Origin of the sequence: Couchioplanes azureus (genome assembly GCF_014648355.1) — a bacterium.
Classification (GTDB): domain Bacteria; phylum Actinomycetota; class Actinomycetes; order Mycobacteriales; family Micromonosporaceae; genus Actinoplanes; species Actinoplanes azureus.
Genome location: NZ_BMQY01000004.1, coordinates 514,110 through 569,933, shown reverse-complemented (window position 1 = coordinate 569,933; position 55,824 = coordinate 514,110). Strand labels below are relative to the sequence as shown.

Genomic DNA, 55,824 nt, shown 5'->3' with positions numbered 1-55,824 from the left:
GTGGTCAGCGAGTCGTCGACCACCAGGATGGGCAGCCGGGGCGCGGGCTCCGCCGGTGCCGCGCCGCCGCCGACGCGCGCCGCCTCCGCGACCACGCCGTGCGCGTCGAGCACCAGGCGCGGATTGCCGTCGAGGTCCATCGACACCCCGCCGATCACCGGGGCGGCCGGGGCGAGCTCCGGCAACGGCCGGACCACCAGGGTCGAGGTGCCCGCGAGCCGGTCCACGCCGACCGCCACGCTGCGCCCGTCGGCGGCGACGACCACGGCCACGCCGGGACCGCCTTCCTCCTGGTCGACCGTGGTTCCGGCGTAGAGCGCGCGGGCCAGCGGCAGGAACGGCAGGGCCTCGCCGTCGTGGGCCAGCTTGCCGGTCACCACCGCGGTCGCCGCCTGCTCCGGCCGCAGGCGTACGCAGGTGCGTACCGAGTCCAGCGGCACCGTGGCGACGGAACCGGCGGCCTCCACGATGAGCCCGTGCAGCGACAGCAGCGCCAGCGGCAGGACCAGCTCGACGGTGGTGCCCCGGCCGGTCGCGGTGCGGACCCGGACGTCGCCGCCCAGCTGGTCGGCCACGTCGCGGGCCACGTCCATGCCGATGCCGCGCCCGGCCACCTCGGTCACCGTGGGGGAGGTGCTGATCCCGCCGCGCAGCACGAGGTCGAGCAGCGCCTGCTCACCGGGGTCCGTCGAGCCGGGCATCAGCAGGCCGCGCGCCTCGGCGGTGCGTCGGACCGCCGCCAGGTCGAAGCCGCGGCCGTCGTCCGTGCACAGGAACGCCGCGTAGCTGCCCCGGCGCTCGACCGCGACGGTCACCGTGCCCTCGGCGGGCTTGCCCGCGGCCAGCCGGTCGGCCTCGGGCTCGATGCCGTGCACCACCGCGTTGCGCACGATGTGCAGCAGTGCGCTGCTCGCCAGGCCCAGCACGTGGGGATCCATCCGCAGGTCGCCGCCGCGGCCGTCGAAGCGCACCCGCCGGCCCTGTGCCTCGGCGGCGTCGCGCACGGCCCGGCGCAGCGCGGTGAAGATGCTGGAGGCGGCGACCAGGCGCAGCCGCTCGGCCCGGCCCCGCACCTCGTCGAGCTCGCGTTCGACCTGCTCCACGGTGTCGACGAGCTGGCGGCCGAAGGTGCCCAGGTCCGCCGCCAGGCGCACCGCCGATGCGCGGGCCGTCGCGGTCTGCTCCGCGGTCCGGCCGGCGCGCAGCTGGTCGGCGAGGGTCTCGGCGGCCCGGCGCAACCGGTCGAGGGCGGCGTTGCCGGTGCGCAGCGGGGCGAACCGCGCGTGCGCCTCGCCGACCGCGTCGAGCAGGTCGTCGACGTCGGCGGTCGCCGCGCGGGCGGCGGGCACCGCCTCGGCCGGTGCGGCGGGCGGCGCCGGCCCGGCGGCACCGGCTCGCCCGGCGGCCCCCGCCTGCTCCGCGGTCCCGGCGTGCTCGGCAGCCCCGGCGTGCTCGGCGGCCCCGGCCTGCTCGGCGGTCCCGGCGGCCACGGCGCGGGCCCGCTCAGCCGCCGCCGGCTGGGGAGCATGGTCCGCGGGCGGGGCGGGAGCCTCGGCGCCGGGTTCCAGCGCGGCGACGTACGCCTCGATCTCGTCGTTGAGCCGGAGCAGCTCCCGCATCTCCGCGGCCGGTAGCGGCCCGTCGTCGGCGCGATGCGGGACGAGCACCTCCTCGAACGCGTGCGCCCGGTCCGCGATCTCCTGCTGGCGCACCACCCGGGCCGCGCCCTTGAGCGTGTGCGCGAAGCGCAGCAGCCGTGCCACCAGCTCGGTGCCGGGGCGCTGGTCCAGGTCGAGCACGCCCGCGCTGATCTGGTCCACCAGCTCGCGCGCCTCGACCCGGAAATAGCGCAGCGGGTCCTGGCTCATCGGCGGCCGGTGCCCACCAGGTCCAGCAGCTCGCCGGACAGGTTCGACAGGTGCGCGGCGGTCTGCCGGGTCTGTACCGCGCTCGCCTCGGTCTCCCGGGTGACCCGGGCGGTGTCCGACGCCGCGACGTTGACCTGCTCGACCGCCGTCGTCTGCTGCTTGGTGGAGAGCTCGATCTCCCGCGTCGCGTCGTTGGTCGTGGCGACGAGCTGGGCGATGCGCCGGAACGAATGGGTGGCGTCGTCGAACTGCCGCGCCCCGGCGTCCACCGACTTCGCCCCGATCTCGGTGGCCATCACGGTGGTGTTGACCGCGCCGCGGACGTCCTCGATGAGGGCCCGGATCTCCTTCGCCGACCCGGCGGTCCGGTCCGCGAGCTTGCGGATCTCCTCGGCGACCACCGCGAACCGGCGTCCCCATTCGCCCGCGCCGCTGGCCTCGATGGTCGCGTTGATCGCCAGGATGTTCGTCTGCTCGGCCAGCTCGGAGACGAGCTCGACCACGCCGCCGATCTGCTGCGACTTCTCGCCCAGCGCCAGCATGTGCTGCACGATCTGGTCCACCTGGGTGCGGATCGCCGAGATCGACGCCCGGGTCTGGTCGATGGTCGCGTCGCCGGACCGGGCCGCCTCCGCGGTCTCCTCCGCGATCTTGGAGACGCGTTGCGCGCTGTCGGCGATCTGCCGGGACGTGATGAGCAGCTCGCTGATCGTGGTGGTGATCTCGTTCATCGCGCTCGCCTGGTCCTGCCCGCCGCTGGCCTGCTGGGCGGCGGCCGCCTCCAGCTCCGCCGACGAGCTCTGGATGTGCCCGACCGCCGCGCCGACCTCGCGCCGCAGGTCGCGGCTCAGCTTGACGGCCACCAGCGCGCCGAAGCCCATCGCCAGCACGCCGAGGCCGATGATCACCACGATGGACCGGGTCGCCTTGGACGACGACGTGCTGCGGGTCGCCTCGACCTGGGCGCGTACGTGGACCGTCAGGTCGGCGATGGACTTGCGCAGCGCGTCGCGGGCCGGCCCGGTCGCGGTGGCGTTGAGCTCACTGACGGCCCGCAGGTCCGTCATGGTCCGGCGGCGCTCGATCACCGGTTGCAGCACCGTCGTGTAGTTGGCCTCCGCGGTGGAGACGGCGTCGAGAAGGTTCCGCGCCGTCGCGCCGGTCAGCGTCTCGCGCAGCTGTGTCACCAGGGCCAGGAACTGCTGCCGGTCGGTGTTGGTCGCGTCCAGGCTGGCCTGGTTGCCGTTGAGCAGGAAGGCGCGGTAGTCGGAGATCCGGATCTCCGCCCTGGTGGTCAGGCGCTCGGCGTCGACCAGGTCCTCCGCGGCCACCCGGATGGCGTCGTCCTTGGCGCCGACCACGACGGACAGCGCGGCGACCGCGGCGGCGCCCATGAGCAGGGTGAGCAGCACGGTGATGCCGACGCCGCCCGCCAGCTTGGTGCCGAAAGTGCGTCGGGCCATCATCGCTCCTTCTCCACGGGTTCGGTGTGGCCGGTGAGCCGGTGCACCACGGCACGGGCCGCCGGCAGGTCGACCATCGGGCGGGTCCCGCCGGCGAGGGGAACCATGCCGCGCAGGATGTCGCCGTCGTCGCCGGCGGCCTCCTCGAGGATCTCCGCCGCCGCCACCCGTACATGGCCGTCGAGCTGGTGGAAGGCGAGCGCCAGCGGGGGCGTCCCGGCGGCCAGGACCAGCCAGCGCGGCCGGTCCGGCACGGCGTGGCCGAGCAGGGCGGCGAGGTCGTAGACGGGCACGATCGCGCCGCCGAAGCCCGCCACGCCGAGCAGGGCCGGCTGGGGGCCGGGTAGCGGCGTCACCGGACGGTCCTGATGCAGGCCCGAGGCCTGGGACAGGCGCAGCGCGTACGGGCGCCCGCCGGCGTGCACGGCCAGCAGCTCGGCGTACTCCTCGTCATGGCGGCGCGCCGGCTCGGTGAACGAGCGGTCGAAGTCCTCGCGCAGGGCGGCCAGCCGCTCGGCCACGTCGGTCGGGCTCATCGGTTCACCCCGCTGGCCTCCAGCTCGGCCCGGCACAGGTTGGTCAGGGCGATCCGGCCGAAGCCGCCGCCGAACAGCGTCAGGCGGTCCTCACGCTCGCGGCGCAGCAGGCCCAGCGCCCGGTCCAGCTCGACGCCGGCCGTCCGGTTCTCGCCGCGGCGCCGCGCCAGCAGGCCGAGCCGCAGCCGGGGCATGGCGAACTCGGGATCGAGGTGGGCGGCCAGCCGGTAGTGGCCGATCGCCACGTCCACCGCCGCCCCGCCCTCCAGGCAGACCGCCAGCTGGTGGTGGGCGTCGGCGTTGAGCCCGTCGGCGTCGAGCAGCCGGCGGCACTCCATCTCGGCTTCGCCGAGCCGGCCGGCCTGCGCGAGCAGGACGGCGTGCAGCAGCATCTCGGCGGGCGCGGGATCCGCGGACCGGTCACCCTCCATCGCCGTGAGGGCCTCGGCGAAACGCTCGTCGCGCAGCAACCGCATGGCCCGGTCGAGGACGCTCGTGGCCCGCTCGCCGGGGTCCGGTGGCGCATCGCGCTCCGGTCGCAAGTCGGGCTCCGGCGGCCGCACCGCCGGGCGCACCGGCACGCCGGGGATTGGCGCCGTCGGCGCCGGCGGCCCGGGCCGTGGTGCGGGCGCGGTGTTCTCCCGTACCGACGAACGCCGGTAGTAGAACGTCTGGTGCGAGTGCCGCGGCTCGAGCCCCTCGGGCCGGGTGCCCAGCGAGTCGGTGTGGCCCAGGAAGAGGTAGCCGCCGCCGGCCAGGGACCGGGTCATCCGCCGGACCAGGCTCTCCTGCAACGCCGGGGTGAGGTACATGAGCAGGTTCCGGCAGAAGATCACGTCGTACTGGCCGGGGCGCCACAGGTCGGCGTCCTCGCCGGCCACGTTGTAGCGGCGGAAGTGCACGTCGGCGCGGATCCGGCCGTCGAGCTCGTACTCGCCGTCGCGCGGGTGGAACCAGCGCTCCCGGACGGCGTCCGGCGTCTCCCGCAGCGACCAGCCCGAATACCTCGCCTGCTCGGCCCGGCGCAGCACGGCGGCGCTGGCGTCCAGGCCCAGCACGGACACGATCCAGTCCGGGCCGGGCAGCGCCTCGCGGGCCACCACGGCCATCGTGTACGCCTCCTCGCCGGACGAGCAGCCGACCGACAGCATGCTCAGCACCCGCTGGGCGGCGCGGTCGCGGATCCGCTCGGGCAGGACCACCTCGGCGAGCGCCCGGAACTGCTCGGCGTGCCGGAAGAAGTAGGTCTCGTTGATGCTGAGTTCCTCGGCGAGCGCGGTCAGCTCCTCGTCCCAGGCGCCGGCCGCCAAGCGCCGCAGGTATGTGCCGCTGCGCAGGTCGGCGGCCTGCGCCCGGCGCCGCAGCACGTCGGCGAGCTGGGGCACGTCCTTGTCGTCGAAGGTCCACCCGAGCTGCTCGGCGAGCTGCACCCGGAAGCGCGTGACGTCACTCGCCTGCGTCAGGTCGGCCGTCACGCCGGCACCGCCAGGTCCGCGGCGGCCGCCCACACCTCGTCCGGCACCAGCTGCATGCCGCGCAGCACCAGGACGGGCTCGGCGTCCATCGTCCCGACGGCGGCCACCAGCCGCGCCGGCGCGTCCCCGACCAGCGCCTCGTGGCCGGGCGCGGCACCGGCGCCGACCGGGCGCACGCCGAGGATGCTGCTGATCGCGAACGCCACCGGCCCGCGCCCGGTACGTACGGCCACGAACCGGTCCACCGGCGCGGTGGCCCCGCCGAGCAGCCGGGCGACGTCGACCACCAGGGTCGGCGCGCCCCGCATGATGCAGATGCCGCTGACGAACGGGGGAGTCCCGGCCAGCGGATGGGTCGCCAGCGGGCGCATCGTCTCGATGACGTCCTCGATCCGCAGGGCGCACAGCAGCGGGCCGGCCCGGAAGACGAGGGACACCGCACCGGCGGACGCCTCCGCCGGTGTAGGCATTTGTCCGGGCTGCCCCATTCGCTCAGGCTAGCGGGCATCCCGCCCGCATCGGCGAGAATGTTTCAGTTCATCCCGTCCCCGCCGCGCGGGTCCGCTACCCGCGCTCCGGGCCACCGAACCACGAGACCGCGGGCTCCTCGGGCGCCGCGACCCGTGGCCCCTCCCCGGGCGGCCCGGCATGCTGCGGCCCGGCATGCCCCGGCCCGGCGTGCCGCGGCCCGGCGTGCGGGGAGGGGGCCGGGACCGGCGCCGTGCCCACGCCTGCGGTTTGCGGAGCCCCGCCTTCGCCATGGCCGGCCGGGCGCTGGCCGGGCGCGGCGGCTGGGCGCTCGCCGGACGCGGTGGGCGGGCGCTCGCCGGATGCGGTGGGCGGGGGCGCGGCGGTGGCGGGCCAGAGCCGCGGCCGGCGCCGCGCCGCGAGGTCCTCGGCCCAGCCGAACGCCAGGATCGCCACGGCCGTGAGCGCCATCGTGGCGCCGAGCGACACCGGTCCCTCGAGCGAGGGGTCGAGGTCGTCGAGGGCCGCGACCGTCAGCACCGGCCAGATCGCCGCGATGGCGATGTTGTGCCACAGATAGATGGTGACGGCCCGGGCGTTGAGCAGGTTGACCGCGCGGTCCAGCGGGCGCGCGTAGGACAGCCAGGTCATGTCCGGGCGCCACCGCAGCGCCAGCAGGACGAACGCCAGCGACCACAGGGCCTGGGCCTCCGGCACGTCGTTGACGTCGTAGCCGCCCTCGCCCGGGTGCTCGTGCAGCCAGTAGAGCGCCGCGGCGCCGAGGACGCCGGCCGCCGCCGCGACCAGCGCCGGGCGGACCCGGTGCAGCCGGCCGTCGTGGTGCGCGAAGCCGGCGATCCAGCACGCGCCGTACGTGGCGAAGTCCCACATCGCGGCGTCCGCGCGACCGAACGGCAGCGCGAACCCGGTCTTGTCCAGCACCGCGATCAGCACGATCGGCGCGGCCACCGCCGCCCAGGCGATCTTCTTGTACGCCAGGTACAGCGCCGGCGAGAGCAGCACGAACCACAGGTACGCCCGGACGTACCACAGTGGTTCCCACGCGTCGGTGCCCGCGATGCTGCCCGGCGGGTCGCCCAGCGGCAGGATCCACAGGAGCAGCTTCCAGCTCGTCGGCCGGACCCCGCCCTCCTGGCCGGCCCAGCCCGCATAGATCATCGCCGGGACGGCGATCAGGCCCAACAGCCACAGAGGAGGCAGGAGCCGGCGCATGCGCGAGGCGACGACCCGGCCCGCGCCCCGCCGGTCCAGCGATGCGGCGGTCAGCGATCCGGCCAGGGCGAACATGATGCCCATCGCGGGCAACAGGATCGACAACCACGGCCAGCCGAACAGGTGGTAGAGGACGATGCGGGCGATGGCGGCGGCCCGGAGAAGATCCAGGTAGCGGTTGCGCACCGCGAAACGGTAGCCAGGCCCGCCGGTGCGGGGGACCGTCCGCGCGGGCGGCAAGTACGCCCGGCTGGATTACCCCGAAGGGGTGAAGTGTCGCATTTGCCCGTGCGACTGTGCGATCCCCCGGTCCGCTGCGGAAGGCCGAAATCCCAGGTCAGAGCGGTTCTTACGGGGGATCGGCGGGAACGTCGCGGATGCGGTCGCGAGTCACCGGGCCGCTCGCCGCCGCGTTGGTCCCCCTCGAGGGCGGCGTGCACGGGGCGCGGCGCCACGAGTACCGAAAAGGGGACACCAGTGCGCAAGCCTGCTGTCGTGGTGGCCGTCGCGGTGTCGGCGGTCCTGGTGGGTGGGGTCATGGTGGCGACCACCGCGGGCGCGGAGACCACACCGGACACACCGGCGCTGCCGTCGGCGGTGATCCCCGACGTGCCGGCCGTTCCGCAGCTGCCCGCCGACGCCGGACTGCCCTCCGATGTGGCCTTGCCCTCCGGCGCCACCGTGCCCGCAGGGCCCGGGGTGCCCGCCGCTCCCGGGGTGCCCGCCGCTCCCGGCGTACCCGATGCTCCGGCCGGGTCCGCGGCGGCGTCCGCTCCCGGCGTACCGGATGCGCCGGCCGCGCCCACCGGCGAGCCGGCGCCGGCGCGCCCGGGCACCTCGTCCGGGGACAAGCCGGCCCGGCCCGGGGGCGACCCGGCGCCCGGCGCGGCACCCACCGCCGGCGGGGACCCGGACCGCGACACCAAGCCGCAGCGGACGCCCGGGTCCGCCCACCGCGACGTCACCTCGAGCCAGGCGCTCTCCGCCGACCCGGGCGCCGACGTCCAGCAGCAGGCGCTCCGGCTGGTCAACGAGCACCGGCGGCGGGCCGGCTGCGACGGTGTCGACGTCGACCGGCGCCTGATCCTGGCCGCCAACCGGCACGCGGCCGACATGGCGCGGCGCGGCTACTTCGCCCACGAGGCCCCGAACGGCGAGCGGGCCGGGGAGCGGGTGCGCGACGCGGGCTACGAGTGGTCGCGCTACGGCGAGAACATCGCCCGCGGTCAGGACAGCGTCTTCGAGGTCGTGGACGGCTGGATGCACAGCCCCGAACACCGCGAGAACATTCTGGACTGCCGGCTGCACGAGGTCGGCCTGGGCCTCGCCTTCTCCGCGGACCGCACGCCGTACTGGGTGCAGAACTTCGCCACGCCCCAGTAGGGGATCGCCGCTCAGGCCGCCAGCGGCGGGTGGGCGAAGCGGGCGTGCGTGGTGAGGATGTCGAAGCTCGGCAGTGCCTTCTCGTCCCCGTTCGCGGTCAGCACCCGCAGGCCGTCCCGGCTGAGCATGTAGGTGACGTCGGTGAACGTGCTCACCGTGTCGTCGTGGTGCACGACGGTCAGTTCGTCGGCGCGCATCATCGCGGTAGTGGGAAGTCCGTGGAGCGACATGTCACGTTCCTTCGCGTACGCAGTGGGCACCGTGCTGGGGATTACGGACGCGGAGGGGCGCGCAGTTCACGACGACGGCCGATTGTCATCGGCGCGGGGCCCGTTCGGCAGGACCACATCCCACGGTGGCACGCCGTGCTCGGGAGTGCTGTCGGCCTCCCGCCAGCCGCCGTGCCGATAGTCGACACCGGCCCGGTATCCACGGTCGCGTCCGATATCGGTCAGTCGCGCCGGACCGTGCGCCCGCCGGCCGGCCCCGCGGCGCCCTGGCCGGTGCCGCGCCGCGGCATAGAGTGGCGTGCGTGTCCCGATCCCCCCGTCGCGCCACCGTGCTGCTGCTCGCCTGCGTCCTGCTGCCGCCGCTGACCGCTGCCTCCTGCGGCGAGGAGCCGTCCGGCGTCACCGTCGGCACGGCCGGCCGCGGCACCGTCGACGAGATCGTCGAGGCGTCCGGCGCGGTGACCGTGCGCTCGGCCGGCACGGTCACCTCGCCCGCCGACGGCACGCTCGAGGAGCTGCGGGTCGACGCCGGCGACCGGGTGCGCAAGGGCCAGGTCGTCGCGGTCGTCGACTCGCCCGCCGCGGAGCAGCGCCTCGACGACGCCACCGAGGCCCTGGACGCCGCCTCCCGCGGCGGCATCCCCACCGGTGGCGGCGCGGCCGGCTTCGCGTCGGCCCGCCGCCGGATCGACGCGAAGGCGGACGAGGCGCTCGCCGCCGCCCGCGAGGCCGCCGCGGAGGTCACCGATCCGGCGCTGCGCAAGGCCCTGCTGGCCCAGATCACCGCGGCCGAGGAACGCTACGCGGCCGTCTCCGCGACGGCCGGCGCCGCCGTACGGTCGCTGGAGAGCGGCGTCGCGAGCCTGGCCGCCGCCGTCGACGCCCTCACCGCGGCCCAGCGCGTGCAGGCCCGGCAGGCGTACGAGCTGGCCGAGGCGGCGGTCGACGCGCTGACCCTGCGCGCGCCCGTCTCCGGCGTGGTCCAGCTCGGCGGCACCGCCGCCGCGGCCGCGCCCTCGCTGAGCGACCTGATCTCCCGCGCCGACCCGGCCGCCGGGCGAGCCTCCGCCCCGGCGGCCGTGCCCGGCGTGGACGTGGCCGTGCCGCAGGGAGCGGCCGTCGGCGTCGGCACCCCCGTCCTCACCGTCGTCGACACCTCCGGCCTCGGCGTCGCCGCCGAGGTCGACGAGACCGACGTGCTGCTGGTCAAGGCCGGAGGGTCCGGCACGGTCGAGCTCGACGCGGCCGCCGGCGCCACGTACGAGACCCGGGTCCGCGCCGTCGACCTGCTGCCCACCACCTCCGCCCGCGGCGGCGTCTCCTACCGGGTACGGCTGACGCTGGGCCGGGGCACCTACCCCAACGGCAGCGCCGCGCCGGTGCCCCGGCCCGGCATGAGTGCCATCGTGCGGCTGCGGGTACGCCAGGCCACCGACGCCGTCACCGTGCCCGCGGGCGCGGTGGTGTCCCGTGACGGCCGCGACGGCGTGTGGGCCGTGCGCGGCGGCAAGGCCGAACGCGTGCCGGTGACGCTCGGCGTGCAGGGCGAGGACCTGGTGCAGGTGGTGTCCGGCCTCGACGCCGGCCAGCGCATCGTGGTCGCCGGCGCCGACCAGGTCAGCCCGGGTCAGGACCTGCCGTGAGCCCGCCGGCAGTGGTCGCCACCGGCGTGACCCGCACGTACGAGCTGGACGGCGTCTCCGTGCCGGCGCTGCGCGGCGTCTCGCTGACCGTGCAGGAGGGCGACTACCTGGCGATCGTCGGCGCCTCCGGCTCGGGCAAGTCGACCCTCATGCACCTGCTCGGCGGCCTGGACCGGCCGACCGCGGGCAGCCTGGTGATCGGCGGCCGGGACGTCGCCGCGCTGTCGCCGCCCGAGATGGCCCGGCTGCGTAACGAGGTCATCGGTTTCGTGTTCCAGTCGTTCCACCTGCTGCCGCGCACGACCGCCCGGGACAACGTCGCGCTGCCCCTGGTCTACCGCGGCGTGGGCCGCCGGGAACGCCGCGCCCGCGCCGCCGAGCTGCTCGCGCGCGTCGGCCTGGCGCACCGCGTCGACCACCGGCCCAACCAGATGTCCGGCGGCGAGCAGCAGCGCGTGGCGATCGCCCGCGCGCTGGTCACCGGCCCCTCGGTGCTGCTCGCCGACGAGCCCACCGGCAACCTCGACTCGGCCACCGGGGCGTCGGTGCTCGCCCTGCTGGAGTCGCTGAACGCCGACGGCGTCGCGGTCGTCCTGGTCACCCACGATCACGAGGTCGCCGCCCGGGCCCGCCGGCGGATCGTCATGCGCGACGGCCTCGTCGTAAACGGGCCCGCATGAGGCTCGCGGAGGCCTGGCGGGTCGCCCTCGACGCGCTGCGCGCCAACCGGCTGCGCAGCGTGCTCACCATGCTCGGCATCGTCATCGGCGTCGCCGCCGTCGTCGCCCTCGTCGCGATCGGCACCGGCACCAAGGAGCAGATCGAGCGGCAGGTCGAGGGCCTCGGCTCCAACCTGCTCATCGTCGTGCCGGGCCGGCTCGAGGCCGGCGCCGCGCCCTCGGTCTCGACCATGTCCCTCGACGACGCCGACGCGGTCGGCCGGATCGTCGGCGACCGGTCCCGGGTGGCGGTCACGGTCGCCTCGGGCGAGACCGTCCGGGCGGGCAGCCGCACGATCTTCTCCAGCATGCAGGGCGTCCTGGAGACGACCCCGGCCGTGTTCGTCCGCCGGCTGGACCGCGGCAGCTACCTGACCCGCTCCGACGTCAACACCGCCCGGCGGGTCGCCGTGCTCGGCGCGCGGGTCGCCACCGTGCTGTTCGGCGACCGCGACCCGGTCGGGCGGCAGATCACCGTCGGGGGCGTCCGGTTCCGGGTCGTCGGGACCTTCGAACCGCTCGGGCAGAGCCTCGGCGTGGACCGCGACAACGAGGTGCACGTCCCGGTCACCGCGGCCCAGCGGCTGCTCGGCACGGAGCGCATCGACGGCCTGGCCATCCGCGCCCCGGACCGCGACCGGATCGACGCGCTCGGCGCCGACATCGTCGCCACGCTCGGCGAACGCCACCCCGGCACCGACTTCAGCGCGGTCACCCAGGAACAGATCCTCGGCGTGCTCGGCGACATCCTCGGCGTGCTCACCGGCGTCCTGGCCGCCATCGCCGGCATCAGCCTGCTCGTCGGCGGCGTCGGCGTCTCCAACATCATGCTGGTCTCGGTGCGCGAGCGGACCCGCGAGATCGGCCTGCGCAAGGCGGTCGGCGCCCGGCCCCGCGACATCGGCCTGCAGTTCCTGCTGGAAGCCGTCCTGCTCACCACGCTCGGCGGGATCGTCGGCATGGCGCTCGGCGTCTCCGCCGCCGTGGGCGTCGACCGGCTGTCACCGGTGCCCGCCGCGATCACCTGGTGGTCGCTCACCCTGGCGTTCGGCGTCTCCGCCGTCGTCGGCATCGTGTTCGGCGTCGTGCCCGCGCAGCGCGCCGGGCGGCTCGACCCGGTGGTCGCCCTGCGGACGGAATGAGCAAACGCTCAACCCCGGCCGCGCCCGGCCGAACTGGGGACGTGCTGTTCAGGACGGAACGCTCCGGATTCGAGCTCCGCGACCTGCACGGGGCCTCCCGTGCCGTCGCGTACCTCGTCCTGGCCGCCGGGCCGTACGTGCTGTTCACCGGCGTCCTGGCGCCCGGCATGGCACCCTCGGGCCGGGTGGCCGTGGTCGCGGTCGTGCTGTTCATGGCGGGTCTCGGCATCGCCTCGTGGTTCCGGCCCGCCCAGCTGCCGCGCGCCTTCTGGCTCGTCGTGCCGACGCTGTCCACGGTCCTGATCACCGGACTGAACATCATCACGCACGACGCCAGCACCGGCGCGCAGTTCTTCTACCTCTGGCCCGTCCTGTACGTGGCCAACTTCCTCGGTCGCAGGGCCATCTACGTCAACCTGCTGATCGTCTTCGCCGGCGACGCCGCCACCGTCTTCACCGTCCTCGGTCCCGCCCAGGGCGTGATGGACTGGGTGGCGACGATGCTGACCATGACCATGGCCATGATCGTGGTGGCCAGCCTGCGCAAGCGCAACGACCAGCTCCGGGCCGTGCTCCAGCAGCAGGCCAACGCCGACGCCCTCACCGGCCTCGCGAACCGGCGCTGGTTCACCGAGTCGCTCGCCCGCGAGACCGCCGAGGCCGCGAGCGAGGGCCGCAGCGTCGCGCTGATCACGGTCGACCTCGACTACTTCAAGACCATCAACGACACGTACGGCCACACCGAGGGCGACCGCGTGCTGCAAGCGGTGGCGGCCTCCATGCGTACGGTGACAGGCGGGCGGGGAACGGCGGCCCGGCTCGGCGGCGACGAGTTCGTGATGCTGCTGCGCCTCGACCGGCCGGCCGCGGTCGCCGCGGCGCAGGAGCTGCGCGCCGCGGCCGCCGCGGTGACCGGCCTGCCGGGCGGCCCGCCCAGCCTGAGCATCGGCGTCGCCGTGTTCCCCGAGGACGCCGCCACGGCGGACGAGCTCGTCGCCGCCTCGGACTCGGCCCTCTACGACGCCAAGGCCTCCGGGCGCGGCCGGGTCTCGGTGGCGGGCCGCAGGCAGAACGTGGACCGCGTACCCGACCTCACTCTGCTGGCGCAGCCGCGGCCTTGACCATCCCGAGAATCTCGCGGCGCAGCCGCGGATAGGGACCCCACCCGTCGCGCAGCACGTGGATGTAGACGGCCTCCAGCGCGACGTCGATCCGCTGCGCCAGCTCCTCGTCGTCGGGCGCACCCAGCCGCACCGCCCGCGCGAAATGATCGAGCGCCTCCATGTACCGCCCCTGGTCGAAGGCGCAGCGCCCGGCGTTCTCGTGCACGACGCTGCGCACCACCTCCGGCGCGTCGGAGCTGGCGGCCTGCTCGAACAGCCGGTCCGCCTCCTGGTAGTCACCCCGCAGCCGCAGCACATGGGCCAGCTCGGCCTGAGCGATCACGATCGCCTGCACGTCCCCGGCGGACTCGGCATGCGCCAGCGCGAGCCGGCTCGCGGCCGCGGCGAGCCCGAGCTCGTCGAGCAGCCGGTACACCTCGGCCCGCACACTGAGCAGCCCGGCCTTCGCGACGTTGTCGTCCTCCTCGGCGAGCGGACCGTCCAGCCGCTCCCCGAGCTCCCGCAACGCATCCCGATCGTCGACGACCTCCTTGAGAGTCCCGCCGTCGAGCCGCCACCGGATCGCGGCGAGATCCTCCGGCCGTACGGGCCTGCGCCGGTTGTCCGGTTCCTCCGGCCGGCGGTTCTCTCTCGGCCGGCGCTGGGCGGCCGCACGCTGGTCCGTCTCGTCGCGCTGCTCGCCGCCCGTGTGGTCGCCGAGCTCCGCTGCGGCGCTCGCCGCGGACGGCGCGCCCGCGGCGGGAGCTGCCGGCGCCTCGGCGGAAGGGCCTGCCGGTGCTCCGGCTGCCGGTGCCCCGGCGAGAGGGCCTGCCGGTGCCTCGCCGGTGAGGGCTGTGGGTGCCTCGGCGGCGGGCGGGGGGTCGTCCGCGGACCGGGCCGGGGTGCCGGCGGCCGGAACCACCCCGCCCATCAGGTCGGTGAGGTCGAGGTCTATGGAGACACCGTTCCGGTCCGGGGTCTCACCCCCGGTCGGGGCGCCGGACACCGAGGCCTCGTGCCCGGTCGTTCCGCCCGACACCGGGGCAATCTGCGCCGCGGATGCGGGTGCCGTGGGCGTCTGCGTCGCGGAGGTCTGCGCGAAGCCGCCGTCGGTGGCGTCGGACGCCTGGGGATCGTGCTTCGGTGCCGCTTCGGGCTCGGCCTTGGGGGTGGCCTTCGGGCTGAACCAGGTGGGACCGAGGTCCGCATCGGCATACTTGCGCGGCCCGTCCGGACCGGAGGTCAGCAACCGCCCGATCGGCGCCGCGTTCGCGGCCGGATTCGGGCCGGGGCGCGACGCGGGCGGAGCGACGGAGACGGGCTGCGCGGGAACATCCTTCTGCAGCCCTCGTGTGGCCTCCACCTGCCGGGCGGCCTCCACCTGCCGGGCGGCCTCCACCTGCCGGGCCGCCTCCGCCTTCCTGGCATCGTCCTGACGAGCTTGTTGGGCCTCGGTTGCCGCCTCCGCCTGGCCGGCTGCGCCTGCCGCGCGTGCTTGCTCGGTCTGGCGCTGTTGCTCGGCCAGACGTGCCGCATCTGCCTGCCGGGCTGCTTCCGCTTGGCGGGCTGCTTCTGCCTGGCGGGCTGCTTCTGCCTGGCGGGCTGCTTCTGCCTGGCGGGCTGCTTCTGCCTGGCGGGCCTGCTCGGCCAGGCGGGCTGCTTCTGCTTGGCGGGCTGCTTCCGCCTGGCGTGCCTCCTCCGCCGCGCGGGCGGAATCGGCGTGGCGGTCAGGTGCCGGGGACTGCGGGTGGCGTGGCGCGGGCACGCGGGCCGTGCCCGGGCGCGGAACACCGGTGTCCGCCGACCCGTCGACGAGGGCACCCGTCGAACTGGCCGTGACCTTCGGCAGCTCGCTGGTGGGTCGTTCCTGTCCGGGCGCGCCGCTGGTGGGTCGCTCGTGGCCGGGCGCGCCGCTGGTGGGTCGCTCGTGGCCGGGCACGGCGCTGACCGGAGCGATCCGGGACGGCGGACGCTGTGAGGGAGGGACCGGGGTGGGCACGCCGGTGCCCAGGATCATGGCGGTGCGCGGCCCGCCCACGATCGGTCGCTCCGCCGTCACGACGTCGTCGATCGATTGCGCGGCCGGCGCCACGGGCTGCGGCGGCTGGCCGGAGGGGGTGGCCGGCGCGCTGACGGGCGCGTCCGGGTGCTGCCGGTGAGTGGCCGGGCCGATGACCGGCTGGCTCTGCTGGGGCGCGTAAGCAGGCGGACTGATCGGTGCGTCCGGGCGTCCGTGGGACGGGGCCGGGCTGACCGGTCCCTCCTGACGAGGCGCATAAGCGGCCGGGCTGACCGGTCCCTCCTGACGAGGCGCATAAGCGGCCGGGCTGACCGGTGCGTCCGGGCGAGGCGGGTATGCGGCCGGGCTGACCGGTGCGTCGTGGCGGGGCGGGTAGGCCGCGGGGCTGACCGGTGCGTCGTGGCGGGGCGGGTAGGCCGCGGCGGGGCTGACCGGCGTGTCTTGGCGAGCCGGGTAGATGGCGGCGGGGCTGATCGGCGCGTCTACCCGCTGTGGTCCGGGTACGTAGGCCGCCGGGCTGACCGGACTCTGTGCCTCCGGGGAGGGTTGCGCGACGTAGCCGGGTACGACCGGCGGCACGGCGGCCTGCCCGGGGCGGTCTGCACCGTGCCCGGGGCGGTCTGCACCGTGGTCCGGTGTCGCCGGATACCTCGGCTCGGCGGACCCCGGGTGTCCGCCCTGGTGCGGCGCGGGCGGCGGAGTACCCCTGTCCGGGGTGGGTGGCGGAGCTGCCGGCGTACCCGTCGGGCGAACGCCGGCCGGGTGCTGCGCCGCGGGTGTCCTCGGCAGCGTCGGCGGCGCCGGGCTGACCACCCGGGGCGGTGCCGTCTGCGGTGGCGCGGCGATCACGCGGGGCTGGACCGGAGGGTCGGCCTTCTTGATGACCCGGGGGGCCGGCGGCGGGGTCGCCTTGCTGAGGATCCTCGGTGCGGCCGGGGGAGTCGCACGGCTGATGACCCGCGGCCCGTCGCCCTCCGGCTCCCGCGCGGGGGCGCCGGCCGGCCCGGCGGCCGCATCGCCCTCCGGCCGGTACGGCGCATGCTCGGCGGCCGGATCCCTCTCGCTCTCCGGCCGCGCCTGCCGTTCGAAGGAGTCCCCCTGCTCCGCCCATCGCCCGGCAGCCTCGCCCGCACCGCCCCCGAAAGCGGCCGGCTCCTGCCCGAAGGCGGCCGGGTCGCGCTCGAAGGCGCCCGGGTCCTGCCCGAAGGCGGCCGGGTCGCGCTCGAAGGCGCCCGGGTCCTGCCCGAAGGCGGCCGGGTCCTGCCCGAAGGCGGCCGGGTCACGGTTGAAGGCGCCCGGGTCCTGCCGGAAAGCGGCCGGGTCGCGGTCGAAGGCAGCGGGGTCGCGCTCGAGGGCGGCAGCGTCGTGCCGGAAGGCGGCCGGATCTTCTCCGGCGGGGCGCACCTTGGCGCGTCCCGCCGCGGGCGGGGAGTCGACGGCCGGGCCGAAGGGCGTCGGCTGGGGATCCTGGCGGAAGGCTGCGGGCTGCTCCACCTCGCGCCGGTGGTCCCCGGGACGGCCATCGCGGGGGAACGGTTGCGCCACGCCGGGCCGGAAGTCTCCGCCCGGAACGTCCCGCCGGAAGGCGGCCGGGTCGGCATCGCGGCGGAAGGCCGCAGGTTCTTCGGCGCGTGGGCGACCATGCCGCCGGCGATCGTCCCGCTGCGGAGCAAAGTCGCCGCGCTGCGGACCAAAGTCGTCGTGCGGCGCAGCAAAGTCGCCGCGCTGCGGGTCGAAGTCGCCGCGCTGCGGGTCGAAGTCGCCGCGCTGGCGATCGAGGTCGTTGCGCTGGCGGCTTCCGTCGCGTTGCCCCGCATCCCATCGGTCGTCGCCGCGGCGGGCCCGGTCTCCCTGGAGGTCGCGCCGGCCGCGCGACGGGCCGGAACCGGCCTCGTCCCACTCGGCGGCGAAGCGCCGATCCGAGACGCGCGGATCCAACGACCGCCCGTCCGAGGAGCGCCGGTCGGGGAAAAGACGGTCCGGGGGAAGACGGTCGGGCGAAGGACGGTCGGAGGAGGAGCGGTCCGGGAAGCGCCGGTTCGGCAGCGGAGCGTCCGCGGCACGCCGGTCCTGGGCGAGGCGGTCGTCCGGCGACGGCTGGCCCGGCTCGCCGGCCGGTGGGGTGACCCGGGCGCGGCCGCTGGCCGGGGCCTCGCGCTCCTTGCGGCGGCCTCGGCGGGGGCGGGGCTCCTCCTCGGCCTCGTCGCCGTCCCAGAACGAGGACGTCTCGATGCGGCGGGCGCGCTGCGCCGACACGTACCGGCGCTGGGCCTCCCAGTCGGACGCGTCGAAGTCGCGGTCGTCGTACTCGAGCTCGTCGAAGTCGAGGCTGCGTACCGCCCAGCCGTCCATGCCCGGCGAGACCGGCGCCGCGTCGAGGTCGGCCGCCTCGAAGTCCGGGTCGTCCAGCCAGCTCGGGCGCTCGCCGTCGAAGGCGGAGCTGATCTGGTTCTCGCGCTCCGGTGAGCGCTGGTGGCCGGCCTGTCGTCGCTGTCTGCGCTCGGCGAGCTCGTCGACGGGCGGTTCCTGGGGGCGCACGGCGGCCATTTCCGGCGTACGGGAAATGCGCGGCGCCGCGCCGAAGTCATCGCCTTCGATGTATTGCGCGCGGGCCACGGGTCGCTGCGGTTCCGGCTTGCGGCGATTGTCCGGACCCCACCGGGAAAGCACGGCCGCGTCGGCGTACGGATCACGCGCCGTGACCGTCGTGTCGGCATACGGTGCGGGACGATCGTCGTCGTACTCGGCTTCCCAGTACTCGTCGTCCTCGTAGCTCATCGGGCCCCCCAGGCCCCGAGCCGCGGTCGGGGATGCGCCGAGCCGGCCCGTCGCCGCATTCGTCCCCCTCCGCCGCCAGGTATGCCGCCCGCGCGCCCGTTACCAGCTTCCACGCGGTCGAGTTGGAAGGTTAACCACGGTTTTGCCCGCGGCGCTACCGTCCGCAGAGGTGCGTCACCCGACCCACGGACGCCCCTGACATCCGCCGGCCGTCCGGCGCCGCGGCCCGCCGGACAAAGCCCTCGACGGATAGTACGCATCCGAGTGCCGAGCGGTTCATTTGCTTGACCAGGCCGCACGGTTGGTCGGTCGGACAATACGCAGAGTAATGGTTGCCGCCCGGCAGCATATGCTTTCCCGCGGTCGGCCCATCATATCGATCGCCGAAATCAGGCGGTAATTTAAGCCAATCTTGAGGAATCGCACGACCGGCCGAAAGATGAGCGCCGGCGGTTGCCTCCGCCGCTTCGACAAGTACGGCTACGGAAAGTGAACGTGTCGACGGTCACGTTCGGAGCGCCCGCATCACGGCACGCAGAGGACGCCGGGGCGGCCCACGGCGGCGCCGTCTGCGAGGCCGGGGCACGGAGCCTCGCCGGCCACCGGGACAACCCGGCACGAAGACGGATACCCGACACGATCGCCGGGAGTGCGGTCAGCGCACCCGGCCGCGGGGCACCAGCCGGGTGATCGGCATGGGCGGCGCCGGGATGGGTGGCCCGGGATAGCCCTGGACGGTGCCGAACCGCCCGTCTGCGTCCGATTCCCACGCGTGCCGCGCGTCGACGATGTCGTCGTGGTCGCGGCCGACGAAGTTCCACCACATCACGAGCTTCTCCGCGAACGGCTCGCCACCCAGCAGCATGAGGCGGGTCGGTGGCCCGGCCGAGAGCGACAGCTCCGCCCGCCCGGAACCCAGGTAGAGCAGCGGCCCCGGCTCCAGCGTGGCGCCCGCCGCTTTCACCGCGCCGTCGAGGGCCAGGATCGCGTACTCGAAGCCGGGCCTCAGCGGCAGCCTCGCGCCGGCGCCGGCCGCGAGGGTGATCTCGGCGCCGACCAGCGGGGAGTGGCAGCGGGCCGGCGACGCCGCGCCGGCCAGGTCGCCCATCAGCACCGTCGCCGTCAGGCCGCCGTCGGTCAGGACCGGCAGGTCGGCGTGGTGGGCGAAGGAGGGCGCCACGTCGCGGTCGCTGCCGGGCAGCGCCACCCACAGCTGTACGCCGTGCAGCACCGCGCTGTGCTGCGCCGGCGTCTCCTCCGAGTGGGAGATGCCCCGCCCGGCCGTCATGAGGTTGAGCTGGCCGGGCCGGATCTCCTGCCGGTGGCCGAGGCTGTCGCGGTGCAGGATCTCGCCGCTGACCAGCCAGCTCACCGTCTGCAGCCCGATGTGCGGATGGGGACCCACCCGCATCCCGGCGGACCCGCTCAGGTCGTGCGGCCCGTACGCGTCCAGGAAGCACCAGGCGCCGACCATGCGCCGGTGCCTGCTGGGCAGGGTCCGCACCACGCCCATGCCCCGCGGGCCTCCCAGGGCGACCGGCGCGCCCTCCAGGAGCTCCACCTCGGCGGCGGACGGCGCCGGCCCGGGAACCTCGGGGTCCGCTTCCAGACTGCTCACCCGAGCGACGCTACTCCCTGCGGCGGTGACGACCGCGGCGTCGGGCGAGCGGCGCGCGAGGGGCGCGACGGGCGCGCGACGGGCGCCGCCCTACCGGCGTTCGGGGTCCGGTTGCTCAGTCTTGCGTGAGCCGGGCCGAGCCGAGCACCTTGGTGATCGCCACCTCGAGCACGACCCGTTCGGGGTTGGGCCGGGGCGCGCGGTACCGCTCGGCGTAGCGCCGCACGGCCTCGGCGACCGACTCCGGGTCGTCGCGGACGGTGGCGACGCCTTCGACCGTGCACCAGCGCGCGCCGTCGACCTGGCAGACCGCGACGCGCCGCGCCCCGGCGGCGACGTGCCGCACCTTGGCCGAGGTCCGCGACGCGGTGACCCGCAGCAGCCCGGCCTCGGCGTCGAGGGTCGCGCCGACCGGCACGACGTGCGGCGTGCCGTCCGCGCGCAGCGTGGTCAGCGTGCACAGATGCCGCTCCCGCCAGAACTCGCGCAGGCCGGGGGAGTCGAGGCGTACCTGCCCGCTCATGCCTGCTCCGCCGGCAGCACTCCGGCGCGGACCGCGTCCACCAGCCGGGCGTGGTCGCTCTCCACCTGGTCCGCGTACGCCCGGGCGAACCGGCACAGCATCTCGTCGAGCTTGTCGCTGCTGCCGATGTAGCCGGCGATCATCGACGCGCCGCTGGTGCGGGCGTGGCTCTTGGCGAGCAGGTAGCCGCAGATCCCGGCGTAGTCCTTCAGCGCGGAGGCGTCGATGTCCTCGACGACGACCGCTCCCTTCATGTCGCGGAACTGGCGCACGTAGTACTGCACCCGGCCGACGGTGGTCCAGCCGAGCAGCGGATCGCTGACCGTCTGCAGTGCCTGCTGGTACTCCACGACCCGCTGCCCCTGGTGCCGGTGCCAGGCCGCCGCGCCGTGCTGGTGGCGCGCCACCACGGACCGCCTCGCCTGCTTGAGCTGCAGGAAGACCACGTCGTCGGGACTGCTTCCCTCGCACAGCGCCACGTACGCCCGCAGCCCGACCGAGCCGACCCCGACGACCTTGTGCGCGATGTCGACGATCCGGTAGCCGGCCAGGATCCGGGCCCAGTGCGGCGGCAGCGTGAGCAGGTAGCCGTCCAGGGCCGCGGCCAGGTGCTCCAGGTCGGTGTCGCTGGGCCGGGTGATCAGCGGCGGCTCCTGGACGAGCCGGACGGTGCCGTCGCGCTGCTCGGTGAACCGGGGCAGCGCCCGGTCGCTGGTGCGCCGCCGGGCCCGGCGGGCGGCCCGGTCGATCTCCTCCCGGAAGCTCGCCCGGCTGGCGGCCTTGCGCAGGTCGTCGACGTCGACGGTGGCGAACGAGCGGGCCAGCAGCGGCTGGGCGGCGAGGTGGGCGATCTGCTCGCGGTATTCCTGGACGCAGTGGCGTACCGCCTCGGCGCAGGCGCCCTCGCGGAAGCCGTTCTGCCGGCCGGCGACCCACGCGCTGGTCACGAGCCGCCGCAGGTCCCACTCCCAGGCGCCCGGGTGCGCCTCGTCGAAGTCGTTGAGGTCGAAGACCAGGGCCCGCTCCGGGGAGGCGTAGAAGCCGAAGTTGCCCAGGTGGGCGTCGCCGCAGATGACCGGCGTGATGCCGGTGGACGGCAGGGTGGCGAAGTCGTCGGCCATGATGTTCGCCGAGCCGCGCAGGAACGCGTACGGCGAGGCCATCATCCGGCCGATCCGCACGGGGATCAGCCAGTCGAGCCGCCCCCGGTGCGCCGCGGTGAGCTGGGCGACCGGGTCGGCCCGGTCCGGCGGGGGCGTCCAGTGGGCGAGGTCGGAGCGGGGCGAGCGCTCGCGCAGGGAGCGGCCGAGCTCGTAGCGCTCGGCGCGGGGGCGGCCGGGCCGGCGCAGCGAGGTGAAGCCGTCGTCCTGGCCGGAGTCGAACACGACGTGGCCGTTCGGCGGCGGGGAGATCGGGCTTGCTTCCATCACCGCCGAGCGTACGCACCGTGCGCGGACCGGACGCGCGGTGTCGGCCACGCGGGGTCGGCCACGCGGGGCGACGGTCGACGACCAGCGGTTCGTACGGGCGGGCGCCTAGGTAACGCCCCGGTAACGAACGTGTCCGGACCTGTTCACTTCTGATCGGACGTGCGGGAAAGTCGTCCCACTGCGCGTCCGCCACCGCCATGACCCCCCAAGGAGAAACAACGATGAACCTCATCCGGCTCGCGTCGGTGGCCACGGCCCTGACGCTCGCGGCGGCGTCGGCCGCCTGCGGTTCCAGCGAGAAGACGATCGACCGCCAGGGCGCGGGCGCCGGCGCCGAGGGCGCGCTCATCGGCGTGACCATGCCGACGCGATCCTCCGAGCGGTGGATCAGCGACGGCGACAACGTCAAGAAGCAGCTCGAGGCGCTGGGCTACCGGGTCGACCTGCAGTATGCCGAGGACAACATCCCGACCCAGACCCAGCAGCTCGACAACCAGATCACCAAGGGCGCCAAGCTGCTGATCATCGCCTCCATCGACGGCACCGCGATCACCACGCAGCTCGAGAACGCCAAGGCCGCCAAGATCCCGGTCATCGCGTACGACCGGCTGATCCGCAACAGCCCCGATGTGGACTACTACGCCACCTTCGACAACTTCAAGGTCGGCGTGCAGCAGGCGACGTCGCTGCTGACCGGGCTCGAGGTGCGCAACGCCGACGGCTCGAAGGGCCCCGCGAAGGGCCCGCTCAACGTCGAGCTGTTCGCCGGCTCGCCGGACGACAACAACGCCACCTTCTTCTTCAACGGCGCGATGAGCGTGCTCAAGCCGTACCTGGACGACGGCACCCTGGTGGTGCGGAGCAGGCAGACCGGCTTCACCCAGGTGGCGACGCTGCGCTGGCAGGCCAAGGTCGCCCAGGACCGGATGGAGAACCTGCTGACCTCGACGTACCGCGGCGGCGCGAAGGTCGACGGAGTGCTCTCGCCGTACGACGGGCTGTCGATCGGCATCCTCTCGGCGCTCAAGAGCAACGGCTACGGCACCGCGGGCCAGCCGTACCCGATCGTCACGGGCCAGGACGCCGAGCAGGCGTCGGTGAAGTCCATCATCGCGGGCGAGCAGTACAGCACGATCTACAAGGACACCCGGGCGCTGGCCAAGACCACCGTCGAGATGGCGGACGCGGTCCTCGAGGGGCGGACGCCGGCGACCAACAACACCAAGGACTACGACAACGGCAAGAAGATCGTGCCGGCGATGCTGCTCGACTCCGTCGTCGTCGACCGGACGAACTACCGGAAAGAGCTCGTCGACACCGGCTACTACACCGAGGCCGACCTGAAGTGAGCGCCGCCGGCACCATCCTCCGGATGCACGGCATCACCAAGACGTTTCCGGGCGTCACGGCCGTGCAGGACGTCGACCTGGACGTGCGGCACGGGGAGATCCACGCGATCTGCGGTGAGAACGGCGCCGGCAAGTCCACGCTGATGAAGGTGCTGTCGGGCGTGTACCCGCACGGCTCGTACGACGGGGAGATCTTTTTCGACGGCGAGCCGTGCCGGTTCTCCGGCATCCGCGACAGCGAGAGCCGCGGCATCGTCGTCATCCACCAGGAGCTGGCGCTCGCGCCCAACCTGTCCATCGCGGAGAACATCTTCCTGGGCAACGAGCGGGCGAGCCGCGGCTTCATCGACTGGAACCGGACCAACGCCGCGGCGGCGGACCTGCTGCGCCGCATCGGCCTGCGGGAGAACCCGACGACCCAGGTGCTGGACCTGGGGGTCGGCAAGCAGCAGCTCGTGGAGATCGCCAAGGCCGTCGCCAAGCGGGTACGCCTGCTCATCCTCGACGAGCCCACGGCGGCGCTCAACGACGAGGACTCCCGGCACCTGCTGGACCTGCTGCGCGGCTTCCGCGACCAGGGCATCACCTGCGTGATCATCTCGCACAAGCTCAACGAGGTGATGGCCGTCGCCGACCGGGTCACCATCCTGCGCGACGGGCGCACCATCACCACCTGGAGCGTCGCGGACGACGAGGTCACCGAGGACCGGATCATCGCCGGGATGGTGGGCCGCGACCTGGACCACCGCTTCCCGCCGCGCGAGCCCCGGATCGGCGAGGAGGTGCTGCGCATCGAGGACTGGACGGTGCACAGCCCCACCCAGCACGGCCGGGTGATCGTGCGGGGGGCGAACCTCTCGGTGCGCCGCGGCGAGATCGTCGGCCTGGCCGGGCTGATCGGCGCCGGGCGCACCGAGCTGGCGATGAGCGTCTTCGGCCGCTCGTACGGCACCGGCATCACCGGCCGGCTCTACAAGGACGGCCGGCCGGTCCACCTGCGCTCGGTGCGCGAGGCGATCGACCACGGCATCGCGTACGCCACGGAGGACCGCAAGCGGTACGGGCTCAACCTGATCGAGGACATCAAGCGCAACGTGTCCGCGTCCGCCCTGCGCAAGCTCGCCCGCCGCGGCTGGGTCGACGACAACGAGGAGTTCAGGGTCGCCGACGGATACCGCCGGTCGATGAACATCAAGGCGCCGAGCGTCGCGAGCCTCACCGGCAAGCTGTCCGGGGGCAACCAGCAGAAGGTCGTGCTGTCGAAATGGATCTTCACGGATCCGGACGTGCTGATCCTCGACGAGCCGACCCGCGGCATCGACGTCGGCGCCAAGTACGAGATCTACACGATCGTCAACCGCCTCGCCGACGAGGGCAAGGGCGTGCTGGTGATCTCGAGCGAGCTGCCCGAGCTGCTCGGCCTCTGCGACCGCATCTACACCCTGGCCGAGGGGCGGATCACCGGCGAGGTGCCCCGCGCCGAGGCCACCCAGGAGGGCCTGATGACCCTGATGACCGTTCATGGACCGGAGGTCGCGCCGTGACCAGCGTGGCACCCACCGATGCCGGCCTCGCGCCCGGCCTGCCCGCGGAGCCGGCGCGGGGACGCTCGCCGCGGCGGTTCTCCCTCAACCTGCGCCAGAGCGGCATCTACCTCGCGTTCGCGCTGATCGTGCTGCTCTTCACCGCGCTGACCGGCGGCGACATGCTCGCACCGCAGAACATCAGCAACATCGTGGTGCAGAACTCCTACATCCTCATCCTGGCGATCGGCATGATCCTGGTGATCATCGCGGGACACATCGACCTGTCGGTCGGCTCGCTGGTGGCCGCCAGCGGCGCCGTCGCGGCGGTGATGATGGTCGACTGGGACGTGCCCTGGCCGCTCGCGCTGCTGGTGACGCTCGCGTTCGGCGGCCTGATCGGCGCGTGGCAGGGCTACTGGGTCGCGTACTTCGGCATCCCCGCGTTCATCGTCACGCTCGCCGGCATGCTGCTGTTCCGGGCCGTCACGCTGATGATCCTCGGCAACCGGGGCATCGGCCCGTTCCCCGACGAGGTGCGCACCCTGGCGAACGGCTTCACCGACGGCTACCTCGGCAACGTGGGCCTCGGCGTGCTCGGCGGCGCCGACCTCTTCAGCCTGCTGGTGGGGGTGGTGGCGGTCGCCGGGGTCGTGGCCGTCCAGTGGCGCGCCCGGACCGGCCGGCAGCGCTACCGGCAGGCGGTCGAGCCGCTGTCGCTGTTCGTCGCCAAGCTCGCGCTGGCCGCGGTGGTCCTCATGTTCGTCGTGGTGCAGCTGGCCCGGTTCCGCAACCTGCCGTGGGTGCTGGTGCTGCTGGCGGCGCTGGTCATCGGGTACTCGGTGATGGCCAACCGGGCGGTCTTCGGCCGCCAGATCTACGCCGTCGGCGGCAACCTGCAGGCCGCCACGCTGTCCGGCGTCAAGGTCAAGAGCGTGGTCTTCTGGCTCTTCGTCCACATGGGAGTGCTGTCGGCGCTGGCCGGGATCATCTTCGCCGGACGGCTCAACCAGGCCAACCCGACCGCGGGCAACGCCTTCGAGCTGGACGCCATCGCGGCGGCCTTCATCGGCGGCGCCGCGGTCCAGGGCGGCGTCGGCAAGGTGGTCGGCGCGATCACCGGCGGCCTGATCATGGGGGTGATCAACAACGGCATGAGCCTGATCGGCGCGCCGAGCGAGCAGGTCATGCTGGTCAAGGGCGCGGTACTGCTGGCCGCGGTGGCCTTCGACGTCTGGACCAAGCGCCGCTCCGGCGCCACCCGGTGAGGGGCCGCCCCACGGTCACGACAGGATCATGGTGCAGTTCTGCCGGTACGGTTGCTGGCGCCACAGGCAGATCTGTACCCGGACCGCCTCCCCGCCGATGGTGGTCGCTACCGCGAACGTCCGTACGTAGTCGCGCTCGTCGACCGCCAGCGTCACCGGGCAGTCGTGCCACGGTCCGCCGACCTTCTGCCAGCGGATCCGTGCGCCGCCGGCCCGCGGCACGTTGTCGTCCGAGCCGGCCCGGCCCCAGTAGTAGGTCCGGCCGCGGTAGCGGTTGTAGCGGGCCGAGCCGTTCATCTCGTCGAAGTCCAGGAACGGCTCGATCACCTGCGCGGCGTCGTCCGGTCCCACCACCTCGGGCCGGACGAGGTCGTCGCCGGTGGTGTCCTGCGTGCACGGCCGGTCGGCGACCGGCTCCGGGCCGGCCGGACCGGCGACGCGCGGCGCCACCTGCAGTGTCACCAGTGCGCCGAGGGAAGCGGCGACGACGGCGACCGCCGCCAGCACCGCCGCGCGGACCGGCCGTCCGGCACGGCCCCGCAGCGGCCTGGCGTCGATCACGAAGTCGGGCCCCGCCTCCCCTTCCTCCGGCTTCGGGCGGCGTACGCGCGCGAGCGCCGAGGGTGGCCGGCGGGCCGGCAGCAGCCGCGGCGCGCGGACGTCGGCGGCCTTCGCCACCTCGATCAGGGCGCTGATGCGTGCCGAGGCCGCCGCGATCTGCGCGGCGTCCGACACCTCGAAGGGCCGCCGGGCGATCCGGCGGCAGGCGTGCACCACGGCGACGACCGGAATCGGGTCCACGACGATCCGGTGGTCGCCGGCGAGCACCTGGGCGACCGCATCCTTGTCGACCGTGACGCCCGGAGCCAGCCGGTGGGTCCGGATCACCTCGGCGATGTGCCGCAGCGAGGCCGGATTTCGTCGGCGCCTCGGCGCGGGGGCGCCGGGCGGGGCCACATAGGACCCTTCGCGGGCGGCCTGGGCGGCCGCGGCGTTCACCGCCGAGACCAGCAACGCGACGGCGTCGTCGACGTCACGCCACCATGGCGGCCTGGGATCCGTCACGATGATCCAGTATCGCCCCGGTCCGATGGTCTGTCACTACCTGTCGCAAAGGTCCGGTGCCGCCGCCCCCGGGCGGGCGTTCCACCCGGCGGCCGGACGCCGGCCTCGCCCAATCCGCGCGCATCCGTCGCTGGAGCGCTCCCGGGAACGTACGCTCGGACCCGTGGATCAGATCGACGCGGTACGGACCCCGGCCTCCTGGGTCGTGGTGGGTCTCGACAACGGTGGAACCTGCAACAACGCCACGGTGCTGGACGCGACGGGCCAGTTCCTGGTCGACCGGCTCGTGGAGAATCCGAGCCGGGTCCAGGAGGGGCCCGAGTCGGCCGTGGAGGCGCTCGCCGACGCCTTCACCGGCATCCTGGCCCTGACCAGCACGCCGCTGAGCCTGGTGCGCGCGGTCGGCCTGGACACGCCCGGCCCGGCCAGCGCCGACGGCGTGATCTCCTCCAAGGGGTCGACCAACTTCTCCCAGGTGTCCTGGCACGGCTTCGACATCCGCGGCGCCCTGCAGGCGCGCATCGGCCTGCCGGTGATCTACCACAACGACGCCAACGCGGCCGCGCTCTACGCCCACCACCGGCACTTCGGCGCGGACGCGGCGAACCGTTCCTCGGTGGCCGCGATCGTCGGCACCGGGCTGGGCGGCGGCGTGGTGGAGGCCGGCAAGGTGATCCGCGGCGCGGCCGGCATGGCCGGCGAGCTGGGGCACGTGCAGATCCCGCTGCACGGTGTGCTGGAGGAGGACCAGCCGGTGCCGGTCTGCAACTGCGGCTTCGCCGGCGACGTGGAGAGCATCGCCTCGCTCACCGGCATCGCCAAGAACCTGCTGCCGTACTGGTTCACCCGGTTCCCGGACCACCCGCTCGCCGCGGAGCCGATCGCCTCGGCCGCCAAGATGCTGCGCGGGTACGGCGAGAAGGAGGACCCGCTCGCGCTGGCCGTCTTCGCGCAGCAGGCCCGGGCCATCGGCAAGCTGTTCACTATCGCGGCCAACTTCACCGACCCGGCCGCGTACTTCCTCGGCGGGGGAGTGGTGGAGGCGGCGCCGCACTTCCGGCAGTGGTTCCTCAACACCGTGCGCGAGCACACCCAGCTGCGCCGCGAGCAGCAGGATGCGGCCACCTTCGCGCTGGTGCCCGACCTCGACATGGCGGGGGCGCGGGGCGCGGCCGTCGCGGCCCTGGAGACCGTCTCCGGCTGACCGTCCCCAGTGGACCCGGGCGCGCGCCGCCACAGGTATTAAGGCTCATTGACATACCTGGATATCGATCCCGACCTTCAGTAGCGTCCTGGATGCCGTCCGTGGCTGGGGCCCGGACGCGCTGAAGGGGGATACCTGATGCGACGAAGCATCGCGACCGTCGGAGCGGTCGTGCTCGGGCTCGCGACACTCCTGCCGGGCGTGGCGCAAGCAGCTCCGCAACCGTCCGAACCGGGGCTCAGCCCCGCCGACCGGGCCTCGCTGGCCGCCGGCATCCCGGTGGCGCCGAAGGCCGCCCCGGGCGCCAAGCCGGCCGGGCCCAACCCGTTCCTGTCCCTGCCGCCGGACGCGTCCAAGGTGGACTACAGCGGCTGGGCGGCGTACCTGAGGAAGCAGGCGTCCGCCAAGGCCGCGGCCCGGCTCAAGGCGCAGGGTGCGCCCTCGGCCGAGGCGAAGGCCGCCGCGGCGGTCGTCGTCGACGAGGACGAGCCCGACGGCACGTACGGCTCCAACGAGAGCCCGGCGACCGCGCAGCTCGTCCAGAACTTCGGCACCGGCTCCCGGCAGCACGCGGCGATCCGGATCCTCGGTTCGCTCGACCCGGAGTCGGCCTCGCCGGTCGAGCGCGCGGCGACCCCGGAGGACGACGGGTCCATCCCGCTCGCCGGCGAGACCGGCATCGGCAGCGGCACCACGGCCGTCCGGACCGAGGCCCAGATCGGCGACGGCCCGCACGGCTCCGCCGGCACCAAGACCAACGACTTCGACTTCTACAAGCTGACGGCGCGGGCCGGGCAGACCATCACCGTCGACACCGACACCCCCACGGGTGATCTCGACACGCTGGTCGCCGTGTACACGCCGGACGGCACCATCGTCGCGTCCAACGACGACGCGGACGGCTTCGACAGCTTCCTCACGTACAGCGCCCCGGCCGACGGGGCGTACTACGTGGTCGTGGCGGCGTACAGCGGCCTGCCGGCCGACCCGTTCGACCCGGCCAGCGGCGACGGCGGGGCCGGCGAGGGTCCGTACGCGGTGACCATCTCGGCGACCTCGGCGGACACCGACTACTTCGCCGTGCAGCTCAAGCCCGGCGACGTGCTCGGCGCGTCGGTGAAGGGCGCGCCGGCGTACCTGACGGTCTACGACAGCGACCCGCGGGAGGCGCACGGCTCTCGGCAGAACGCCTCCTTCATCTACCCGATGGACAGCAAGCTGCCCGGCGGCGGTCGCGCGGTCACCGACTACGTCGCCACCCAGGCGGGCTGGCACTACCTCGGCGTGGCCGAGGGCAGCGGCGGCTACGACATCACGGTGGAGGCGTACCGGCCCCCGCTGCAGGGCGACAAGCCCGTCCAGACGCTCTTCCTGGACTTCGACGGCGCCCGGGTCAACACCGGCGTCTTCGGCGGTACGGGCAACGTCCAGCTCAGCCCGTTCTCGGCCTTCGTCGCCAAGTGGGGCATCCCGCGGGCCCAGGAGAACGCGCTGATCGACGCCGTCGTCGCGAGCGTGACCGAGAGCCTGCAGGCGGACCTCGCCGCCAGCGGCCTGAACAAACGGTTCAAGCTGAAGATCCTCAACAGCCGGGACCACGCGGACCCGTGGGGCCAGAAGAACGTCAGCCGCGTCATCATCGGCGGCACCATCGCCGAGTCCGGCGTCGGCACCATCGGCATCGCGCAGAGCATCGACCCGGGCAACTTCGAGACCGAGGAGACCGCCCTGGTGCTGCAGGACGTGCTCAGCGATCCGGCCGGCGGCCCGGCGTCGCTGAACACCTACCTGACCGACGCGAGCGACCGGGTCGCCTTCGTCGGCCGGGCGGTCGGCAACGTGACCGCCCACGAGGCGGGCCACTTCTTCGGCAACTGGCACACCGACAACTCCGACGCCACCGCCAACCTGATGGACGCGGGCGGCGCCAACTTCGACAAGCTCTTCGGCGTCGGCCCGGACGGCGTCGGCGGCACGGCGGACGACACGGACGTCGACTTCGTCCGCGACACCTTCAGCCCGGCCGAGGGCTTCGTCGGTACCGAGGACACCCTGGGCCGCATCGTCTTCGGCGTCACCAGCTGAGCCGAGCGTCCCACCGGTGGGCCACCGCACGCGCGGTGGCCCACCGTTCGTGTCGATCCTCCACTGTGCCCATGAGCGGTCCCGGTCCGGACGCGACCGGCGAGGTAGCTGAAAGTGAATGACATCACGCTCCGAGTGACCCTTCTGTCCGGACGTACCTCCTGAGCTGGGCTTTGCCGACAGACAGTGGCCGGATGGCCACTGCGGGATGCGCCGCCGACTTGACCGGCATGCAGCAATGTCATTGGATCTCCACGCACCGTCAGGTGGGCACAACCCACAGCGAGCGTCTCATCCCGCGTAGGCCCGTGGCCCGGCCACGAGTCTGCCCTGAGCGCGCTCCGGCGGTGACGAGCACCATCCACACTCCGCCCGATCGGCGGAGCTACCCGAAGGATCGACATGAAGTCTCTCGCACGCGCTTGCGTCATCGTCGCGATGGCCGGCATCGCGGCCGGCGCCTTCGCCGGCCCTGCGGCCGCCGCCGACAACACGTTCGAGCTCGCCACCGGAAGCGTCAGCGCGTACGGCACGTACGACCGCATGATGAGCATCCCGGAGCGGCCCGTTCCGCCGATCCGCGTCAGCGGCACCCTGGCCGTGAACTCCGCCAACCAGTGCGGCGTCGTGCAGGTCGCCTACAACGGCCCGGCGGACGGCATCGAGTGGCGCACGTTCGGCCAGCTCTGCGGCAAGGGCAAGACCAACTTCACCACCGGCGCCAACCTGCTGTTCGGCGGTTTCCAGCCGCAGGTGCGCCTCTGCAAGGGCACCAGCGTGAAGAAGGCCGAGCGGGGCACCTCCTGCGACACGTTCACCCCGGTCGCCGACTGACCATCCGCGACTGACCGGCCGGGCCGGCCTCGGGCAGCGTCCGTTCGCGACCCGGGGCCGCGCTCGCCGTAGAGTGCGCCGATGACCTCCATCGAGTTCGCCAGCCCCGCGACGCTGCCGCCGGCCCACGGGTACAGCCACGTCGCGGCCGTCGCGCCCGGAAGCCGGCTGGTGTGGACCTCCGGCCAGGTGCCGGTCGCCGCCGACGGTACCCCGGCGCCCGCCGGAGACTGGGCGGCGCAGACCCGCCTGGCCATGCGCAACGTCGGGACAGCCCTCGCCGCCGCGGGAGCCACCTGGGACGACGTCTTCAAGCTGACCTTCTTCGTCGTCGACACCTCGGCGCTGGACACCGTCCGGGCGGTCCGGGACGAGTTCGTCCGCACCGAGCGGCCGCCGACCAGCACGTTGGTGCAGGTGGCCGGCCTGTTCCGCGCCGACCTGCTGATCGAGATCGAGGCGGTCGCCGCGGTGGGCGCCGGCTGACGGGTCGCGGCGACCCGGCTCGCCGACCGCTCGGTGGGGCGGGTCAGTCCTTGAGGGCGGTCGCGACGTCCGTGTGCAGGGACAGGTAGTCGGTGAGGCCGAGGGTGTCGAGCAGCCGGCGCAGGAAGCCCGACGGCGCGGCCAGCCGGACCCAGCCGCCGCGTTCCATCGCCCGGCCGTGCGCCGTGACCAACACGCCGACGCCCATGGAGTCGCAGAAGTCGAGGCCCGAGAGGTCGACCACGACGTGCGGGCTGGGCCGTTCCACGAGGCGGCTCAGGTTGGCCTTCAGGGCGGGCGCGGTGTCGATGTCGAGCGAGCCGCGGAGCGTGAGGACGGCCGTGTTCGGTGGGTGGTGCGCGACCGAGACCTGCATGAGGTGTCACTTTCGTCGGTGGCGGGCACGGGTCAGCCGTGGGTCGACGGGCGACGGCGGTGGTGACCTCCACCCTAGGCGAGTGCTACCGCATGGGCGAATTCAGTCGCGTACCGTTGACCCCGTGACAATCGACAAGGGTGACTTCGCGCCCGACTTCGCGCTGCCCGACCAGGACGGCACCACGCGGCGGCTCGGCGAGCTGCTGACCGCCGGGCCGGTGGTCCTCTTCTTCTATCCGGCGGCGATGACCAGCGGCTGCACGGTCGAGGCGTGCACCTTCCGGGACCTGGCCGCGGAGTTCGCGGCGGCGGGCGTGCAGCGCGTCGGCATCAGCCGCGACGCGGTGGCCCGGCAGAAGCAGTTCGCCGACCTGCACGGCTTCGACTACCCGCTGCTCTCCGACGCCGACAGTGCGGTCGCCGCCGCCTACGGCGTCAAGCGCCGGCTGCCGCTGGGCCCGCTGAGCATCAAGCGCATGACCTTCGTCATCGACACCGACCGTACGGTGCTCGACGTCATCCACTCCGAGCTGGACATGAACGCCCACGCGGACCGGGCCCTGGAGGTCCTCCGGGCCCGGGCCGCGCGAGATGTCGCCTAGCGGGCGTTACGCCACTTGCGGCCGCCGCGGCCGATGAGGCGGTCGGCGTCCGTGGGGCCCCAGGAGGCCGCCTCGTAGGTGGGGATCGGCGACGAATCGTTCTCCCAGTGCTCGATGATGGGGTCGACGATGCGCCAGCACTGCTCGACCTCGTCGGTGCGGATGAACAGCGTCGGGTCGCCGAGCAGGGCGTCCAGCAGGAGCCGCTCGTAGGCCTCCGGGGACTCCTCGGCGAAGGTCTGCTCGTACGAGAAGTCCATGCTGGCGGTGCGCACCCGGAAGGAGTGGCCGGGGACCTTGGCGCCGAAGCGCAGCGAGATGCCCTCGTTGGGCTGGATCCGCAGGATCAGCGCGTCGGTCTCCAGGTCGGTGAGCTGGTTGGCCGGGATCGGCAGGTGCGGCGGGCGCTGGAACTGCAGCGCCACCTCGGTGAGCCGGGCCGGCAGCCGCTTGCCGGTACGCACGTAGAACGGCACCCCGGCCCACCGCCAGTTGTCGACGTTGAGCCGCATGGCCGCGTACGTCTCGGTGCGCGACAGCGGGTCGACGCCGGCCTCGTCGCGGTAGCCGGCCATCAGGTCGTCGCGGGTGCCGCCGCGGGTGTACTGGCCGCGGACCGCCAGGTCGGCGATGTCACGGTCGGTGGGCAGCCGGATGGCCTGCAGCAGCTTGACCTTCTCGTTGCGCAGGTCCTCGGCGTTGAACGAGGCCGGCGGCTCCATGAGCGCCAGCGCCAGGACCTGCAGCACGTGGTTCTGCACGATGTCGCGCATGGCGCCGGCGTGCTCGTAGAAGCCGCCCCGGGTGCCGACGCCCAGCGTCTCGGCGACCGTGATCTGCACGTGGTCGACCCACGAGCGGTTCCAGATGGGCTGGAAGATGGCGTTGGCGAAGCGCAGCGCCAGCACGTTCTGGACGGTGTCCTTGCCCAGGTAGTGGTCGATGCGGAAGACCTGCGGCTCGTCGAACGCGGCGTGCACGATGGCGTCCAGCTCGCGGGCGGTGCGCAGGTTGTTGCCGTACGGCTTCTCGATGACCAGGCGCGAGAAGCTGCCGTCACCCGCATGGTTCAGCCCGGCGCCGGCCAGCCCCCTGATCACCGGCTCGAACGCCTCGGCGGGGGTGGAGAGGTAGAAGATGCGGTTGCCCGCGGTGCCCCGGGTGGCGTCCAGCTCGTCGAGGGTCTCCGCGAGCCGCTTGTACGTCTCCGCGTCGTCGTAGCCGCCCGATACGTACCTGATTCCGCCCTGAAGTTGCGGCTTGTCCGCCAGGCTGCGGCCGCCCAGCGCGCTCTGCGCGAACTGGTGGTCCTCCATCGGGGTGCGGGCGACGCCCACGAGCGCGAACTCCGCCGGCAGCCGGTGGTGCCGGGCCAGGCTCTCCACCGCCGGCAGCAGCTTGCGGCGGGTCAGGTCGCCGGACGCACCGAAGATCACCAGTGTGGCGGGCGGTGCGTTGCGGTCCTGTACGAGCTGGGGAACGTTGTCCATCGTCTGGTCATCCTCCGACCGCGTGCGTGGGCTTCCGCCTGAACTTTACGCAGCGCGAGCATCCGTCGGATCAAAGCTGTCCGCCGATGCGCCCGGGTCGGCACCCGCAAAGGTGGCAAACTGGGACCTAAGCCGCCGATCCGCTTGAGGGAGATCCCCGTGAAGTACCGCCTCGTGACCCGCAGCGACATGGACGGTCTGGTCTGCGCCGTGCTGCTCAAATTCATGAACGTCATCGACATCGACGACATCAAGTTCGTGCACCCCAAGGACGTCCAGGACGGGACGGCGGACATCACGGATCGTGACATCCTCACCAATCTTCCCTACCACCCCAAGGCTCACCTGGTGTTCGACCATCACCACTCGGAGACGCTGCGTAACACGGGGAACCGGCCGAACCACATCATCAACGCCGAGGCGCCGTCGGCGGCCCGGGTCATCTTCGAGTACTACGGGGGCGCCGAGCGCTTCCCGGAGGTCCCCGACGACCTCATGCGGGCCGTCGACCAGGCCGACTCGGCCGACTACACGATCGACGACATCCTGAACCCCACCGGCTGGACCCTGCTCAACTTCATCATGGACAGCCGCACCGGCCTGGGCCGCTTCCGGGAGTTCCGGGTCGCCAACTTCGACCTCATGCGGACGCTCATCGACGCGTGCATCCAGATGGGCATCGAGGAGATCCTCAAGATGCCGGACGTGGCCGAGCGGGTCGACATGTACCGCGACTCCTCGGAGTTGTTCGTCGAGCAGCTGAAGCGGGTCAGCCGCATGGAGGGCGACGTCGTCGTCGTGGACCTGCGCGAGGAGGACACCATCTTCGCGGGGAACCGCTTCATGGTGTACGCGCTGTTCCCCGAGGCCCGGGTCTCCATGCACATCATCTGGGGCTTCAAGAAGCAGAACACCGTGTTCGCCTGCGGCAAGTCGATCCTCGACCGCTCCTCGCCGGTCGACATCGGCTCGGTGATGCTCAGGTACGGCGGCGGCGGCCACCTCGCGGCGGGCACCTGCCAGGTCGCCCACGAGGACGCCGAACGAGCCGAGCGCGAGATCATCGAGGCGCTCAAGACTCCGCGTACCGTATCGGTCTGAGCATGTTGGCGGGGTGGAGAGCCGAACCTCTCCACCCCGCCGGACGCAGGTCGTGGGTCTTGCCCTGGACCCCACCCGCATGTCGTGGTCAGCGCCCCACGCGCGTCTTCACGACCAGCCCGCGCCCACCTGCGCGGGACATCCTCTATTCCTCCGGGCCGTCCCGGTAGCTCCACGCCGTCACCCGTGGCCCGGCGGCGACCAGTTCCTTCGCCTCGCCGGCCGGGGCCGGCGCCGCGGCGGCGTCCGCGGCGGCCCGGCGACGGGTCCGCAGCACCACGACCGCGCCGGCGGCCGCCAGCAGGCCCGCGACGACCCAGCCCGCGACCGTCCAGAAGCCGGGGCCGTCGTCGGCCGCCTCCGCCAGCGCCGCGAACATGGCCGCGTCGTCGGCGCTCGTCGCCTCGCCGGGGGTGGTGCCGTGCGCCGGGTGGCCCGCGGTGGCGCCCGCCGTGGCCGGGGTCAGCGCCAGCGTGACCGGCGGGATCGGGGCGCCCTTGGCCGGGTCGGCGTACGTCGGCTGCAGGGTGAAGCTCATCCTGTCGCCGCTCGTCGGCAGCGGGCCCATGGCGACCGACAGGTCGGCGGACTTGCCGGGCGCGAGGGCCTTGCCGGGCATGGCGGTCCACGTGATCGCGGACGTCGCCTCGGTGACCGGCGAGCCGCCGTGGATGCTGGTCAGCGGCGTGTCCAGCTTCCGGTACTCGAGCTGCGGCGCCCAGTCCGGCGCCGACAGTGCGTAGAACTCGGCGACCGGCATCTCCCGGGGAAGCACCAGTCTGATCTTGGTGATCGGGCTCCGCGCGGCGTTCGTGACCGTGAACGCGACGTTCTGCCCGCTGCCCTGCGGTGCGCTGGGCGGGCTGACCGTCACGCCCGCGGCGGCGGGCGCCGCGAGGCCGAGCACGCCGGCGGCGACGGCGGCGGCCAGAACCGCCGCCCGGCGGTGCTTCTCCAGTCGACTCACGTCCGGTAGTTCGGTTCAGCGAGGCGAATGGTTCAACACCGCGGAAAATTTCTTCGCCGGCCGTGCCGCATGATGGTCGCATGCGAGAGGTAGCGATCGGCGACGACATGATCAGACTCGGACAGTTTCTCAAGCTGGCCGATCTCATCGACACGGGTGGCGAGGCCAAGGTGCTGATCGCCGAGGGTGACGTGACGGTCAACGGCGAGGTCGACACCCGGCGTGGCCGGCAGTTGCGCCCCGGCGACGTCGTCGCCGTCGGCGGCCGGGCGGTCCGCGTGGTCGCCTGAGGACGCCCCGGCAAACTTCGACGTCCGTTTATGCAGCGGTGCGTGACGAGCTGTTGACATCCTGTCGATCTCAGGCATCTACTGGGTCCGGAGTGACGCCGGCGTCACCGTCGCCGGTGTCGATGTCCGCCTCGCCGGGGAGGCACCATGTCTCGTGCACGCGTGCGCGCGGCCCTGTCCGGGACCGTCGCCGCCCTGCTCGCCGTGGCGCTGGCCGGATGCGCGGGCTGGGGCGGCGGCAACGCCGGATCCGGGGGCGCGAACAGCATCGACGTCCTGATGGTCAACAACCCGCAGATGATCGATCTGCAGCGGCTGACCGAGGAGAACTTCACCCGGCGGACCGGCATCGCGGTCAACTTCACGGTGCTGCCGGAGAACGACGTCCGTGACAAGATCAGCCAGGAGTTCTCCAGCCAGGCCGGGCAGTACGACGTCGCCTCGCTGAGCAACTTCGAGATCCCGATCTACGCCAGGTCGAAGTGGATCGCGCCGCTCGACGGGTACGTGGCCGCCGACCCCGCGTTCGACCAGGCCGACATCCTGCCGCCGATGACGCAGTCGCTGACCGCCGACGACGGCAAGCTCTACGGCCAGCCCTTCTACGGCGAGTCGTCGTTCCTGATGTACCGCAAGGACGTCCTGGACGCGCAGGGCATCACGATGCCCGCGAAGCCGACGTGGCCGCAGATCGCCGACATCGCCGCCCGGCTGGACGGCGCCCGCCCCGGCATGGCCGGCATCTGCCTGCGCGGCCAGCCCGGCTGGGGCCAGATCTTCGCCCCGCTCACGACGGTGGTCAACACCTTCGGGGGTACGTGGTTCGACGCCGGCTGGAACGCCCGCGTCGACGCCCCGGAGTTCCGCGCGGCGACCCGGTTCTACGTGGACCTGGTCCGCGCGCACGGCGAGACCGGCGCACCGCAGGCCGGGTTCACCGAGTGCCTCAACAACCTCGTCCAGGGCAACGCCGCCATGTGGTACGACGCCACCAGCGCCGCCGGCTCGCTCGAGGCCGCCGACTCCCCGGTCAAGGGCAGGATGGGCTACGTCGCCGCCCCGGTGCTGAAGACCGCCAGCTCCGGCTGGCTCTACGCCTGGTCCTGGAGCATCCAGCAGGCCAGCGACTCCAAGGCCAACGCCTGGAAGTTCATCTCCTGGGCCTCCAGCCGGCAGTACGAGCAGCTCGTCGGCGCCCGGCTCGGCTGGTCCCGGGTGCCCGCCGGCAAGCGCGCCTCCACCTACGCCGACCCGGACTACCTGAAGGAGGCCGCCGCCTTCGCCCAGCCCACCGAGCAGGCCATCTCCAGCGCCGATCCGCGCAACCCCGGCGTACAGCCGCGCCCGGCGATCGGCATCCAGTTCGTCGACATCCCCGAGTTCACCGACCTCGGCACCCAGGTCTCGCAGTACGTCAGCTCCGCCATCGCGGGCCGGATGAGCGTCGACGAGGCGCTGGAGCGCGGCCAGCGCCTCGCCGAGGACGTCGCCGAACGTTACCGGTCGCGCGAGGAAGGCTGAGGTGCCGTCATGACGTCCGTCGCCGAACAGGCCGCCGCCCGTCCCGGCACGCCCCCGCGCGCGCCCGGCGTCGCCCGCCGCGCCGCCGGCTGGGGCCGCCGGGCGCCCCTGCTGCCCGCCCTGGTGTTCATGATCGTGGTGACCCAGCTGCCGTTCGTGGCCACCCTGGTCATCTCCTTCATGGACTGGAACGCGTACTACCCGGACGAGGTGGGCTTCGCCGGCGTCGACAACTTCAGGCGGGTCTTCACCGACGTCAACATGCGCGACGCGGTCTGGACCACCATCCTGCTCACCGCCGGCGTCGTGCTGATCAGCCTGCTGCTCGGCCTGGGCATCGCCCTGCTGCTGGACCGCAGGTTCCGCGGCCGCGGCGCGGTGCGCACGATGATGATCGCCCCCTTCCTGGTGGTGCCGGTCGCCGCCGCCCTGCTGTGGAAGCACGCGCTCTACAACCCCGAGTACGGCCTGCTCAACGGCGCCCTCACCCGGATCTGGGGCCTCTTCGGCTCGGACGACCCACCGCAGCCGGACTGGATCACCGCCATGCCGCTGTGGTCGGTGATCTTCGCCCTGGTGTGGCAGTGGACGCCGTTCATGATGCTGATCCTGCTGGCCGGCCTGCAGGGGCGCCCGCTGGACGTGGTCGAGGCGGCCCGCATCGACGGGGCCGGCACCTGGCAGATCTTCCGCAGCATGACCCTGCCGCACCTGCGCCAGTACCTGGAGCTGGGCGCCCTGCTCGGCTCCATCTACATCGTGCAGAACTTCGACGCGGTCTTCACGATCACGTCCGGCGGCCTCGGTACGGCGAACCTGCCGTACACCATCTACCAGATCTTCTACCAGGCGCACGACTACGGCCGGGCCTCCGCCGCGGCGGTCGTCGTGGTGCTCGGCACGATCCTGATCGCGACGTTCGCGTTGCGCACCGTGTCGTCGCTGTTCAGACAGGAGCCGGGCCGATGAGCATCACCGACACCGCGCCGGTCCCGGCCACCCGCGACGAGCGCGGCGCGCCGGTCGGCAAGCGCCGCGAACGCGCCGGCGTCTGGCTCACCCTGCTGGCCTGGGTGGTCGGCATCCTGTTCGTGCTGCCGGTGGTCTGGATGGTGCTGACCTCCTTCCACAGCGAGGCGGACGCCGCCACCAACCCGCCGTCGGTGCTCGCCCCGCTGACCCCGGAGGGCTACCGGGAGTTCTTCTCCGGCGGCGCGAGCCCCTGGCCGCCGCTGCTCAACTCGCTGACCGCCAGCATCGTGTCGACCGCCCTGGTGCTGCTGCTGTCCTTCCCCGCGGCGTACGCCCTGAGCATCAAGCCGGTGAGGAAATGGACCGACGTCCTGTTCTTCTTCCTCTCCACCAAGATGCTCCCCGTGGTCGCCGGCCTGCTGCCGCTGTACCTGTTCGCGCAGAGCACCGGCCTGCTCGACAACATCTGGCTGCTCATCGTCTTCTACACCGCGATGAACCTGCCCATCGCCGTCTGGATGATGCGCTCGTTCCTGTCCGAGGTCCCGGTCGAGATGCTGGAGGCCGCCGCGATGGACGGTGCCGGGCTGGCCAGGACCCTGCGCTCGGTCATCGCGCCCGTGGTCATGCCGGGCATCGCGGCCACCGCGCTGATCTGCTTCATCTTCAGCTGGAACGAGCTGCTCTTCGCCCGGGTCCTCACCGCCACCGTCGCCGAGACCGCCCCGGTGTTCCTGACCGGCTTCGTCACCAGCCAGGGGCTCTTCCTCGCCCAGTTGTGCGCGGCGGCGTTCGTGGTCTCGCTGCCGGTGCTCGTGGCCGGCTTCACCGCCCAGGACAAGCTCGTGCAGGGGCTGTCCCTCGGCTCGGTCAAATAGCCTGCACCCCGCCCCCTGATAGTGGCCGGTCCCGCGGTGCGGGGCCGGCCACGGCGTCTCGCGCATTTCCGCGCGGAGGTGGAACCGGAGGCAGCGGGGGTACGTCCGAACGGTTATGACGACACTTCGCGGTTTGCCCACGGCCGCTGCTGCCGCCCTGACGGTTCTGCTCAGCGCCTGCGCCGAGCCCGGTACCGGCCCCGGCGCCGGCTCGCCGTCGTCCGCGCCACCGGCCGGCGACGACGGCGGCCTCGTCCTGCGGGTGACGCAGACCGGCGGCTTCGCCGGCCCCGACACGATCGCCGGACGCCTGCCCGGCCTCAGCGTGTACGCCGACGGCCGGGTGATCTTCGACGGTCCGGTGACGGCCGACTACCCCGGCCCGGCGTTGCCCAACGTCCTGGTACGCATGGTCTCCCCGGAACAGGTGCGGCAGCTGACCGGCGAGGCCGAGGCCGCCGGGGTGCGCGAGGGCGCCGACTTCGGGCAGCCCGGCGTCGCCGACGCGAGCACCACCGAGGTCACCGTCGTGACCGGCGCCGGCGAGCGTACGGTCGGCGCCACCGCGCTGCACGAGGCGCAGGCGGACGACCCCCAGCTCACCCCCGCCCAGAAGCAGGCCCGGGCGAAGCTGCGCGCGTTCCTCGACCGGGCCGACAAGCTCGCCTCCGGTGCGGAGGCGCGGCCGTACGAGCCCGAGGTCCTCGCCGCGGTCGTCCGCCCGTACGTGGAGCCCGGCAACGACCTGCCCGCGCGGCCGAAGGAGGTTCAGTGGCCCGGTCCGGCGCTGCCCGGCGAGCCGCTCACCACGGTCCAGAAGATCAGTTGTGTGACCGCGACGGGTGCGCAGCGCGACGCGATCCTCGCCTCGGCGAAGAACGCGAAGGCCGGCGCCCCGTGGGTCTCCGGCGGCAACCGGTGGACCGTGACCTTCCGGCCGCTGCTGCCCGACGAGAGCGGATGCGCCGACCTCCAGGTGGCCCGATGACTCCCATCGGCGAACCCTTCGAGCCGTCGCAGCTGTCGCCCCGCGCCGCCGGGGACGAAGACGGCAGCGGGCCGGGACAGGCGGCACCCGTCCCGGCCCGCACGGCCTGCCGGCCGTGGCTCAGCGCACGCCGAGCAGATCCACCACAAAGATGAGGGTCTCGTTCGGCTTGATCACGCCGCCGGCGCCGCGCGCGCCGTACCCCAGGTGCGGGGGAATGGTCAGCTTGCGGCGGCCGCCGACCTTCATGCCGACCACGCCCTGGTCCCATCCGCCGATGACCTGGCCTCCCCCGAGCCCGAACTCGAACGGCGTACCACGGTTGTAGGAGGCGTCGAACTCCTTGCCCGAGGAGAACGCGACGCCCACGTAGTGGACGCTGACCTGGTGGCCGGGCTTGGCCTCGTCGCCGTCGCCGACGATGAGGTCCTCCGTGACCAGCTCGGCGGGCGGCTCACCGGTGATGGGGCCGACGTCGGGCTTCTCCATGTGTCCTCCTGTGTCGAATTGCCTGCACGGCCATGCAACCACAGCGGCGGCGACTTATCCGCAGCGCCACCCGTCGTGGTGAACGATCCGTGTCCGGCCTGCGTACTGTCCCTCGTGGGCCGCTCCGCCCACGCGGGTACCTCCGGGAGGTCGCATGAGGTCCGTCCGCCGCACCGCGGCCCTCGCCGTCGCCGGCGGGATCGCCGCGGCCGCGTCCCTGCTCCCGGCCGCGCCGGCCCTCGCGCACGGCACGCCGACCACGCCGGTCAGCCGCACGGCGGCCTGCGCGTCCGGCGGCGACCGCGCGGGCTCCCCGGTCTGCCGGGCGGCGCTCGACGCCAACGGCCTGCCCTTCGGCCGCTTCGACAACCTGCGCGTGCCCGGCGTCGGCGGGCGGGACCGCCAGCTCATCCCGGACGGCCGCCTGTGCAGCGGCGGCCTGCCCGACTTCCGCGGCCTCGACCTGCCCCGCGACGACTGGCCCGCCACGAAGGTCACCGCGGGCGCCACGCTCGAGGTCGCGTACGCCGGCACCATCCCGCACCAGGGCACCTTCCGGCTCTACCTGACCGGCCGGGAATACGACCCCGCGAAGCGGCTCCGCTGGGACGACCTGGGCTCACCCCTCGCGCAGGTCACGGACCCGCCGCTGCGCGACGGCGCGTACCGGATGAGCGTGCGCCTGCCCAAGGACCGTACGGGCCGGCACGTGCTCTACACCGTGTGGGAGACCTCCAGCACTCCGGACACCTACTACTCCTGCTCCGACCTGGTCATCCAGGGCGCCACGGCACCGGCCGAGGCGGCCCCGGCGGCCCCGGCGGCCCCGGCGGCCAAGCCGGCGAAGAAGGCCGCCCCGAAGGTCACCCGCTCGGCGGAACCCGGCGCGGTGGCCACCCCGGTGGACGCCCAGGCCGGCAAGTCCGCGGCGGCCCCGCCGGCCCGCGAGTCCTGGCTGCGCCCGGCCGCCGCCGAGAGCGAGGACAAGGTGCAGCTCGGCCACCAGATCGTCGTCGCGGCTCTCATCGTCGTGCTGGGCGTGGCGGCGGGCGCCGGCTTCCTGCGCCTGCGCGCGGCCCGAACCCGGCGCGAAGCCCCGGACGCCGGCCCGCGGTGACGGCCCGTCCCGGATCACCGGCGGCTTCCTGAGCCACGGTCAGGCGGCGTGCTCGAAGCGGCGGAGCTCGCGGGCTTCCTTGGCGTAGCGGGCCAGCAGGTGCACCGTGCGGGGACCGGCCACGCCGTCGGTGTCGAGGCCGACGCGGGCCTGGAAGCGGCGGACGGCGGTGGCCAGGGCGTCGTCGTCCCCGCCGACGGTCAGGCCGAGCTGGGCGAACAGGTCGCGGATCGCGGCCGGGTCGGCGGCGGGGGCCGGGTCGCCGGTCCAGCCGATCAGGCCGCCGACCGCCGTTCCGACCACGCTGAGCATTCCTCGTGCCGACATGCGTACCTCCTGGGGATCTCGCCGGGAGTCCCAGGATCCGCGAGCCACCTGTGCGTGGCATCGGACCTCGGTCCTGACCTGCTGTGCGGTCGCTATGACTTTCGGCGGATCCGGGCTAGAACTCGTCGACCCGGCGGTCCTGGTCCGGGCAGACCGTGTCGATCGCCAGCTTGACCAGCCGGCGGGCGGTGGCCCGGTTCGCCGCGGCGGCGCCGGCCAGGCTCCGGGTGGACGCCACGATGGCGCCGGCGTCGTCGCCCGCGGCCAGCGAGGTGCAGGCCTGTTCGGCGATGGCGGCGATCTCCTCGTCGCGGTGGTCGAGGGCGATCTGCGGCAGCTTGTCGCGTACGGCCGCGACGAAGGCGCCCGTGCCGGCGGCCGCCCGGGCCTGCGCGGCCGTGCGTGGGGCGCGGGGCGCGACGGTCGCCGCGGCCGTGGGTCCGGCCGTCGTGCTCTCGGTCACCATGGCCCTGCTCGACGCCGTGCCGCTGCTGCTGGTCGCCGGGGCCGGCACGGTCGCCGGCTCCGCCTCGGCGTCGTCGCCGCATCCGCCCATCGCCAGCAGAAGTGCCGCCGCGGCCAGCCACCTCGTCATCATCGGTCCACCCGTTCCTCGCCTGTTGTGCTGCCGCAGGCTCAACGGGCAAGAGGCGCCCGGGGGACGGACCGCCGGGCACGCTACCCACACGGGTGACGCTCAGCGAACCCACAGACACGCTCACCGAGAGCTGGCAGGCGCGTGGTGACCGACGGCTTGGGGCAGCACGTCCGCTGACGGCGGGGCCGGGCGGGTCCCGATGGCGGGGCCCGCCCGGCCCATGTCAGCCGGCCAGGTCGCCGTAGCGGTCCTCGAGCTCCCGCCACGTGCCCTGCGCCACCGCGCGGCCGCCGACGAGGACCATGACGCGGTCCGCCCGGGACAGTGCCGCCCGCTTCGACGTCGATCCCACGACCGTGATCCCGTGCTCGCGCAGCGCCCGCCACAGCTCCAGCTCGGTGGTCACGTCCAGCGCCGAGGACACGTCGTCCGCGATGAGCAGCTCCGTGCGCGGCGCCAGGGCCCGGGCGAGTGCCAGGCGTTGCAGCTGGCCGCCCGACAGGCGGGTGCCCTTGTGACCGATCAGCAGTTGCAGGCCGCCGCCGGCCGCCGCCAGGTCGTGTTCGAGCTGGGCGGTCGTCACCGCGTCCGCGGCGTCGACCTGGTGGCCGAGGGCGATGTTGTCCGCGACCGTGCCGGACAGCACGCGGGGCAGCTGGGCGACGTAGCCGACCTGGTTGGGGCGCAGGAACGTCTCCGGCTCGTGCACCGGACGGCCGTTCCAGGCCAGCGTGCCGGTGTGGTGCACGATGCCGGCCAGGGCCCGCAGCAGCGACGACTTGCCGGAGCCCACCGGGCCGACCACCAGCACGAGCTCGCCACGGTCCACCGTCAGGTCGATGTCCTGAGCGCCGACCGTGCCGTCCTCGTGGACCGCGCTGAAGCCGGCGAGCTCCAGCCGGCGCAGCGGGTTGCGCGGTGCCACCGGCGGGGCCTCCGCCGTGCCGGCGGCGATGTCCACCCCGGGCACCGACGACGAGTACGCCGCCGCGCCCGCCATGGCCACCGTCCGCCGGGTCCACACCCGAGCCGACGGGAAGTGCGACACGAGCGAGGCCGTGGTCCACGCGAACCAGCGGGCCGCCCCGAGCACCGCCACCGCGATCAGCGTGGCCGCCGCCGACAGGCTGCCGGTCAGGTACATCGCCCAGGCGGCGATCGGCAGCAGGCCGCTGAGCAGCGACGGGGTGGACCGGGCCCACACCTGGATGGCGATCTCCCGGCGCTGCCGCTCGCTGCGGGCGGTGTCGAGCGCCGCGAGGTGCTCGAGCACCGGCACGGTGGCGCCGGCCAGCTTCACCGTGCGCGCCGCCGACAGCGAGGACACCAGGGCGGTGGCGAAGGCGGCGCGGGCGGCGACCGTACGCCGGGCCGCCCGCTCCAGCCGCGGCCCGAACAGCGTCGCCGCCAGCCCGGAGACGACCATCGTCCCGGCGAAGAACAGCGCGGGCACCCACGACCCGGACGCCAGGGTCATCGCCACGATCATGACGAGGCTGACGGCGGTGTCGATGAGGTTGTCGGCGAGCATGACGACCCGCTCGGTGTCGCCGCCCTGCGCCACCACCTCGGCCGGGGTGTGCTTGCTGATCCGGCGGGGGCCGATCTGCCCGTGCACCAGCCGCATGCTGATCCGCAGCATCTGCCGGACCCACCACTCGGGGAACCAGGCGCCGGTGTAGTACAGCGTCGGGATGGCCACGATCAGGGCGGCCGCGATCACGGTCGCCGGCCACACCGGGTCGCCCACGCCGTCGACCACCTGCGACCAGAGCAGCGGCAGGATGGCGCCGTCGAGGCCGAGCAGGATCAGGACCAGGAACAGCGCCACGGCGGCCAGGCCGTACCGGGCGTCGTTGGTGGTCAGCCGGAAGATCTCGCGCATGGTCCGGGTCGGCGGCGGCTCGGGCAGCGGCGGCGGGTCGGCCAGGGGCAGGGTGTTGCCCAGCTCCGTGCCGGCCGGCTCGGGCTCGCGTTCCAGGAGCGCGACGCCGCCGCCGGTGCGGGCCGGGGCGGCCACCGTGGAGGTGGCCAGCAGCTCCGCGAAGCGGCGGGACTCGGCGAGCGGGCCGGCCTCGAGCACCTCGCCGTCGGCCAGCACCACGACCTCGTCGCAGCGGCGGACCGAGGACAGCCGGTGCGCCACGATGACGCCGATGCGGCCCTTCAGCAGCCGGTCGGTGGCGCGCTGCACCCAGGCCTCGGTGACCGGGTCCATCCGGGCGGTGGCCTCGTCGAGGATCACCACCTGCGGGTCGCGGACCAGGATGCGGGCGAACGCGACGAGCTGCTCCTGCCCGGCGGACAGGACGTAGCCGCCCTCGCCGAGCTTGGTGCCGACGCCGTCGGGCAGGCTGTCCACCCACCCGCTCAGGCCCAGCTCGGCGAGGGCGTCCGCCACCTGCGGCAGCAGCTCCTCGTCGAACAGGGCGATGTTCTCGGCCAGGGTGCCGGCCAGGATCTCGGTGCGCTGCGGGACGATCGCCGTCCACCGGCGCAGCCCCTCGACGTCCAGGTCGTTGATGTCGTGACCGCCGAGGAAGACCGTGCCGCGCGGGACGTCGACCGCGCGGGTCAGCACCTTGGCCAGGGTGGACTTGCCGGATCCGGTGCGCCCGATCAGCGCGTACGAGCGTCCCCGCCGGAACGCCAGGCTGATGTCGCGCAGCGCGGGCGGGCGGCCGGAGTCGGACTCGCCGTACCGGAAGGTCAGCTCGCGGACCACGAGGTCGCCTCCGGTGGGCGGGAGGCCGCCGGTCGGCTCCTGCGGGACCTCGCGCAGCAACCGCACCCGGCTCCAGGCACCGAGCGCGTTCTGCAGCTCCGGGACCATCCGGGTGACGTGCTCCAGCGTGCCGCCGAAGCCGAGCGCCAGCAGCCACACCGCGGTCAGCCGGGCGCCGTCGATGTGCCCGGTGGCCAGCGCCCAGGCGCCGCCGACGACCAGTACCGCGATGAGCGTACGGGTAATCGCCCCGGCACCCATCGTGACCCGCGCCGACATCCGCCACACCCGCCGCCCGCGCTCCAGCACCTCGCGGGCGCGCTGGGCGTAGAGGCGGCGCACGTACGGCGCGGCGAGGCTGGTGCGCACGTCGTCCTGGCCGTGGATGGCCTCCTCCATCACGGCCGCGAGGTCGGACCAGGCCTCCTCCTCGCGGATGCGGGCCGGGGAGATGCGCTGGATCGGCTTGGTCATGACGGCCGCGAGCAGGATCGACACGAGAACCATGGCGATCGCGGCCGGCCACCAGGCGAAGAACGCGGTGACGATCGACAGGCCGGCCACGGCCAGCGACTGGGCCAGCCGGACGCCGCTGCCGCGCAGCTCGGCGCCGACCTGGTAGACGTCGCTGTCGATGCGGTCCAGCAGCTCGCCGACCGGGGTGTTCTCCAGCGTGGGCACGTCCTGGCCGAAGGCCACACGGCACAGCCCGCGGCGCACGGCGGCGGCCCAGTCGGCGGTCAGCCGGGCGGCGACCAGGCCGACCAGGACGTCGCCGAGCACGGACACGACGAGCGCGGCGGCGAGCACGGTGAACAGCGGTACCGAGCGGTCGACCAGGACGGGACCGGCCAGGCCCAGGGCGGCGGCCTGACCGCCGGCCCCGAGCACGATGAGGACGGCGACGAAGGCGGTGCGACGGGGGGAAACGCCCCATAAGTCGCGGAGCAGGAGCATCGAAGGTCCTCAAGGCAGGAGGGAAGCGGTGCCTCCATCCTGCGGGGCGGGCCTGGACGGCTCAACGCAATTACGGGGCCCGTCCCGGTGGGCTGCGCCACCATGGCCGGGGCATGCCGGTGCGATCGGCGCGGCGGGCCCGGACCGGGTAGCGTGCGGCTGATGTATCCGCCCTCGCCGTGGCACCTGCGCGGACAGCTGTACCTGTCGGTCTTCGCCGTGCCCGCGGCGCAGCTGCCCGGGCTGCCGGCCGGCGTCCGGCCGCTCACCGTCGCCGGGCGGGCCCTGGTCGGCGCGGCGTGGGTCGTCTACGAGCCGGGCGGCACGCTGCACTACCGCGAGCTGCTCGCCGCGGTCCTGAACCGCTCGCTGCGCAGCACGGTCATGGACATCTGGGTGGACAGCCCCGAGTCGTGCGAGGGCGGCCGCGTGCTCTGGGCCATCCCGAAGGATCTGGCCGAGCTGGCGATCGCGCCACCGGAGGCGGCCGCCGCCGGGATCGCCCGCGCGACCCTCGCACCCGGGCGCCGCCTGCCGCTCCGGTGGCCCACTCCGCTGTCGCTGGTGCAGGGCCGCGACGGCGAGCTCGTCCGCACGCCGGTCCGGGGCCGCGCGACGCTGCGCCCGACCCGGATGACCTGGCAGGTCGCACCGGACGGGCCGCTGTCCTATCTGGCCGGTCGCCGGCCGCTGCTGTCGCTGACGATGGCCGACTTCCGCCTGCGCTTCGGCGCCTGACCGGGGCCGGTCAGGGCGAGCGCAGGGTGAGCAGGGTGATCTCGCTCGGCGCGAAGATGCGGAACGGCGGCCCCCAGAACCCGGTGCCCCGGGAGGTGTAGAGCTGCGTGCGCTCCCCGTGCCGGCTCAGCCCCTGCAGGACCGGCTGGTCCAGCCGGACGAGGTAGTGGAAGGGCCAGATCTGCCCGCCGTGGGTGTGCCCGGAGAGCTGCAGGTCCACGCCGTGCGCGACCGCACCGGCGATCTGCTGGGGCTGGTGGGCCAGGAGCAGGACGGGCAGGTCCGGGTCGGTGCCGCGCAGGGCGGCCTCGTGGTCCATGTGGTGCCCCGGCACGCCCGAGCCCGCCGCGGTGCGGTCGTCGACGCCGGCGACGACCAGGTCGCTGCCTCCGCGGGAGACGACGAGGTGCCGGTTGTGCAGCGCCTCCCAGCCCAGCGACGCCATGTGCTCGACCCAGCGCTGGGCGCCGCTGAAGTACTCGTGGTTGCCGGTGACGTAGACCCGGGCCAGGCGGGCGCGGACGTCGCCGAGCGGGGCGGCCTGCTCGCGCCGCTGGGCCACCTCGCCGTCGGCGATGTCGCCGGTGTGCGCGACGATGTCCGGCTCCAGCGAGTTGACCACCTCGACGACGCCCCGCGACCAGCGGGCCCGGTCGATCGGCCCGTAGTGCGTGTCGGTCAGCAGCACCACGCGCAGGCCGTCGAGCCCGCGGCCGAGCCGGGGGACCGTCACGTCGATGCGCCGGACCCGCGAGACGCGCATCGCCTCGGCGTACCCCCAGAGGAGCAGGACCAGCGCGACGAGCGCGACCGCCGCGGTGACGATGCGCGAGCGGGCCGGGTCGGCGACCCCCGCGACGGCCAGGCCGAGCCGCAGCACGCCACCGAGCAGCGACCACACGAACAGCACCCACACGACACCGAGGAGGGTGTCGGCGAGGCGCGCGGCGGCGTCGCGGTGGTGGCGGCCGTGGCCGCTGAACATCAGGACGGGGAAGGCCGCGGCCAGGGCCGCGAAGAACGCCGTGCCGGCGGCGAAGACGGCGCCGGGCCAGCGGTTTCCGGACCACACCAGGGTCCACCACGGTACGCCGAACAGCAGCAGCTCGACGGCGGCGACGACCAGGCCGAAGCGGACGACCCGGCCGCGGCGCCGGCGCGGCTGGGTCTCCACGGACTCACCGACAGACACGCTCAGAAGTCTGCCACGCGGCCGGGCTCCGGCGGCGGGGTGCCGACGGCGCGGACCAGCGACGCCGGGACGACGAGGTCGGCGCGGTGCCGGGTGGCCGCGATGATCTCCGCGTTGCGCTCGTCGGTGCCGGTGGCCCAGGCCGTCGCGGCGGAGGCGTCCTTGCCGAAGCGGATGTGCCGGGCGATCAGCCGGTCGAGGCGGGTGGGGCGGTCGAGGTCGGCGTACCAGATCTCGTCGCACAGCGGCCGGACCCGCGACCAGCGCTCGTCCTCCAGGAGCAGGTAGTTGCCCTCGGACACGATGAGCCGGGCCGTGCGGTGCACCGGGATGGCGCCGGCGATCGGCTGCTCGATGACGCGTTCGAAGCCGGGCGCGTACACGATCTCGTCGGTGTCCTCGCGCAGCCGGCGCAGCAGCGCCGCGTAACCGAGGGCGTCGAAGGTGTCCGGGGCGCCCTTGCGGTCGCGGTTGCCGAGGCGGTCCAGTTCGACGTCGGCGAGGTGGAAGCCGTCCATCGGCACGTGGGCGACCCAGCCCGGCGGGCTCTGCGCGGCGATCGCCGCGCAGAGCTCCTCGGCGAGGGTGGTCTTGCCGGCGCCCGGCTCGCCGACGATGCCGAGGACCGCCCGCCGGCTGCCGTCCGTCAGCGCCCGGGCGCGCCGCACCAGCCCTTCGAAGGTCATGCGGGCCGGGCCGTGAGGTGCTGGGCCATGAACCCGCGGGCGTGCCGGGCCAGGTCCTCGCCGTCGTGCCGGAGGTTGCGCCAGATCGCGAGGTCGTTGGAGAGGCCCGGCCGGACGAGGTCGTCCTCCTCGATGTTCATGTGGTAAGTGTCCAGGTGTACGAGCACGTTGTCGCCCCGACGTCGTCGGCGAGCCGCAGGGCGTCGCGGGCGGTGTTGACCACATTGGTCTCGTAGCGGTTGCAGACCTCCAGGCCGAGGGTCATGCCCCGGGAGGCGGCCTCGGCGGCGAGGTCGCGCAGCACCCGGACGATGTCGGCCCGGCCGGGCGCGGTCAGCGGGGCGCCGTACTTGCCCAGCGCGCTGTAGAGGGCGCCGGTGAAGTGGGTGCCGCCCAGCTCGTGGGTGATCACGAGCGAGTCGTGCAGGAGCTTCGCGCCGCGCTCGACGACGGCCGGGTCGGTGCTGGAGACGTCGGCGTCGAAGGCCAGCCCGCGCGAGCAGGCCACCGACAGCCCGTGGTCGCGCAGCAGGGCGCGGGTGGCCGCGACGTCGAGGTGAGCGCCATGACCTGGGCGGAGGAGCAGCTCTTCGCCGGGATCCGGGAGATGGTCTACCGGCGGTCGCTGCCGCTGGCGACGCGCAAGCTGCAGATCGTGGCGACCAAGCTGGACACCCGCTCCGGGCTGGTGGGCCTCGCCCTGCCGCTGGCCGACGGTATCTTCGCGCCGGACCGGGTGGGTGCCCTGATCAGCCGGGTCTGACGACCCCGGCGGTGGCCGGCCGAACCCGATCGAGGGTCAGAAACAGGACATCCGCCGCGGGGCGGCCGTTCGGGCCATGGACGCGACATTTGCGCAGGTGAAGCCTCCGGAGAACACCGACCCGGAGGGAGAAGTCATGATCGTCCCGCGTCCCGCCCTCACCGCCGTCGTCGCGGTGGGCACGCTCGTCCTGGCCGCCGTGCCGGCCCTCGCGGCGTCCGCGCCCGTCACCACCGCGCCGCTCGGCACGGCACCGCTCGCCATGGCACCGCTCGCCACGGCACCGCTCGCCACGGCACCGCTCGGCACGGCCGGCCATCATCCGGAGCCGCCGCCACTGGTCGTGGCGGAGGGGCTGAACAATCCGCGCGGTCTGGCCTTCGGGGACGACGGCACGCTGTACGTCGCGGAGTCCGGCAAGGGCGGTGCCGGTCCGTGCCAGGCCGGCCCGGAGGGCGGCGAGGTCTGCTTCGGCCGCTCCGCCAGCATCACCCGGATCCGGTACGGCCACCAGAAGCGGATCGTCACCGGCCTGCCGTCGCTGGCGTCGCGCACCGGCGCCGAGGCGATCGGCGCGACCGACGTGGGCGTGAGCCGGTGGGGCACGGTGTCCTTCACCGTCGGTCTCGGCGCCGATCCCGGCCTGCGCACGAAGGTCCGGCAGCTCGCCGGCATGGCCAAGCTCTACGAACTGGGTCGCCGGGGTCCGCGGCCGGTGGCCGACCTGGGCGCGTACGAGCGGAAGGCCAACCCGGACCGCCTGACCCCGCCCGACACCAACCCGTACGGGCTGGCCGTCTCCGGCAGGTCCCGGCACGTCGTGGACGCCGGCGGCAACACGCTGCTGCGGGTCTCGTCGCACGGGCGGATCAGCACCGTCGCCGTGTTCCCGCGGCGCACCGTCCCGGCGCCGGCGGGCATCCCGGACCTGCCCGCCGGCACGCCGGTGCCGATGCAGGCGGTGCCCACGTCGGCGGTGCGCGGCCCGGACGGCGCCTGGTACGTCGGTGAGCTCACCGGCTTCCCGTTCCCGCCCGGCCAGGCCCGGATCTACCGCGTGGTGCCCGGGCACCGTCCCACCGTCTACGCGACCGGCCTCACCAACGTCATCGACCTCGCCTTCGGCCCGCACGGCCGGCTGTACGCCCTCGAGATCGCCCGCGACGGCCTGTTGTCCGGCAGCGAGACCGGCGCGCTGGTCCGGGTCGGCCGGCACGGCGGGCACAAGGTCGTGGCCTCCGCGGGGCTGCGGGCTCCCGGCGGCGTCGCCGTCCGCGGGCGCCACGCCTACGTGACGAACTGCAGCGTCTGCGCCGGCACGGGCACCGTGGTCAAGATCCGGCTGTAGGGCGGGAGCCGCGTGCGGGTCACAGCCCGAGCCGCAGGGCGGTCACCCCCGCCGGGGAGAGCGGCCGGGCGGTGGCCCGTACGAGGTCGGCGTGGATGCCGACCGGCAGCTGCGTGCCGAGCGCGCACAGCGCCGGATAGTGGTCGAGGACCTCGCGGTGGCTCAGTGCGCCCACGCCGATCAGCAGGCCGTTGACCGCGCTCGGCGTGCGGGCCAGCTCGGCGCAGAGCTCCATGCGCCACACCGGGTCGTCGATGTGGGTGGCGAACTCGCGGGCGATCCGGTTCCCCGCCGGGCAGCCCTCCTCGGGTGCGGCGTGCCGGCCGGAGGGGGCCAGCACCGGCGCCGGGCGTACCGCGACGCCCAGCCGCAGCGCGAGCTCGGGCAGGGTGAGCACCGCCAGCCCGAAGGCGCAGTTGTCGCAGAGCCGCTGGAAGGTGTCGGCGTGCACCACCGTCGCCGGCCGCGGGCATCCGGTGGCCGCACCGCAGGCGGCGTCCAGAATGATCTCGGTGAGGCGTCCCGACTCGTCGAAGCGCCCCACACCGGCGAACATCGCCGGTGTCTCTCGGTAACGGGCAAGGGCGGCCCGTTCGCTACCGTAGCCGTCGGGGTCCACGCCGATGCGCGGAACGCCCTGCTGCGCGTGGAGCTGGATGAGGCGGAACATCCTGGTCACTCCCGGGGGTCTCGAAGGTCGGTGCATCCCGGGATACGAGCCAGATGGCCCGGCGGTTCACTCCCTACGCTGGGTATAAGAAAAGCTGCCCTTCCGGCGCTGAGCAGTAAGTCTGAAGCAGTCGAATGTCACTGCGTGTAGTGCGTAGGTCGCGGCGGTGAGCCCGGCCAGCACGCCCGTGAGGATCACCGCCAGTTCGCCGTCGAGGGCGCGCCAGGCGGCCGGCAGCGCCGTCACGCCGAGCACGAGGCCCGCCTCGCAGGCGGACTCGACGAGCCGGCGCGCGCGGTCTGTGGTCATGGTGCCCACCTTGCCGTCACCCAGGGTGCGGGCGCTTCCCTCCGCAGCCGGATCAACTTCTATGACTTTCGGCAGAGGAGCCACCCGGCCCAGGAGGGCGAAAACCGTGAAATGCCCCAATCCGTACGCGAGCCGCCTAGCGTGGGACAGGTGGCCGCTATCCGGCGGCGACACCCCGGCACCGGCGAAAGGTGACCCCATGACCGTGCAGATTCCCGCCGCCCGGCACGAAGACCTCGCCGAGCACCTCGCCGCCCGGATCGAACGGCGCCTCGCGGTGCTCTGCGACGAGCTGGAGCACGCGGGCGTCGTCGCCTACGGGGCGGACCGGGGCCTGGCGACGCGGGGCGGAACCGTGCGAATGACCGTGGCCGATGTCTCCGCGGTCGTCGCCGCGGTCGTGCTGGACACTGCGGAAAGTGCCCCGTAACGTGGCGTGATCGGCGCGGACATGGCGCCGCCGCCCCGGGCGAAGACTTCGCCGAACCACGAAGCTTGCTGGGCCGCGGACCGATAATGGTCATGTCCGGCAGCGCGGGGGAGGAACTACGGTGAGCGTCACGGCGCCGCCGGCGTGGGAGACCATGCCGGCGTTGATGTACCACTCCGTGTCCGCGGTCGCCGGTCCGCTGCGCGACCTGGCGGTGCCGCCGAAGCGCCTCGCCGAGCAGCTCGCCGCGCTCACCGCGGCCGGCTACCGGCTCGTCGGGCTCACCGAGGCCCTCGACCTGCTCGAGCAGGGATGCACCGACAAGCTGCTCGCGGTCACCTTCGACGACGGCTACCGCGACTTCCTCACCCAGGGCGTGCCCGTGCTCGCCGAGGCCGGCGCGGGCGCCACGCTCTACGCCTCGGTCGGGCACCTCGGCGCGTACGCCGACTGGCTGGGCCGCTGGTCGCCCGACTTCGGCAAGCTGCTCACCTGGGACGAGCTGGCCGAGGTCGCCGAGGCCGGCATCGAGATCGGCAACCACAGCCTCATCCACCACCCGCTCGACGTGCTGAGCGCCGCCGAGCTGCGCGAGGAGACGACGCGCAGCAAGGACGAGCTGGAGCAGCGGCTCGGGCGGCGGGTGCGCAGCTTCGCCTACCCGCACGGCTACAACGGCGCCAAGGTCCGCGCCGCGGTGCTGGCCGCCGGGCACGACAACGCCACCGAGGTGGGCCGGCGCCTGCACACGCCGGGCGAGCGGCGGTTCGCCGTGCCGCGGTTGCAGCCCACCCCGGACATGACCGGCGCCGACCTGGTCGCCCTCGTCGCCGGCGGCGGCTCGCCGCTGGTGCCGCGGCTCAAGCAGCTCGCCCAGCCCGGCTGGCGGATGGTGCGCCGGATCGCCCGCGCCGCCGGGCGGAACCTGACATGAGCCCCGCGCACCGCGCACCGCGCCGGGCCCTGGACCCGGGTGCGGGTCCCGCGCACCGCGCACCGCGCCCCCCGTTGACCCGCCGCCACCTGCTCGGCCTCGCCGCGCTGGCGGCGGTCCCCGCGGCGACCGTCGCCGTGCAGCAGCTGCGTCCGGACGACACCGCGGCCGAGGCCACCAGCTCGCCCGGGCGGCCGGGGACGAAGGCGGCCGCGGCGAGCGCGCCGCCGAAGGTCGTCACCGAGGGCGGCGGCCCGGTGCCGTTCCGCTCGGGCAAGGCCATGCTGGGCGCGTACCTGTCGCTGTCCGGCAAGACCGCGACCCAGGCACAGGCGCTGCGCCGGCAGCAGCTCGGCCGCGACGAACGGATCGTGCACGTCTTCTACGACTGGCCGGACCCGCTGCCCGCCGCCATCGAGGGGCTGCCCGCCCAGGCCGTGCCGATGGTCTCCTGGCGGGGCACCGCGTACGCCGAGATCATCGCGGGCGCCAGCGACGAGCTGATCGCCCGTGCCGCCCGCCGGCTCAAGAGCCTGGGCCGGCCGGTGCTGCTGCGCTGGGCCTGGGAGATGAACGGCGACTGGTACGACTGGTCGCCCGCGCGCAACGGCAAGAACCCGGCCGGCTTCATCCAGTCCTGGCGGCGGATGCACGACATCTTCGCCAAGGAGGGCGCCACGAACGTCGCCTGGGTGTGGAGCCCGAACTGGAACTCCTCGCCGAACGCCGGCTGGAACACGATGGGGGCGCTGTACCCCGGCGACAAGTACGTCGACTGGGTCGGCGTCTCCGGCTACAACCTGCGCCGGGAGACGCCGGAGACGCTGTTCGGCCCGATCTACCGCTCGTACGCGGCCCGCAAGCCCATCCTGATCACCGAGGTGGGCGCGGTGGACCGCGGCGGCCGCACCAAGGCGGACTGGATCAGGCTCTTCGCCCGCTGGGTCGAGGCGCACCCGGCGGTGGGCGGCGTGGCCTGGTTCGACACCGACACCCACCCCGGGTTCACCGAGAAGTGGCGGGTGGACACCGACGCCGAGGCGCTGGCCGCGTACGTGGCGATGGCGAGGAGCGCGCGCTTCAGCGGCTGAGGACCGGCCCCGGCGACCGGGGCCGGCGCCCGGTTCAGCGGGAGGCCTTCTCCGCGGCCTCGATCGCGTTGCGGAACAGCATCGCCACCGTCGTCGGGCCGACGCCGCCGACCCGCGGGGTGAGCGCGCCCGCCACCTGGGCGACCTCCTCCGCCACGTCGGGCAGCAGCCGGCGGCCCTCGTAGCGCACGCCCGCGCCGATGACGGTCGCGCCGGGCCGCACGTGCTCGGGCTGGATGATGCCGGGAACGCCCGCGGCCGCGACGAGGACGTCGGCGCGCCGGGTGTAGCGCTCCCAGTCCGGCACCCCGGTGTGGACCACGGTCACCGCGGCGTTGGCGGTCGGGCGCTTCTGCGACAGCAGCATGGCCAGCGGCCGGCCGATGGTGGCGCCCCGGCCCAGGATGACCACCTCGCGGCCGGCCACCGGGATCTCGTAGTGGGCCAGCAGGGCCTCGATGCCGGCCGGGGTGCAGGGCCGCGGCCCCGGCAGCCCGACCGACAGCCGGCCCAGGTTGAGCGGGTGCATGCCGTCGACGTCCTTGTCGGGGTCCACGGTCATCAGCGCGGTGTCGTAGTCGATGTGGGCCGGCGGCGGGTACTGGATCAACAGGGCGTGCACGGCGGGGTCGGCGTTCAGCCGGTCGATCACCCGGTGCAGGTCGTCCTGCGTCGCGTCGGCCGGCAGGTGCTCGTGCGGCGAGACGAAGCCCAGCTCGGCGGCCTGGCGCTGCTTGATCCGGATGTAACCCGCGCTGGCGTCGTCGTCGCCGACCAGGATGGTGGCCAGCGAGGGCTGGACGCCGCCCTCGCGCAG

At 73.8% G+C, this 55,824-nt stretch carries 51 protein-coding genes and 2 pseudogenes (2 of these 53 running past the window's edge); 26 read left to right on the top strand and 27 right to left on the bottom strand.

Features of this window, described 5'->3' with window-relative positions:
- The 7 genes and pseudogenes from IEY99_RS35280 to IEY99_RS17685 form a co-directional block, all read right to left on the bottom strand.
- Positions 1-893: pseudogene (locus tag IEY99_RS35280) on the bottom strand (ATP-binding response regulator) (its annotated part extends 331 nt beyond the left edge of the window); the annotation flags it as partial.
- A gap of 699 nt (positions 894-1,592) precedes the next feature.
- Positions 1,593-1,868 (bottom strand): annotated as a pseudogene (locus IEY99_RS35275) (Hpt domain-containing protein); the annotation flags it as partial.
- Entirely contained in the window at positions 1,865-3,331 is a 1,467-nt protein-coding gene (locus IEY99_RS17705) for a methyl-accepting chemotaxis protein (RefSeq protein ID WP_189204497.1), read from the bottom strand. The pseudogene IEY99_RS35275 and the gene IEY99_RS17705, both read right to left, overlap by 4 nt.
- A complete protein-coding gene (locus tag IEY99_RS17700) occupies positions 3,331-3,867 on the bottom strand; it encodes a chemotaxis protein CheW (RefSeq protein ID WP_189204495.1) in 537 nt (178 codons plus the stop codon). The genes IEY99_RS17705 and IEY99_RS17700 overlap by 1 nt, the downstream gene beginning before the upstream one ends.
- Positions 3,864-5,342: a CheR family methyltransferase gene (locus tag IEY99_RS17695; protein WP_229798867.1), complete on the bottom strand. Its 1,479-nt coding sequence runs from the start codon at positions 5,340-5,342 to the stop codon at positions 3,864-3,866. Before IEY99_RS17695 ends, IEY99_RS17700 begins: the two co-directional genes overlap by 4 nt.
- Positions 5,339-5,812, bottom strand: a complete 474-nt coding sequence (locus tag IEY99_RS17690; RefSeq protein ID WP_189204493.1) for a chemotaxis protein CheW — start codon at positions 5,810-5,812, stop codon at positions 5,339-5,341. Before IEY99_RS17690 ends, IEY99_RS17695 begins: the two co-directional genes overlap by 4 nt.
- Before the next feature lie 94 nt (positions 5,813-5,906).
- Entirely contained in the window at positions 5,907-7,229 is a 1,323-nt protein-coding gene (locus IEY99_RS17685) for an acyltransferase family protein (RefSeq protein WP_189204491.1), read from the bottom strand.
- A 291-nt stretch (positions 7,230-7,520) separates the two neighbouring features.
- Here IEY99_RS17685 and IEY99_RS17680 point away from each other — a divergent pair, with 291 nt between their 5' ends.
- A complete protein-coding gene (locus IEY99_RS17680; RefSeq protein ID WP_189204489.1) occupies positions 7,521-8,426 on the top strand; it encodes a CAP domain-containing protein in 906 nt (301 codons plus the stop codon).
- An 11-nt stretch (positions 8,427-8,437) separates the two neighbouring features.
- On the opposite strand, the gene IEY99_RS17675 is transcribed toward IEY99_RS17680, so the two are convergent.
- Positions 8,438-8,656, bottom strand: coding sequence for a hypothetical protein (locus tag IEY99_RS17675; protein WP_229798865.1), 219 nt, complete (start codon positions 8,654-8,656; stop codon positions 8,438-8,440).
- A 125-nt stretch (positions 8,657-8,781) separates the two neighbouring features.
- Between IEY99_RS17675 and IEY99_RS17670 the strand changes: the two genes are divergently transcribed.
- The 4 genes from IEY99_RS17670 to IEY99_RS17655 are packed head-to-tail and all read left to right on the top strand — an operon-like array spanning position 8,782 to position 13,281.
- Entirely contained in the window at positions 8,782-10,299 is a 1,518-nt protein-coding gene (locus tag IEY99_RS17670) for an efflux RND transporter periplasmic adaptor subunit (protein ID WP_373293374.1), read from the top strand.
- Positions 10,296-10,979 carry an ABC transporter ATP-binding protein gene (locus IEY99_RS17665; RefSeq protein WP_189204485.1) on the top strand — a complete coding sequence of 228 codons (684 nt, stop codon included), beginning with the start codon at positions 10,296-10,298 and terminating at the stop codon, positions 10,977-10,979. Before IEY99_RS17670 ends, IEY99_RS17665 begins: the two co-directional genes overlap by 4 nt.
- A complete protein-coding gene (locus IEY99_RS17660; RefSeq protein WP_189204483.1) occupies positions 10,976-12,160 on the top strand; it encodes an ABC transporter permease in 1,185 nt (394 codons plus the stop codon). Before IEY99_RS17665 ends, IEY99_RS17660 begins: the two co-directional genes overlap by 4 nt.
- 41 nt (positions 12,161-12,201) lie before the next feature.
- Positions 12,202-13,281, top strand: a complete 1,080-nt coding sequence (locus IEY99_RS17655) for a GGDEF domain-containing protein (RefSeq protein WP_229798863.1) — start codon at positions 12,202-12,204, stop codon at positions 13,279-13,281.
- On the opposite strand, the gene IEY99_RS17650 is transcribed toward IEY99_RS17655, so the two are convergent.
- The 4 genes from IEY99_RS17650 to IEY99_RS17635 form a co-directional block, all read right to left on the bottom strand.
- Entirely contained in the window at positions 13,253-18,061 is a 4,809-nt protein-coding gene (locus IEY99_RS17650; protein WP_189204479.1) for a hypothetical protein, read from the bottom strand. The two genes, IEY99_RS17655 and IEY99_RS17650, sit on opposite strands and share 29 nt — an antisense overlap.
- Positions 18,062-18,716: 655 nt before the next feature.
- Positions 18,717-19,679 carry a pirin family protein gene (locus IEY99_RS17645; protein ID WP_229798862.1) on the bottom strand — a complete coding sequence of 321 codons (963 nt, stop codon included), beginning with the start codon at positions 19,677-19,679 and terminating at the stop codon, positions 18,717-18,719.
- Positions 19,680-19,794: 115 nt separating this feature from the next.
- Positions 19,795-20,202, bottom strand: a complete 408-nt coding sequence (locus tag IEY99_RS17640) for a pyridoxamine 5'-phosphate oxidase family protein (RefSeq protein WP_189204477.1) — start codon at positions 20,200-20,202, stop codon at positions 19,795-19,797.
- Positions 20,199-21,629 (bottom strand): DUF2252 domain-containing protein, encoded by a 1,431-nt coding sequence (locus IEY99_RS17635; protein ID WP_189204475.1) that lies wholly within the window; start codon positions 21,627-21,629, stop codon positions 20,199-20,201. Before IEY99_RS17635 ends, IEY99_RS17640 begins: the two co-directional genes overlap by 4 nt.
- 224 nt (positions 21,630-21,853) lie before the next feature.
- On the opposite strand from IEY99_RS17635, the gene chvE reads away from it, so the two are divergent.
- Genes chvE through mmsB form a run of 3 tightly spaced genes read left to right on the top strand, consistent with a single transcriptional unit; the run spans position 21,854 to position 25,772 of the window.
- The gene (gene chvE, locus IEY99_RS17630; protein ID WP_189204473.1) at positions 21,854-22,981 is read left to right on the top strand and encodes a multiple monosaccharide ABC transporter substrate-binding protein; all 1,128 of its coding nucleotides are present in this window, start codon (positions 21,854-21,856) and stop codon (positions 22,979-22,981) included.
- A gap of 23 nt (positions 22,982-23,004) precedes the next feature.
- On the top strand, positions 23,005-24,525 hold the full coding sequence (mmsA, locus tag IEY99_RS17625) for a multiple monosaccharide ABC transporter ATP-binding protein (RefSeq protein ID WP_189204471.1): 1,521 nt from the start codon (positions 23,005-23,007) through the stop codon (positions 24,523-24,525).
- The gene (gene mmsB, locus IEY99_RS17620) at positions 24,522-25,772 is read left to right on the top strand and encodes a multiple monosaccharide ABC transporter permease (protein WP_189204469.1); all 1,251 of its coding nucleotides are present in this window, start codon (positions 24,522-24,524) and stop codon (positions 25,770-25,772) included. The genes mmsA and mmsB overlap by 4 nt, the downstream gene beginning before the upstream one ends.
- 15 nt (positions 25,773-25,787) lie before the next feature.
- Here the strand turns inward: mmsB and IEY99_RS17615 are convergent, their stop codons facing one another.
- Positions 25,788-26,837 (bottom strand): hypothetical protein, encoded by a 1,050-nt coding sequence (locus IEY99_RS17615; RefSeq protein WP_189204467.1) that lies wholly within the window; start codon positions 26,835-26,837, stop codon positions 25,788-25,790.
- A gap of 163 nt (positions 26,838-27,000) precedes the next feature.
- Between IEY99_RS17615 and IEY99_RS17610 the strand changes: the two genes are divergently transcribed.
- The 4 genes from IEY99_RS17610 (at position 27,001) to IEY99_RS17595 (ending at position 31,446) form a co-directional block, all read left to right on the top strand.
- On the top strand, positions 27,001-28,041 hold the full coding sequence (locus IEY99_RS17610) for an ROK family protein (protein ID WP_229798860.1): 1,041 nt from the start codon (positions 27,001-27,003) through the stop codon (positions 28,039-28,041).
- A gap of 138 nt (positions 28,042-28,179) precedes the next feature.
- Positions 28,180-30,126: a PPC domain-containing protein gene (locus IEY99_RS17605; protein ID WP_189204465.1), complete on the top strand. Its 1,947-nt coding sequence runs from the start codon at positions 28,180-28,182 to the stop codon at positions 30,124-30,126.
- A 402-nt stretch (positions 30,127-30,528) separates the two neighbouring features.
- Entirely contained in the window at positions 30,529-30,960 is a 432-nt protein-coding gene (locus tag IEY99_RS17600; RefSeq protein WP_189204463.1) for a hypothetical protein, read from the top strand.
- A gap of 81 nt (positions 30,961-31,041) precedes the next feature.
- Positions 31,042-31,446 carry a RidA family protein gene (locus tag IEY99_RS17595; RefSeq protein ID WP_189204461.1) on the top strand — a complete coding sequence of 135 codons (405 nt, stop codon included), beginning with the start codon at positions 31,042-31,044 and terminating at the stop codon, positions 31,444-31,446.
- Positions 31,447-31,489: 43 nt separating this feature from the next.
- Here the strand turns inward: IEY99_RS17595 and IEY99_RS17590 are convergent, their stop codons facing one another.
- Complete coding sequence (locus IEY99_RS17590) at positions 31,490-31,822, bottom strand: STAS domain-containing protein (RefSeq protein WP_189204460.1); 333 nt, start codon at positions 31,820-31,822, stop codon at positions 31,490-31,492.
- A gap of 124 nt (positions 31,823-31,946) precedes the next feature.
- On the opposite strand from IEY99_RS17590, the gene IEY99_RS17585 reads away from it, so the two are divergent.
- Positions 31,947-32,426 carry a peroxiredoxin gene (locus IEY99_RS17585; RefSeq protein WP_308427056.1) on the top strand — a complete coding sequence of 160 codons (480 nt, stop codon included), beginning with the start codon at positions 31,947-31,949 and terminating at the stop codon, positions 32,424-32,426.
- Here IEY99_RS17585 and zwf read toward each other — a convergent pair.
- The gene (gene zwf / locus IEY99_RS17580; protein WP_189204458.1) at positions 32,423-33,916 is read right to left on the bottom strand and encodes a glucose-6-phosphate dehydrogenase; all 1,494 of its coding nucleotides are present in this window, start codon (positions 33,914-33,916) and stop codon (positions 32,423-32,425) included. The genes IEY99_RS17585 and zwf overlap by 4 nt on opposite strands.
- A gap of 159 nt (positions 33,917-34,075) precedes the next feature.
- On the opposite strand from zwf, the gene IEY99_RS17575 reads away from it, so the two are divergent.
- Positions 34,076-35,017 (top strand): DHH family phosphoesterase, encoded by a 942-nt coding sequence (locus IEY99_RS17575; RefSeq protein ID WP_189204457.1) that lies wholly within the window; start codon positions 34,076-34,078, stop codon positions 35,015-35,017.
- A gap of 145 nt (positions 35,018-35,162) precedes the next feature.
- On the opposite strand, the gene IEY99_RS17570 is transcribed toward IEY99_RS17575, so the two are convergent.
- Positions 35,163-35,984 (bottom strand): DUF1775 domain-containing protein, encoded by an 822-nt coding sequence (locus IEY99_RS17570; protein ID WP_189204456.1) that lies wholly within the window; start codon positions 35,982-35,984, stop codon positions 35,163-35,165.
- Positions 35,985-36,064: 80 nt separating this feature from the next.
- Here IEY99_RS17570 and IEY99_RS17565 point away from each other — a divergent pair, with 80 nt between their 5' ends.
- From IEY99_RS17565 to IEY99_RS17545, 5 genes are all read left to right on the top strand, one after another.
- Positions 36,065-36,274 carry an RNA-binding S4 domain-containing protein gene (locus IEY99_RS17565; RefSeq protein ID WP_189204455.1) on the top strand — a complete coding sequence of 70 codons (210 nt, stop codon included), beginning with the start codon at positions 36,065-36,067 and terminating at the stop codon, positions 36,272-36,274.
- Between the two features lie 147 nt (positions 36,275-36,421).
- Positions 36,422-37,795 carry an ABC transporter substrate-binding protein gene (locus IEY99_RS17560; protein ID WP_189204453.1) on the top strand — a complete coding sequence of 458 codons (1,374 nt, stop codon included), beginning with the start codon at positions 36,422-36,424 and terminating at the stop codon, positions 37,793-37,795.
- Between the two features lie 9 nt (positions 37,796-37,804).
- Positions 37,805-38,764: a carbohydrate ABC transporter permease gene (locus tag IEY99_RS17555; RefSeq protein ID WP_189204451.1), complete on the top strand. Its 960-nt coding sequence runs from the start codon at positions 37,805-37,807 to the stop codon at positions 38,762-38,764.
- Entirely contained in the window at positions 38,761-39,645 is an 885-nt protein-coding gene (locus tag IEY99_RS17550; RefSeq protein ID WP_189204449.1) for a carbohydrate ABC transporter permease, read from the top strand. The genes IEY99_RS17555 and IEY99_RS17550 overlap by 4 nt, the downstream gene beginning before the upstream one ends.
- A 133-nt stretch (positions 39,646-39,778) precedes the next feature.
- Entirely contained in the window at positions 39,779-40,633 is an 855-nt protein-coding gene (locus IEY99_RS17545) for a hypothetical protein (RefSeq protein ID WP_189204447.1), read from the top strand.
- Positions 40,634-40,753: 120 nt separating this feature from the next.
- On the opposite strand, the gene IEY99_RS17540 is transcribed toward IEY99_RS17545, so the two are convergent.
- Positions 40,754-41,122 carry an FKBP-type peptidyl-prolyl cis-trans isomerase gene (locus IEY99_RS17540; RefSeq protein WP_189204445.1) on the bottom strand — a complete coding sequence of 123 codons (369 nt, stop codon included), beginning with the start codon at positions 41,120-41,122 and terminating at the stop codon, positions 40,754-40,756.
- A gap of 154 nt (positions 41,123-41,276) precedes the next feature.
- On the opposite strand from IEY99_RS17540, the gene IEY99_RS17535 reads away from it, so the two are divergent.
- Positions 41,277-42,239: a lytic polysaccharide monooxygenase gene (locus tag IEY99_RS17535; protein WP_189204443.1), complete on the top strand. Its 963-nt coding sequence runs from the start codon at positions 41,277-41,279 to the stop codon at positions 42,237-42,239.
- A gap of 39 nt (positions 42,240-42,278) precedes the next feature.
- Here the strand turns inward: IEY99_RS17535 and IEY99_RS17530 are convergent, their stop codons facing one another.
- The 3 genes from IEY99_RS17530 to IEY99_RS17520 all read right to left on the bottom strand — a co-directional run bounded on the left by IEY99_RS17530 (position 42,279) and on the right by IEY99_RS17520 (position 46,846).
- On the bottom strand, positions 42,279-42,566 hold the full coding sequence (locus IEY99_RS17530; protein WP_189204441.1) for a peptidoglycan-binding protein: 288 nt from the start codon (positions 42,564-42,566) through the stop codon (positions 42,279-42,281).
- A gap of 115 nt (positions 42,567-42,681) precedes the next feature.
- Positions 42,682-43,164 carry a DUF732 domain-containing protein gene (locus IEY99_RS17525; protein WP_189204439.1) on the bottom strand — a complete coding sequence of 161 codons (483 nt, stop codon included), beginning with the start codon at positions 43,162-43,164 and terminating at the stop codon, positions 42,682-42,684.
- A gap of 223 nt (positions 43,165-43,387) precedes the next feature.
- Positions 43,388-46,846 (bottom strand): ATP-binding cassette domain-containing protein, encoded by a 3,459-nt coding sequence (locus IEY99_RS17520; RefSeq protein ID WP_189204437.1) that lies wholly within the window; start codon positions 46,844-46,846, stop codon positions 43,388-43,390.
- Between the two features lie 162 nt (positions 46,847-47,008).
- Here IEY99_RS17520 and IEY99_RS17515 point away from each other — a divergent pair, with 162 nt between their 5' ends.
- Complete coding sequence (locus tag IEY99_RS17515; RefSeq protein WP_189204436.1) at positions 47,009-47,584, top strand: acetoacetate decarboxylase; 576 nt, start codon at positions 47,009-47,011, stop codon at positions 47,582-47,584.
- A gap of 10 nt (positions 47,585-47,594) precedes the next feature.
- On the opposite strand, the gene IEY99_RS17510 is transcribed toward IEY99_RS17515, so the two are convergent.
- From IEY99_RS17510 to IEY99_RS34305, 4 genes are read right to left on the bottom strand one after another with little or no spacing between them, the layout of a single operon-like run.
- Entirely contained in the window at positions 47,595-48,776 is a 1,182-nt protein-coding gene (locus IEY99_RS17510; RefSeq protein ID WP_189204434.1) for a metallophosphoesterase, read from the bottom strand.
- Positions 48,777-48,778: 2 nt separating this feature from the next.
- Positions 48,779-49,462, bottom strand: a complete 684-nt coding sequence (locus tag IEY99_RS17505; RefSeq protein ID WP_189204433.1) for a nucleoside/nucleotide kinase family protein — start codon at positions 49,460-49,462, stop codon at positions 48,779-48,781.
- Positions 49,459-49,602 carry a hypothetical protein gene (locus IEY99_RS34310; RefSeq protein WP_229798858.1) on the bottom strand — a complete coding sequence of 48 codons (144 nt, stop codon included), beginning with the start codon at positions 49,600-49,602 and terminating at the stop codon, positions 49,459-49,461. The genes IEY99_RS17505 and IEY99_RS34310 overlap by 4 nt, the downstream gene beginning before the upstream one ends.
- Positions 49,599-49,970 carry a TIM barrel protein gene (locus IEY99_RS34305; protein ID WP_229798856.1) on the bottom strand — a complete coding sequence of 124 codons (372 nt, stop codon included), beginning with the start codon at positions 49,968-49,970 and terminating at the stop codon, positions 49,599-49,601. The genes IEY99_RS34310 and IEY99_RS34305 overlap by 4 nt, the downstream gene beginning before the upstream one ends.
- 9 nt (positions 49,971-49,979) lie before the next feature.
- Here IEY99_RS34305 and IEY99_RS34300 point away from each other — a divergent pair, with 9 nt between their 5' ends.
- Positions 49,980-50,225 carry a hypothetical protein gene (locus IEY99_RS34300; RefSeq protein ID WP_229798854.1) on the top strand — a complete coding sequence of 82 codons (246 nt, stop codon included), beginning with the start codon at positions 49,980-49,982 and terminating at the stop codon, positions 50,223-50,225.
- A gap of 136 nt (positions 50,226-50,361) precedes the next feature.
- Complete coding sequence (locus tag IEY99_RS17495; RefSeq protein WP_229798853.1) at positions 50,362-51,573, top strand: ScyD/ScyE family protein; 1,212 nt, start codon at positions 50,362-50,364, stop codon at positions 51,571-51,573.
- 19 nt (positions 51,574-51,592) lie between these two features.
- On the opposite strand, the gene IEY99_RS17490 is transcribed toward IEY99_RS17495, so the two are convergent.
- A complete protein-coding gene (locus IEY99_RS17490; RefSeq protein WP_189204432.1) occupies positions 51,593-52,243 on the bottom strand; it encodes a hypothetical protein in 651 nt (216 codons plus the stop codon).
- A 66-nt stretch (positions 52,244-52,309) separates the two neighbouring features.
- The gene (locus IEY99_RS17485; RefSeq protein WP_189204431.1) at positions 52,310-52,552 is read right to left on the bottom strand and encodes a hypothetical protein; all 243 of its coding nucleotides are present in this window, start codon (positions 52,550-52,552) and stop codon (positions 52,310-52,312) included.
- 199 nt (positions 52,553-52,751) lie between these two features.
- On the opposite strand from IEY99_RS17485, the gene IEY99_RS17480 reads away from it, so the two are divergent.
- From IEY99_RS17480 to IEY99_RS17470, 3 genes are all read left to right on the top strand, one after another.
- The gene (locus IEY99_RS17480; protein WP_189204430.1) at positions 52,752-52,982 is read left to right on the top strand and encodes a hypothetical protein; all 231 of its coding nucleotides are present in this window, start codon (positions 52,752-52,754) and stop codon (positions 52,980-52,982) included.
- A 121-nt stretch (positions 52,983-53,103) separates the two neighbouring features.
- Complete coding sequence (locus IEY99_RS17475; protein ID WP_189204429.1) at positions 53,104-53,916, top strand: polysaccharide deacetylase family protein; 813 nt, start codon at positions 53,104-53,106, stop codon at positions 53,914-53,916.
- On the top strand, positions 53,913-55,007 hold the full coding sequence (locus tag IEY99_RS17470; RefSeq protein ID WP_189204428.1) for a glycoside hydrolase family 26 protein: 1,095 nt from the start codon (positions 53,913-53,915) through the stop codon (positions 55,005-55,007). Before IEY99_RS17475 ends, IEY99_RS17470 begins: the two co-directional genes overlap by 4 nt.
- A gap of 34 nt (positions 55,008-55,041) precedes the next feature.
- Here the strand turns inward: IEY99_RS17470 and IEY99_RS17465 are convergent, their stop codons facing one another.
- On the bottom strand, positions 55,042-55,824 hold the 3' portion of the coding sequence (locus IEY99_RS17465; RefSeq protein ID WP_189204427.1) for a bifunctional 5,10-methylenetetrahydrofolate dehydrogenase/5,10-methenyltetrahydrofolate cyclohydrolase. 102 nt of this gene lie beyond the right edge of the window; the window shows 783 of its 885 coding nt (coding positions 103-885); its start codon lies beyond the right edge, outside the window; the stop codon is at positions 55,042-55,044.

What these genes read in the sequence shown, in the direction of transcription:
- IEY99_RS17700 (WP_189204495.1), bottom strand. Translation starts at nt 3,867, where the DNA reads ATGAGCCCGACCGACGTGGCCGAGCGGCTGGCCGCCCTGCGCGAGGAC.
- IEY99_RS17560 (WP_189204453.1), top strand. Translation starts at nt 36,422, where the DNA reads ATGTCTCGTGCACGCGTGCGCGCGGCCCTGTCCGGGACCGTCGCCGCC.
- IEY99_RS17590 (WP_189204460.1), bottom strand. Translation starts at nt 31,822, where the DNA reads ATGCAGGTCTCGGTCGCGCACCACCCACCGAACACGGCCGTCCTCACG.
- IEY99_RS17565 (WP_189204455.1), top strand. Translation starts at nt 36,065, where the DNA reads ATGCGAGAGGTAGCGATCGGCGACGACATGATCAGACTCGGACAGTTT.
- IEY99_RS17690 (WP_189204493.1), bottom strand. Translation starts at nt 5,812, where the DNA reads ATGCCTACACCGGCGGAGGCGTCCGCCGGTGCGGTGTCCCTCGTCTTC.
- IEY99_RS17705 (WP_189204497.1), bottom strand. Translation starts at nt 3,331, where the DNA reads ATGGCCCGACGCACTTTCGGCACCAAGCTGGCGGGCGGCGTCGGCATC.
- IEY99_RS17650 (WP_189204479.1), bottom strand. Translation starts at nt 18,061, where the DNA reads ATGAGCTACGAGGACGACGAGTACTGGGAAGCCGAGTACGACGACGAT.
- IEY99_RS17495 (WP_229798853.1), top strand. Translation starts at nt 50,362, where the DNA reads ATGATCGTCCCGCGTCCCGCCCTCACCGCCGTCGTCGCGGTGGGCACG.
- IEY99_RS17675 (WP_229798865.1), bottom strand. Translation starts at nt 8,656, where the DNA reads ATGTCGCTCCACGGACTTCCCACTACCGCGATGATGCGCGCCGACGAA.
- IEY99_RS17635 (WP_189204475.1), bottom strand. Translation starts at nt 21,629, where the DNA reads ATGGAAGCAAGCCCGATCTCCCCGCCGCCGAACGGCCACGTCGTGTTC.
- IEY99_RS17505 (WP_189204433.1), bottom strand. Translation starts at nt 49,462, where the DNA reads ATGACCTTCGAAGGGCTGGTGCGGCGCGCCCGGGCGCTGACGGACGGC.
- IEY99_RS17520 (WP_189204437.1), bottom strand. Translation starts at nt 46,846, where the DNA reads ATGCTCCTGCTCCGCGACTTATGGGGCGTTTCCCCCCGTCGCACCGCC.
- IEY99_RS17640 (WP_189204477.1), bottom strand. Translation starts at nt 20,202, where the DNA reads ATGAGCGGGCAGGTACGCCTCGACTCCCCCGGCCTGCGCGAGTTCTGG.
- IEY99_RS17550 (WP_189204449.1), top strand. Translation starts at nt 38,761, where the DNA reads ATGAGCATCACCGACACCGCGCCGGTCCCGGCCACCCGCGACGAGCGC.
- IEY99_RS17480 (WP_189204430.1), top strand. Translation starts at nt 52,752, where the DNA reads ATGACCGTGCAGATTCCCGCCGCCCGGCACGAAGACCTCGCCGAGCAC.
- IEY99_RS17525 (WP_189204439.1), bottom strand. Translation starts at nt 43,164, where the DNA reads ATGATGACGAGGTGGCTGGCCGCGGCGGCACTTCTGCTGGCGATGGGC.
- IEY99_RS17605 (WP_189204465.1), top strand. Translation starts at nt 28,180, where the DNA reads ATGCGACGAAGCATCGCGACCGTCGGAGCGGTCGTGCTCGGGCTCGCG.
- IEY99_RS17490 (WP_189204432.1), bottom strand. Translation starts at nt 52,243, where the DNA reads ATGTTCCGCCTCATCCAGCTCCACGCGCAGCAGGGCGTTCCGCGCATC.
- IEY99_RS17530 (WP_189204441.1), bottom strand. Translation starts at nt 42,566, where the DNA reads ATGTCGGCACGAGGAATGCTCAGCGTGGTCGGAACGGCGGTCGGCGGC.
- IEY99_RS17555 (WP_189204451.1), top strand. Translation starts at nt 37,805, where the DNA reads ATGACGTCCGTCGCCGAACAGGCCGCCGCCCGTCCCGGCACGCCCCCG.
- mmsA (WP_189204471.1), top strand. Translation starts at nt 23,005, where the DNA reads ATGCACGGCATCACCAAGACGTTTCCGGGCGTCACGGCCGTGCAGGAC.
- IEY99_RS17485 (WP_189204431.1), bottom strand. Translation starts at nt 52,552, where the DNA reads ATGACCACAGACCGCGCGCGCCGGCTCGTCGAGTCCGCCTGCGAGGCG.
- IEY99_RS17595 (WP_189204461.1), top strand. Translation starts at nt 31,042, where the DNA reads ATGACCTCCATCGAGTTCGCCAGCCCCGCGACGCTGCCGCCGGCCCAC.
- chvE (WP_189204473.1), top strand. Translation starts at nt 21,854, where the DNA reads ATGAACCTCATCCGGCTCGCGTCGGTGGCCACGGCCCTGACGCTCGCG.
- IEY99_RS17540 (WP_189204445.1), bottom strand. Translation starts at nt 41,122, where the DNA reads ATGGAGAAGCCCGACGTCGGCCCCATCACCGGTGAGCCGCCCGCCGAG.
- IEY99_RS17660 (WP_189204483.1), top strand. Translation starts at nt 10,976, where the DNA reads ATGAGGCTCGCGGAGGCCTGGCGGGTCGCCCTCGACGCGCTGCGCGCC.
- zwf (WP_189204458.1), bottom strand. Translation starts at nt 33,916, where the DNA reads ATGGACAACGTTCCCCAGCTCGTACAGGACCGCAACGCACCGCCCGCC.
- IEY99_RS17470 (WP_189204428.1), top strand. Translation starts at nt 53,913, where the DNA reads ATGAGCCCCGCGCACCGCGCACCGCGCCGGGCCCTGGACCCGGGTGCG.
- IEY99_RS17600 (WP_189204463.1), top strand. Translation starts at nt 30,529, where the DNA reads ATGAAGTCTCTCGCACGCGCTTGCGTCATCGTCGCGATGGCCGGCATC.
- IEY99_RS17515 (WP_189204436.1), top strand. Translation starts at nt 47,009, where the DNA reads ATGTATCCGCCCTCGCCGTGGCACCTGCGCGGACAGCTGTACCTGTCG.
- IEY99_RS17535 (WP_189204443.1), top strand. Translation starts at nt 41,277, where the DNA reads ATGAGGTCCGTCCGCCGCACCGCGGCCCTCGCCGTCGCCGGCGGGATC.
- IEY99_RS34310 (WP_229798858.1), bottom strand. Translation starts at nt 49,602, where the DNA reads ATGAACATCGAGGAGGACGACCTCGTCCGGCCGGGCCTCTCCAACGAC.